The sequence below is a fragment of the Pseudarthrobacter sp. NCCP-2145 genome (assembly GCF_023708005.1).
Classification (GTDB): Bacteria; Actinomycetota; Actinomycetes; order Actinomycetales; family Micrococcaceae; genus Arthrobacter; species Arthrobacter oxydans.
Window position 1 is genome coordinate 111,474 of the sequence record NZ_BRCG01000009.1, and the last position, 52,656, is coordinate 164,129.

Below are 52,656 nucleotides of genomic sequence, written 5' to 3' on the forward strand. Positions count from 1 at the left end.
TACCGGATGACCTTCGGCGAAATCACGAAGGAAGCCATCCAGCGCGCCATGGGCAATCTGCGCGATGTGGACACCGCGCTGGTGGACGCCCAGGAGACCCGCCGCGTCCTGGACCGCCTCTACGGCTACGAAATCTCCCCGGTGCTGTGGCGCAAGGTGGCCCGCGGCTTGTCCGCCGGCCGCGTGCAGTCCGTGGTGACCCGTATGGTGGTGGACCGCGAACGCGAGCGAATGGCCTTCAAAGCCGCCTCCTACTGGGACCTCACGGGCCAGTTCGGCGCCGACGCCGGGTCCTTCAAGGCCAAGCTCGCCGCCGTGGACGGGGCGAAGGTGGCCAGCGGCCGGGACTTCAACGACGACGGCGTCCTGACGTCGAAGAACGTTGCCCACCTGAACGAGGAGCTGGCTGCGTCCCTGGCGGCAGGGCTGCAGGACGCTTCGTTCACCGTCCGGTCCGTCGACACCAAGCCGTACACCCGGCGCCCGGCTGCGCCCTTCACCACCTCTACGCTGCAGCAGGAGGCCGGCCGCAAGCTGCGTTTCTCCTCCAAGAGCACCATGCAGGTGGCCCAGCGGCTGTACGAAAACGGCTACATCACCTATATGCGTACGGACTCCTCCGCGCTGAGCGACGAAGCCCTCACCGCCGCGCGGCGCCAGGCGTCCGAGCTGTACGGCCCGGAGTACATCCCGCAGTCCCCGCGCGTGTACACCGGCAAGGCAGCCAACGCGCAGGAAGCGCACGAGGCCATCCGCCCCGCCGGTGACTCATTCCGCACCCCGGCCCAGGTGGCCAAGCAGCTCTCGGGCGACGAATTCCGCCTCTACGAACTCATCTGGAAGCGCACCGTTGCGTCCCAGATGGCCGATGCGAAGGGCTCGACGGCGACCATCCGGTTGGGTGCCGTCGCTGCGGACGGCCGGGATGCCGAGTTCTCGGCCTCCGGCACCGTGATCACGTTCCCCGGCTTCCTCGCAGCCTACGAGGAAGGCAAGGACGAGACCCGCGGAGACGACGATTCCGACGACGCCCGCCGGCTGCCCAACGTGGCCAAGGGTGATGCCCTCACGGCCTCCGAGATCCTGGCAGTGGGCCACGAAACCTCGCCGCCGCCGCGCTACACCGAAGCGTCACTGACGGCCGAGCTGGAGAAGAGGGGCATCGGCCGCCCGTCCACCTACGCCTCCACCATCTCCACCATCCAGGACCGCGGATACGTCCGGAAACAGGGTTCTGCGCTGGTCCCCAGCTGGATCGCCTTCTCGGTGATCCGCCTGCTGGAGCAGCACTTCAGCGACTACGTTGACTACGAGTTCACCGCGGACATGGAAGGCGACCTGGACAAGATCGCCAACGGCCAGGCCGTGGGCGCCTCCTGGCTCCGCCACTTCTACTTCGGGGAAGAGTCGGACCCGGGCCTGCTGAGCATCGTGAACAACCTGGGGGAGATCGACGCCCGCGAAATCAACTCCATCCCCATCACGGATGAGATCACGCTGCGGGTTGGCAAGTTCGGCCCGTACCTGGAGAGCTCGGCCGCCACTGTTGACCCGAAGACCGGGGAGATCGTGGAGTCGCCCCGGGCCAACGTGCCCGAGGACCTGGCTCCGGACGAGCTGACCGCTGCCAAGGCCATTGAACTGATGGAAACCGCTGCCCCCGAGGAGCGGGTACTGGGCACCGACCCGCACACTGGGCATACGGTGGTTGCCAAGAACGGCCGATACGGCGCCTACGTCACCGAGGTCATCCCGGAGATGACCGAGGAACAGATCGCCGCCCAGCCGGTGGAGTACTACAAGAACGGCAAGCCCAAGCCGCCGAAGAAGCCGGTCAAGGCCAAACCCCGCACCGGCTCGCTGTTCAAGTCCATGACCGTGGAGTCAGTCACCCTTGACGAGGCGCTGCAGCTCATGAGCCTGCCCCGCGCCCTGGGCGAGGACGCCGAAGGCAACCTCATCACGGTGCAGAACGGCCGGTTTGGCCCCTACCTCAAGAAGGGGACCGACTCACGGTCCATCGGCTCCGAGGAAGAGATCTTCACCATCACCCTGGACCAGGCGCTGGAGATCTACTCCCAGCCGAAGCAGCGTGGCGCCCGGGCCGCCGTCCCGCCGCTGGCGGAGTTCGGCCCCGACCCGGTGTCGGAGAAGAACATCGTGGTGAAGGAGGGCCGCTTCGGCCCCTACATCACCGACGGGATCACCAATATCACCGTTCCTCGGGCAACCTCCCTGGAGGAGCTGACGCGTGAACAGGCCGTGGAACTGCTGGCGGAGAAGCGTGCCAAGGGTCCGGTGAAGCGTACGGCCACCCGCAAGGCCCCGGCCAAGAAGAAGGCCACCGCCAAGAAGTAGCGGTGGTTACGGGGTTTGCATGGGGCACTGGATCGTGATCGGGTAGGGGGATGACTGAACAGCCAGCGCACACGGATCTCCAGCCCCTCAACGACCTCGAGGAAAAGCTCGCGAAGGGCGGGCAGCCTGACGCCAGCCCGGTAGACGTCATCCTGTCCTTCCTGAACAGCGAGGTCTACATCATCAGTTCGGACGGCATCGAGGGCGAGGACTCCCAGGTGGAGCCCCTGGTCCTGGGCAATGCCGACGGCGACCCCGTCCTCGCCGTCTTCTCGCACCCCAGCCGCGTGGACCAGCAGTACCTCGAAGCTGCGCCCAACGTGCTGGGCACCCAGGGTGCGGCCATCATCGCGAACATCGGTGACGAACTGGGAATGGTCATCAACCCGGGCGCAGCCTACGGATTCGAGATCAACCCCGAGGGCGTGGCCAACATCAAGCGCGACTTCAAGCGGGCTGACGAGCAATAATTGCACCATGCGGCTAGGCGTCCTCGATATCGGGTCCAATACTGTCCACCTCCTCCTGGTGGATGCCCACCCCGGTGCGCGGCCGGTGCCCTTCGCCTCGCACAAGCGGCCGCTGTCCCTGGTCCAATACCTGGAACCGGACGGCAGCATCAATGACGCCGGCCAGCACGAGCTCACCGAGTTCGTCCTTGAAGCCTGGGAGTTTGCGGCCAGGCACAAGGCCGAAGACCTCCTGGCCTTCTGTACGTCAGCCATCCGCGAGGCCACCAACGGCCCCGAGGTCCTGGCCCGGGTCAAGCACGAAACCACCGTGACCCTTCAGGAACTCACCGGCAGCGAAGAAGCATCCATGACCTTCTTCGCCGTCAGGCGCTGGCATGGGTGGGGTGCCGGACCCATTCTCAACCTGGACATCGGCGGCGGCTCCTTTGAGATGGCCTTCGGCCAGGATGAGCTTCCGGAAGTGGCCACGTCCGTGCCGCTGGGTGCCAGCCGGCTCACGCGGGACTGGCTGTCCGAAGATCCGCCGTCGGCCAAGAGCGTCAAGGAGTTGCGGCGGTACATCCGCGCCACCCTCAAGCCTGCGGTCCGGGAATTCGACGGGTTGGGCCGGGCCAACGTGGTGGCGGGAACGTCCAAGACCTTCCGCTCCCTGGCACGGATCGCCGGGGCCGCCCCCAGCGCGGCCGGCCCCTACGTCAAGCGCGAGCTGCAGGCTTCGGACCTGGGGGTCTGGGCGCAGCGGATCTCGGCCATGAAGGTCGAGGACCGGCTGCACCTGCCGGGCGTCTCCGAAGCCCGCGCCCACCAGCTGCTGGCCGGAGCGCTTGTGGCGGAGGCCGCACTGGAACTCTTCAAGTTCAAGAAGCTGAGGATCTGCCCTTGGGCCTTGCGTGAAGGCCTCATCCTCCGCCGGCTGGACCAGCTGGTGTTTTCCGGGCCCCTGGAGCTCGCACCCCACCTGGCCCCGCCGCAGACTGTCGAAGCCGCGGTCTAGGAACTCCTTAAAAGGGAAGTACCGGCGTCGGCAACAGGAAAATGGGGGAAAACCTGTTGCCGGACGCCGGTACCCTGGCAGGGATCCCCATCCCTGCCGCATCACTCGCACCCTCAATGAGGTAGTACCCACGCTAGGACTCCAAGTTGTGAGGCACCTGCACCCAACATGTGAGCCACCTGTGAATGGGTTTCGGCGAGTTCCCACCCTTTTGTGTCCGCCCCGGGTCATGGATTTCTGCGCTTGCCGGGCCGAACTGTAATGATGGAGCCATGAGCAACCGAATCGCATTCCTTGGCTGTGGATCCATGAACGAAGCAATTCTGAGTGGCCTGCTGGAATCCGGAACGGATCCGGCGGACGTCGTCGCAACCGTCCGGAGGGCAGAGCGTGCCGCAGAGCTGGCGGAACGGCACCACGGGGTGACCGCAATCGCCGGGGAAGAGGAGCCGGACAACAACAAGCAGGCAACCAAGGGATCCGGCGTCGTGATCCTGGGCGTCAAGCCTGTTGGCATCACGGAGCTGGCGCGGGAAATCAGCAGCTCGCTCTCGCCCACCACGGTGGTGGTCAGCGTGGCAGCGGCGGTGTCCATTGCCCAGCTTGAGGCGGCACTGCCCGCAGGGCAGCCGGTGATCCGCTCCATGCCCAATACACCGGCCAAGCTGGGCCGCGGCGTGGTGTCGGTCTCGCCGGGCACCAGCTGCACCCCTGAACAGCTCAAGAGGGTCAAGGATGTCCTGCACGGTGCGGGGACGGTGGTGGAGGTCCCCGAGGAACAGGTGGACGCGCTCTCTGCGATCAGCGGTTCCGGACCGGCGTACGCGTTCTACCTGGCTGAAGCAATGGCCGCAGCGGGCCGGGAGCTTGGCCTGGACCCGGAACTGTCCCTTCTCCTCGCCCGGGAAACGGTGGCCGGAGCCGGCTTTATGCTGGCCGAGCCCGGTGCCGATCCCACCGCACTGCGCAAGGCCGTGACCAGCCCGAACGGCACCACCGAGAGGGCCATCGCCACGTTCGACGAGCGCGGCCTTCCCGCCATCATTGCCGCCGGTGCCCGCGCCGCCGCGGAGCGCGCAGCCGAGATCACCAGGCAGCTCGGCTGACTCACGTCGGGAACTAGGGCCGGGCTGCGAACCGTTCCAGCAGGTCCACGTGCCCGGACACGATCAGCATATCCCGGGAGGACACCTTGGTCTCCGGGCGGGCGTAGGTGAAGTCCTCACCCGGTGACTTCACACCAACGATCGTCACGCCGTACTTGGACCTGACCTTGGATTCGTCCAGCGTGAATCCCACCGTTTCGCGCGGGGGGTACATCTTGACGATGGCGAAGTCGTCGTCGAATTCGATGAAGTCCAGCATCCGGCCGGAGACCAGGTGCGCGGCCCGGACGCCGGCGTCGGCCTCCGGATAGATCACATGGTTGGCGCCGATGCGGGTAAGGATTTTGCCGTGGGAGGGCGTAATGGCCTTCACCCAGAGGTGTTCGATGCCCAGGTCCACGAGGTTGACAGTGATCAGCACCGAGGATTCGATGGACGTGCCCACCCCCACGACGGCCGAGCTGAACTCCTGGGCGCCCAGCTGGCGGAGTGCGTCGATGTTGGTGGCGTCAGCCTCCACGACGTGGGTGAGCAGCGGCGCCCATTTCTGGACGAGGGTCCTGTCCCGTTCGATGGCGAGGACCTCGCGGCCCTGCTTGACCAGCTGCTCTGCCGTGGAGGAACCGAACCGTCCCAGCCCGATGACCAGCACGGGAGCGTTGTGGGCGGGGCGACGCGGGGCGTCGGGTGAACTAGCCAATGATGGGCCTCTCTTCGGGATAGTGGTAGAGCTGGCTGCGCTGGCGAAGGGCCAGGGCGGCTGCGAGGGTGACCGTTCCTACGCGCCCGGCGAACATCAGGGCAGTGAGGACGTAAACGCCCGACGGCGGCACTTCAGCGCTGAGGTTGGTGCTGAGGCCGCAGGTGGCGAACGCGGAGATCGTTTCGAACAGCACCCGGTCCAGTGACGCCCCGCTGATATGGAGCAGGAGGAATGCCGAGACGGACACCAGGGTGGCCCCGGCGACGATCACCGAGATGGCTACCCGCATGGTGCCTTGGGGGATGGTCCGGCCGTACACCTTGACGTCGGTGTCGCCGCGGCCCTCGGCAACAATTGCCAGGAACATCACGGCGATGGTGGTGACCTTGATGCCGCCCGCGGTGGACGCAGAACCGCCGCCGGCGAACATCAGCGCATCCGTCAGCAGCATGGTGGTGGATTCCATCTGGTTCTGGTCCACCAGGTTGAAGCCGCCGGATCGCATCATGACGGACGCAAACAGGGCGTGGGTGACCTTGTCCCCGACATCCATGGTTCCGATGGTCCGCAGGTTGTCCCACTCCATCAAGGCCCACAGGACGGTGCCCGCCAGCAGGAGGATGAAGGAGACCTGGATGGTGAGTTTGGTGTGCAGGTTCCACTTCTTCCAGTTCAGCCCGTTCTGCTGGAGGACCATCACCACGGGAAAGCCCAGGCTGCCCAGGAAGACGCCGAGCATCAGGGGAACCAGGATCCAGAGGTCTGTCTCGTAGGGCACGATGCCGTCCGAGTGCGGGGTGAAGCCTGCGTTGTTGAAAGAGGAGATGGCGTAGAAAATTCCATGCCAGACGGCCTGCCAGAACGGCTCACCCAGGGTCAGGAACCGGGGGATCAGGGCCAGTGCAAGAATTCCTTCGATTACCACTGACGTGGTGATGACGATCCGCAGCAAGGTGCCCACCTCGCCCAGGCGCCCTGCGTTGTTCATGGACTCGGCGGCAATGATTTTGCCGCGCACTCCCAGTCGCTTGCCAACCATCAGCGCCAGCAGCGAGGCCAGGGTCAGGGTGCCGAGGCCGCCGATGAAGATACCAATCAGGATTACCAGCTGACCGAAGAAGGACCAGTGGACCGCCGTGGACACCACCGTCAGTCCGGTGACGCACACGGCGGAGACTGCGGTGAACATCGCCTGGTGGACCGGGGTGACGGTACCGGTGGCGGAAGAGACGGGAAGGGACAGCAGGAGCGTGAATACAAGGCAGACGGCGGCGAACACCGTGAGGGCAAGACGGGCCGGCGAGGTGTTCGCAATGTCGTCGACGAAGTCCCGCAGCCGCGTAAGGATCCAGAGGCCTTCCCGCTCCTGCCCTGCGGGATGCCAGTTGGCCGGGGTACGGGGCCTCGACTGGCTTTGCGTCATGTGTGGCTTTTCCTCGGTAGAAACTGCTTCCCTCAGTAGTAAACCACTAATGCCTGCGTCATGACTGGGCAGGAGGGGTGCCGCGCTCAGGTAGCCTGTGATTGATGACATACCTGCCGGGCCTCAGCTTGCCCGCGCCCCCAACGGTGGTGGCGTGGAGTTCTGACATGACCGCCTACAATTTCGGCCCGGGCCACCCCATGGCCCCGGAGCGCATGGACCTGACAGCCCGGTTGGCGGGCAGCCTTGGGTTGTTCGACCTGGAGCATGTGGCGGTGGAGGCGCCGGACGTGGCGGACGACGCCGACCTCGAAACCGTGCATTCCGCCGAATTTGTTGCGGCAGTCAAAAAGGTCAGCGCACATCCCGGCGAGACTGACGAGGCCCGCGGCCTGGGCACCGAGGATGACCCCGCTTTTGCCGGGATGCATGAGGCTGCAGCCCGCCTGGCCGGAGCGTCCCTGCTGTCCGCCTCCCGGATCCTGGACGGTTCGGCCCTGCGCGCCATCAATTTCGGCGGCGGCATGCACCACGCCTCCCGCGAGCGGGCCAGCGGGTTCTGCATTTATAACGACGCCGCCCTTGCCGTGCAGAGGCTGCTCGACGGCGGCATCCGCAGGGTGGCGTATATCGACGTCGATGCGCACCACGGGGACGGAACGGAGAGTATCTTCTGGGACGACCCCCGCGTGCTCACGGTTTCGCTGCACGAGAGCGGGCTGACGCTGTTCCCGGGCACAGGGTTTGCGAACGAGATCGGCGGCCCGCAGGCGGAAGGGACAGCCGTGAACGTCGCGCTGCCCTCGGGAACGGGGGACGCCGGCTGGCTGCGCGCCTTCTACGCCGTGGTCCCGCAGTTGGTAGCCGCCTTCCAGCCGGAGGTAATCGTCAGCCAGCACGGCTGCGACTCGCACCGCCTCGACCCCCTGACGCACCTCAACCTCAGCGTTGACGGGCAGAGGGAGGCCGCCTCCGCCGTCGGGAACCTTGCAGCCCGCCACTGCGACAACCGCTGGATCGCCACGGGAGGCGGCGGCTACAACGTCCTCCAGGTGGTCCCGCGGTCCTGGAGCCACCTGATTGCCATCGCGGCCGGGCGGCCCGTGCCGCTGCGCACGCCGGTCCCGCAGGACTGGCGTGATTACGTCCAGGAAAAGTTCGGTTCCTCGGCGCCGGCGCTGATGAGTGACGATGTGGAGCTCTGGTGGCGGTCATGGGAGGTCGGTTTCGATCCCAACGATGCCGTGGACCGGACTGTCATGGCGACCCGGAAGTCCGTGTTCCCGCTCCACGGACTCGACCCCTGGTTCGACTGACGCGTTGCCTTCAGGTGTTCCGCTTCTCCGTCTGGAACACCACTCCCGCTGCGCCGATCAGCCATCCCAGCAGCGATAACGCGAAGGCCCCGATCAGGTCCGTGGACGCGGTTCCCTTGGCGAGCCACAGCAGCAGGACAGCCAGGCCCACAGCGAGGTAGACGATGATGGCTGCGATGATCCGCCCCGACAGCCGGGCGGTGACGTCGGACGGGTTGACCGCGGTGGAGCTTCCCGGCGCCCCGGGACCTGGTGGCCGGCGGGCGTCCTGCCCGGACTCCTCACGGCGGACTTCGGCGATGGTGAAACCGAGCGCCGATGCGGTCAGCGAACTCAGCGACGTCGCCAGGACGCCGGCCGCAGTTACCAGGGCTCCATTGAGGGGCGGCGCAACAGTCCGTCCGTCCGGCACCCAGAACCCCACGCGGAGCAGAACTGAGCCCCACACCGCGACGAAGAGGCCCAGGAACACGAACGCGATGATGTTGAACAGTTGCTGGCGGAGGATCTCCATGCCACCCACCCCTCAGGTCACGCCGGCCGCTGCCCGGGAACCCTGGGCAACCCTGGAACCGTTCTAGCACCGCGGGAGAACCGGGGCAATGGCATTCGGGTAAGGGCCGAAATAGTTGATGCCTTTCGGCGTATATGTCGCTAGGGTTGAGGCATGGTGACAGACGACGTATTTGCCGTCATAGCGGAATCGACCCGGCGTGACATTTTGGTTTCCCTCCGCTCCGGGGACAAGGCCGTGGGCGAACTGGTGGAGGAACTGGCTGCGAGCCAGCCCACCATTTCCAAGCACCTCAAAGTCCTTCGCGAAGCCCAGCTGGTGAGCATGCGGGCCCAGGGCCAGAAGCGCTACTACGCACTCAACCGCAAACCTCTGGAGGGCATCGCCACCTGGCTAGAGACCCTCGACGTCGGCGCGGCGGCGCCAGCGGAACCGGCCGGCCGGGCGTCCTCGCACGCCGCCGCTGCCCAAGGCAGCCAGGAACAGGCTTCCCGCACCACCCCCGAGACGGCACCCGCGGACCAGGAATCCGCCACCGCCGGCGCCGTGGCGGCGGAGGCTGTGTCCGCCGGTGTCCTGGCGCGCGACGGCGCCGAGCTTAGTCCCGCCGTCGTTATCCCCGGCGGCACCACGGCGCCGCTGAGCGACGATAGCGTGCCCCAGCAGATCGGCAGGACCGTGGGGCGGGCCGCCACCAAGGCCGCCGACCTCCTGGCTAACCTGCCCACCCTGCCGAAGTTCGGCCGCAAGAAGTAGGGCCCTGGCGCCTACTTGTTGAGCAGGCGCACGTGGTCCGGGGTCAGTCCGGAGATATTGCTGACACCCAGCAGGGCCATGGTGCGGGCCATGTCCTTCTCGAGGATCTGCAGCGTACGGTCAACGCCCGCCCGGCCGCCGGCCATCAGTCCGTACAGGTAGGCGCGCCCGATCAGCGTGAAGTCTGCGCCCAGGGCCAGGGCGGCCACGATGTCCGCGCCGCTCATGATCCCCGTGTCCAGCATGATTGCGGCATCGCTGTTGTCCGCGGTGAAGGCCTGCTTGACCTCGGGGAGCAGGTGGAACGGGATGGGTGCCCGGTCCAGCTGGCGGCCGCCATGGTTGGAGAGGACCACGCCGTCGGCGCCATGGTCGACGACGCGGCGGGCATCCTCCACGGTCTGGATGCCCTTGACCACCAGCTTGCCCTTCCAGGTTTCGCGCAGCCAGTCCAGGTCCTCGAACGTGAGCGTGGGATCGAACATGGAGTTGATGAGGTCCGCCACGGTTCCGGTGTAGCGGGACAGTGACGCGAAAGTGAGCGGCTCATGCGTGAGGAAGTTGAACCACCAGGCGGGGCGGTAGGAGGCATCGAGGACGGTCTTGACCGTCAGCGCCGGCGGGATGGTCATGCCGTTGCGGACATCGCGGAGGCGGGCGCCGGCCACGGCGGTGTCCACGGTGACCATGAGGGTGTCGTTGCCGGCCTTGGCGGCCCGCTCGATCAGTTCCAGTGAGCGGTCGCGGTCCGTCCAGAGGTACAACTGGAACCAGTTGCGGCCGTTCGGGGCTGCGGCCGCCACATCCTCGATGGACGCGGTGCCCATGGTGGAGAGGGTGTAGGGGATTCCGGCAGCTTCCGCGGCCTGGGAACCGGCGTACTCGCCTTCGGACTGCATCATGCGGGTGAAGCCGGTGGGGGCGATGCCCACGGGCAGCCGGGATGGCTTGCCCAGGATTTCGGTGCTCAGGTCGATTTTGGAGACGTTGCGCAGGATGCCGGGCCGGAACTCGATGTCCAGGAACGCCTCGCGGGCACGGCGGAGGGTGATTTCCCCTTCGGCAGCGCCGTCGGTGTAGTCGAACGGTGCCTGCGGGGTGCGGCGCTTGGCGATGTCGCGGAGTTCCCAGATGGTGCTGGCCCGCTTGAGCCGCGCTTCCTTGCTGAACCCGGGCTTCTTGAACTGCATCAGCGGGGCCAAATCCGAGTACTTGGGGATCCGGCGCTTCAGCGCTGCCGGCACCGCGGAAACGGTCGGTGGGATGGCAGGCCCGGGGGTGGCTGCCGGGACATCGGTGGCGTCCGGGGCAGGGGTTGTCTCCGGATTGTTGGGCTGGATGGTGTGGGTCATGGCGTCCTCCGTTGGGCCGGCAGGTCCGCGTCCGGGACCTCCTGTGGTCTAACCACACTGTAGGCCATGTGGTCGGACCACATCAAGTACCATGGCCCTATGCGTACGCACCAGCTTGTTTTGTCCTGGATTGAGGCCGAGCTTTCCGAGGGCCGGCTGGCCGTGGGCGGACGGCTGCCCGCCGAAAGGACCCTCGCCGAACAGCTGAAGGTCTCACGCACGTCCGTGCGCGAAGCCATCCGGATCCTTGAAGCCATGGGCGTGGTCCGGGCCGGGGTGGGGTCGGGCCCGGACGCCGGTACGGTGGTCATCTCGGATCCGACGGCGGCCCTTGGCTCAGCTTTGCGCCTGCACGTGGCCACGCAGCACCTTCCGGTGGCGGACATCGTGGAAACCCGGATGCTCCTTGAGTCCTGGGCGGCGTCCAGGGCAAGCCCGGAGGCCCCGGAGCTGGAGGAGGCCGGCAAACTTCTGGACGAGATGGCCGTTGAGGGGTTGGACGTTGATGAATTCCTGGCGCTGGATGTCCGGTTCCACCTGGCCCTCGCCGATGCCGCGGGAAACGCGGTGGTCAGCGCCATGATGGGCTCGCTGCGCGAATCGATCCAGCGGTACGCCGCGCAGCTGACATCCAGCCTTCCGGACTGGGAGGCAACAGCCACGCGCCTGAAGGCAGAGCACTGCGGGATCCTTGCCGCCATCAGGAACGGCGACGGCGACCGCGCGGCACGGCTGGTGGCAGCCCACATCGAGGGCTACTACCGGGAAGCCGGAATGGGTCGTCCCTAAAGGGTACTCAGCCGTGGACTGCCGTGCGGGCAGCCTTGGCCGGGCCGGTGCTGGCGCGCACCTCGAGCTTTGGCTGGTAGCGGCTGCCGGGAGCGTCGCTTTCCTCGTTGCGGATGAGGGCCCGCAGCTGGTGCCAGGCCTGCTCGCCCAGTTCGGTAATGGGAACAGCCGCTGTGGTGAGCGTCGGCGTCGTGTACTTTGCGAAGGGAATGTCGTCGAACCCGGTGACGGAGATGTCGCCGGGGACGTCGAGGCCCCGTTCATGCAGCCCGCTCATCAGGCCCATCGCCACCAGGTCGTTGAAGGCAAGGATCCCCGTGGCGCCGCTTTCCAAAACGGCATCCACCGCGCCGTGGCCGGTGTCGAAGTCCGAGCCACCTTCCAGCATGGTGACCTCCACGTGCGGATGGGCCGCCTTGAAGGCCTCCAGGCCCTGGAGCCGGAGGTTGTTGGACGCGCTGCGGGGAGGACCTGCCAGGAAGGCGAGGCGGGTATGGCCCAGGTCCACCAAGTGTTCGGCGATATCCTGCACGCCCTGGCCGTAGTCCACCACCAGGCTGGGGACGCCTGCAGCGGCCGTGGTGCGGTTGATGAGGACCAGCGGCCGGAGGGACGGCGCAATCTCCTCCAGTTCGGCGTCGCTCATGCGGGGCGCGCAGAGGACCAGTCCGTCGCACCGCCGGCGTGCCTCGCCCGCCAGGATGGTTTCCTCGCTGGAGACCTCAAAGGAATCGGCGATGAGCACGCGGTACCCGTCCTGGGCGGCGGCCCGGCTCAAGCCGCGGAGGATGGCCTGGAAGGTGGGGTTGGCCAGGTCCGGCACCACAATGCCGATGGTGTCTGTCTTGCCGAGGGCCAGGCTTCGGCCCACGGGGTTGGGCTGGTACTTCAGCTCGACCGCCGCCGCCCGGACCCGGGCAGCGATCTCGGGGTCCACCGTGAAGTTGCCGTTCATGACGCGCGAAACCGTCGCGTGGGAGACTCCCGCCTTCACGGCAACGTCTGCGATGCCGATCCTGCCGGATGCCGATTTCCTGACCATGCGTGGCCCCTTCCTTCGCGCCGCGGCCGGCAGGTGGTGGCGCCGTTCCGTTGCAGGGCAGGATCCAAACCGACTGTGTGGCGGCGTACTCGTCAAAGCATGTAGTGAGTGACAGCATATAACGGGACGGGAAAGCGATTTCTCTTCCTTTCCCACTTTTTCCCGCCAATTTTCCCGTTCTTTCCCGGTCCTGGGCGCGGATCGGGCAGAAAACGCTTTCTCCTGCGTAGTCCAATGCTTGACGGATGAGCGATCGGATTGATACAACTCATAGAGAAGCCTGAGAAAACGCTTTCTGAGGCAAGGTACAAAGAAGCACCACATCGTCACCGAACAGCGGCCCATCCGGCCGGATTTTGCGTCTTCGAAAGGGACCCCTCATGGTCAACACAGCCGAGTCGACTTCCGCCCCAGAGGCATGGTCCGAACCCGCGGACGGCACCGAAACTGCTGCCGCCGCTGCGCCCGCCCGCCGCGGCGGCAAAGCCCGCATTGCCCTGATCGGCACCGGCGGGCGTTCCGAGATGTACATCCGCGCCATTTTCGGCAAGCATGCGGACACCGCCGAGCTGGTGGCATTCTCGGACGTGAACCCCGGCCGCGTGGAGTTCTACCAGAAGCTCATCCAGGAACTGGGTGCGCCGGGTCCGGTCGCATCGTTCGATCCCGCCGGCCTCACCGCCTTCATTCAGGCCAACGCCATCGACCGCGTCGTGGTGACCACCCCTGACTACACCCACGCCGACTACATCGTGGAGGCACTGCGCGCGGGCGCCGACGTCGTCGTCGAGAAGCCCCTCACCATCGACGCCGAAGGCTGCCGCCGCATCACCCAGGCGGTGCATGAGACCGGCCGCAACGTGGTGGTCACCTTCAACTACCGCTACTCGCCGCGTAACAGCGCCCTCAAGGAGATCATCCAGAGTGGCGTGATCGGCAAGGTCACGTCCATCGATTTCAGCTGGGTCCTGGACACCGTCCACGGCGCCGACTACTTCCGCCGCTGGCACCGGGAAAAGAAGAACTCCGGGGGCCTGCTGATCCACAAGGCCTCGCACCACTTCGACCTGGTCAACTGGTGGATCGACGACGTTCCAGAGCGCGTCTTCGCCTCCGGCGGCCTGAAGTTCTACGGCGACAAAAACGCCGCCGAGCGCGGCCTCGGTCCCCGCCCCGAACGCGGTACGCCCAGCGCCGATGCCCCGGCCGGTGCGGAGAAGGACCCCTTCACCCTTGACCTGCGGGAGGACGAGCGCCTCAAGGCCCTCTTCCTGGACAACGAGCACTACGACGGTTACCGCCGCGACCAGGACGTCTTCACCGGCGGCATCACCATCGAGGACAACCTCGCGCTCGTGGTGGAATACCAGGGCGGGCCCCGCCTCAGCTACTCGCTGAACGCCCACAGCCCCTGGGAGGGCTACCGGGTAGCGGTCAATGGCACCGAAGGCCGCGCCGAGCTCGAAGTGGTGGAACGCGCTGCCGTCACGTCCAGCACGGACAAGAAGACCGTCGTGGACCCCAGCGCCACCCCCATCGAAGAGGATGACGCCATCCGCCGCAACGGCGAACGCCTGGTGGTCCAGCGCCACTGGGAAGCCGCCTACGAGGTGCCGATCGTCAACGGCGAAGGCGGCCACGGCGGCGGTGACGAGCTCCTGCTCTCGGACCTCTTCAACGGCCCGGGCGAGGACCCGCTGGGACGCCCCTCGGGCTACCTGGACGGACTGCGCTCCGTCTCCGTCGGCATCGCCGGCAACCGCTCCCTCGAGTCCTCCCTGCCCGTACGCATCGAGGACCTGGACCTCGGCGTCGACCTCCGCCGCGGCAACTGAATCCTGCCCGGGAACCAACCGAAGGAATAACCATGAGCAGGATCTTTGTCACGGGCGGCGCCGGCCGTCTGGGCCGCAGTGTTTTGGCGGGGCTCGCCGCAAAGGGCCATCACGTCATCTCGGTGGACCGCGACGCCGTTCCGGCGGACCAGCTGCCCGCCGGCGTCGTGCAGGAAACGGCCGACCTCCTGGCCCCGGGCGAGGCGCTGCGCCTGCTCCGGGACACGACGCCCGACGCCGTCATCCACCTTGCCGCCATAGCCGTCCCGTTCAGCGCGCCCGAGGACGTTATCTTCGCCACGAACACGCGGCTCGCGTTCGCCGTGATCAGCGCGGCCACCGACGTGGGCGTGCCGAAGATTGTCACGGCCAGCAGCCCCACCGTGCTGGGCTACGGTTCGCCGGCGGGCTGGCTGCCGCCGTCGTTCCCGCTGGATGAGCGGACGCCGCCGCGGCCGTGGAACGCCTACGCGCTGTCCAAACTCATCGCGGAGCAGACCGTCCAGACCTTCGCTGCAGCACAGGGCGAGAAGATCCGTTACGCGGCGTTCCGCCCCTGCTACGTGATCTCGCCGGAGGAGTGGGAGGGCGCACCGACGCAGCAGGGCCACACCCTTGCTGAGCGGCTGGCCGATTCCGCACTGTCCGCGCCCGCGCTGTTCAACTACGTGGATGCCCGGGACGTGGCGGACTTCCTGGACCTGCTGCTGGAGAAGATGCCGTCCATTCCCAACGGGGAAACCTTCTTTGTAGGAGCCGCGGACGCCCTTGCCACAGCACCGCTGGCCGAACTGATGCCGAAATTCCTGCCCGGAAGCGAAGCCCTCAGCGCAGGACTCACCGGAACCAGCCCGGCTTTCTCCATCGCCAAGGCACAGGAACTCCTGGGCTGGCAGCCCACGCGCAGCTGGCGCACCGAACTCAAGCCCCACACCACCCTCAACGACGAGAATTCCGCGCTGGTCAGCGCCGGCAGCGGAGCCAAGGAGAAACCATGAAATTCGACGGCGTACTGTTCTTCCCCGTCACCCCGTTCACGGCCGAAGGCACCGTTGACGTGGAGCTGCTGAAGGAACACATCAGCTCCCGGCTTCCGTTCCGGCCCGGCGGCGTTTTCCCTGCCTGCGGCACCGGCGAATTCCATGCCCTCAGCATTGAGGAGGTCCGCACTGTCGTGGCGGCCGCCGTCGAGGTCGTTGCCGGACAGGTCCCGGTAGTTGCCGGCGCCGGAGGACCGCTGGGCCACGCCATTGCCGCCGCCCGCGCCGCGGAAGAAGCGGGGGCCGACGCCCTCCTGGTGCTCCCGCCGTATTTGGTCACCGGCCCCACCGACGGACTCGTGGCCTACATCGAGGCCGTGGCCAACGCCAGCAGCCTGCCGGTGATTGTCTACCACCGGGGCAACGCAAAGTTCACTGCCGCTTCGATGGCCCGGCTGGCTGCCAATCCCAAGGTCGTCGGCTTCAAGGACGGGCTGGGAGACGTTGGCCTGGCCCAGGAAATTGTCTCCGCGGTGCGTGCCACCGGACGCCAGGACTTCGCCTTCTTCAACGGCCTGCTGACCGCCGAGCTGACCCAGGGCGCCTACCGCGGACTCGGCATCCCGTTGTACTCTTCCGCGGCATTCGCCATGGCCCCGGAGATCGCCAAGGCCTACTACGACGCCTACGAAGCCGGCGATGAGGACCGCCGCAACGCCCTGCTGGAAGGCTTCTACGCACCACTGGTACGCCTCCGCGACCAGACGCCCGGTTTCGGTGTTTCGCTGATCAAGGCAGGCCTGCGGCTGGGTGGACTTCCCGTCGGCTCAGTGCGCCCGCCGCTGGTGGATCCCACCGAGGAGCAACTGGTCCAGCTGAAGGCCATCCTCGCCAGGGGCTACGAGCTGGCTGGCCGCTGATGAGCGCCCCCGCGGCTGTTGCCGTTCGCACGGAACCGCGCATCACGGGCCTCACCACCCGGCTCATCACGGTTCCGCTGCGCCGCAGCTGGGGCGTGGAGGCACCTGAAAACCACGTGATCGTCACGGAGATCCATACGGACGACGGCGGCGCGGGGCACGGTTTCTCCTGGACCCCCACCATCGGTCCGCAGGCAGTCAAGGCCCTGCTCGATCACGACATCGCCCCGTTCATCGCCGGGCTGCCTGCCAACCCGGAAACGGTGTGGGATGCCGTATGGAAGCGGCTGCACGAGGCCGGCGGCGGGGGACTGACCACCATCGCCATGGCCGGCGTGGACCTGGCCCTGTGGGACCTCCAGGCATCGCGGGCCCACACCTCCGTGACCGGACTCCTGGGGCAGCGCCAGGAATCCGCGGAGGTTTACGGCTCCGGGGTGAACCTGCACTACTCGCTCGAAGAACTGGTGGCGCAGACTGAGCGCTGGATTGCCGCCGGGCACCAGGCGGTCAAGATCAAGGTGGGCAAGCCGGACATCCGCGAGGACGCCGAACGGGTCGCAGCGGTTCGATCCGTCCTGGGCCCGGACCGGAAGCTGATGATCGACGCCAACCAGCGCTGGGACCTCCCCACCACCCTCAAAGCCCTGGACGTGCTGGCCGGCTTCGGGCTGGAGTGGCTTGAGGAACCCATCCGGGCTGACGACCTCTGGGCCTACCGCAGGCTCCGGAAGCACTCGCCCGTGCCGATCGCCCTCGGCGAAAACCTGCACACCATCTACCGCTTCCGCGATTTCATAGAGGCGGAAGCAGTGGACATCATCCAGCCGAACATCATCCGGGTGGGCGGCATCACCCCCTTTAGGCGCATCGTTGAAGTTGCCCGGACCAACAGCATCAAGGTCATGCCGCACCTGCTGCCGGAGCTGTCCGGCCAGCTGGCGCTGACGCTTGCGGAGCCCACCCTGGTGGAAGACGTGGAGGAGGCATCCTTTGAGCAGCTGGGGATCCTGGCAGGACCTTCGCCGGTACGGTTCAGGAACAGCCGGGTGACCCTCACCAACCAGCCCGGACTCGGCTTCCGCTTCGCCGACGCGCGCTAGGGCAGGGCCACCCAGACCTGATGACTCCTGACACGATGAATCCAGACCCACAGAACAGGTACCCCAAGTGACAACTGCAACCCTTTCCCTGTCCGAGCTCACGGCTGCCGCCACCCAGGCCGCCAAAATTTCTGCAGCTTCATCGGATGCTGACCGCGCGGCCTGGCTCACGGCCGTGGCGGACGCCCTGGACGCGAACGCCGCCGAACTGGTGGAGATTGCCGATTCCGAGACCAGCCTCGGCGCAGCCCGCCTCACCGGCGAAGTGGCACGGACAACCGGCCAGCTGCGCCTGTTCGCGCGCGTCATCACCGAGGGCTCCTACCTGGAAGCCGTGATCGACCACGCGGACCCCGCCTCCACGCCGCCCAAGCCGGACCTGCGGCGCATCCTGCGGCCCATCGGACCGGTTGCGGTCTTCTCCGCCTCCAACTTCCCGTTCGCCTTCTCGGTGGCCGGCGGCGACACTGCTTCGGCCCTGGCCGTGGGCTGCTCCGTGATCGTCAAAGCCCACTCGGGCCACCTCCGCCTTTCTGAGCGGACGGCGGAAATCGTCACCGAAGCACTGCGCGCAGCCGGTGCTCCGGAAGGCCTGTTCGCACTGGTGAGCGGCCGTGAGGTGGGAACCGCGCTGGTCCAGGATCCAGCCATCAAAGCGGTGGGCTTCACCGGCTCCATCCCCGGCGGCCGAGCCCTCTTTGACCTTGCCACGTCCCGTCCGGACCCCATCCCGTTCTACGGCGAGCTGGGCAGCCTGAACCCGGTGGTGGTGACCCAGGCCGCCCTGGCAGAGCGTTCCGGGCAGCTCGCGGAAGGCCTGGCGGGATCCTTCACCCTTGGTGCCGGACAGTTCTGCACCAAGCCCGGGCTCGTCTTTATCCCGGCTGGAACAGACTTTGCCGCAAAAGTGGCGGCGGCCAGCAAGGACAAGCCTGCCCTGGGCATGCTCACCAGCCGGATCGCGGAGGCCTACCCTGACGGCCTGCGCAGCTTCGCGTCCGTGGATGGCGTGGATGTGGTCAGCGGCACCGTGGACCAGGACGCAGTGGCCGACGGCGCCGCACCCGTGGTCTTTTCCACCTCGGCGGCAAAGGTCCTGGAGCGCCCCGGGGAACTGCTGGAGGAGTGCTTCGGTCCCAGCACCATGCTGATTGAGTACTCGGGCCAGGAGGAGCTGTCCGCGGTCCTGGCCAAGGTGCCGGGCAGCCTCACCGCCACCGTCCACGCCCAGCCGGGCGAGGACGTGTCCGCTCTCGTGGGCCAGTTGTCCGAGCTGGCCGGCCGCGTCCTCTTCGACGGCTGGCCCACCGGTGTGGCCGTCAACTGGGCCCAGCAGCACGGCGGCCCGTACCCGGCCACCACGTCCCTGTTTACCTCGGTAGGCGCGACGGCGGTCCGCCGCTTCCAGCGTCCTGTTGCCTACCAGGATGCGCCAGAGACGGTCCTGCACCCGGCCCTGCACGAAAGCAACCCCCTGGGCATCCCACGCCGGGTGGACGGGGAACTCCGCCTCCCCTGACACGCTCTCCCACTTGATGTTGCTTTAACCGGAACGCTCTCTCACTTGTGAACGGCTCCCCGGAAGTTGGACTGAGAAATTCAGTTGCGACTTCCGGGGAGCAGTTTTATGCCTGCTATTAGTAGTTCTTTGTCTGAGGTCCAGCGCGAGGCGGCGGTAGCGTGGTTTGGGAAGGGCGTTGGGTAGCGGGCTGCGGCTCGTTTGCTTGAGACGCCGTGGGTGCCGGTCAGGGCACTGAATGGGCGGTGGAGGATTCATGGTCAAGGAGTAGTGGTGAGCAAACCGGCGAAGTCGTACTCGTTTGAGTTCAAGCTGGCGTTAGTGGAACGGTTCCTCGCGGGCGAGACCGGCCCGGCCCTGACTGTGGAGGCCGGTTTGTCATCGCGCCAGGTGCTGCAAAAGTGGGTCCGGGCGTATCGCCGTGACGGTGCGGAGGCATTACGTCCCAAGGCCAAAGGCAGGCCCGCGAAGTCCGCGGCTCCACCTCCACCGGCCGAGTTACCTGAACTGGAACGGTTGCGCCGGGAGAACGAGCGGCTCCGCGCGGAGGTGGCGTACTTGGGGAAACTGCGGGCCTTGAGGGATCAGGGACGACGCTGAAGGTCCAGGCCGTCGTTTCCCTCGCGCCCTAGAATCCCATTAAGCCAGTCCAACTATCGGGGACCAGTTCTTGATGTTGCTTTACCCGAAACGCTCTCCCAGTTGGTGCCGGAAGTACGGCGCCAACTGAGAGAGCGTTTCTGGTTTTGCTGCAGGATCTGAGAGAGCGTCTGGCCTAGAGCTGGAGGGTGGCCGGGCGCTGGAGGCCGTTCACCGTGGTGGAGGGCCAGCGGGGGTCGGCCGTGAGGACCTGCAGGCCGGACCCGGTGAGCTGGACGGTGTCCTCGATCTTGACGCCGGGCCCGGACGGGTTCCAGGTGAAGGCCTGGCCCAGGATCACGGTGTCGGTCGCGGCGTCGGTGACGCGGGGATCACGCCCTGCATAGCCGGCGGGTCCGCCCTGGTGGTGCTGCTCCCACTGGTCTGCGCCGAAGCCATGGCGCGCGTAGGCCGCCTTGATCTCGGTAAAGATCCGGTCCAGCCGGGCGCCCGGGACCGTGGCGTCGAAGATGTCCGCCTCCACCCCTGCGATCCTCGCCTCGGCGTCGCGCTCTTCCGCAGTGCCGGCGTCGAACCTCACCCAGCGGGTGATGTTGGCCACCATGCCGTCCCTGCGTGCGCACACCACCGCCATGGCGCGGCGTCCCAGCGGCGAGTGGGTGGCCAGCGGGTGCCGGAAGCTGCTCCGGCTGCTGCCGTTGCACAGCAGGACCAGCGGCTCCGCGCCCGCGGCCACAATCCGGGCAGCGAGGGCGGACACCAGTTCGAACTCGGTGGTTTCCGGCCGGGCGCCGGACAGCACGTCCGTCATCAGGGCTGCAACCTCGGCGCTGAGACGGGCGTAGCGTGCGCTTTCGTTGGGGAGCAGCTGCTGGCGGGCCGCGCGCAGTTCGGCGGCGACGTCCGCTTCGGCCACCGGTACGGCGTTCCTTCCAGGGAGGCCGACGTCGGCGGCGGCCTCATGCAGGTTGGCGTGCCAGGGCACGGAGTGCAGGGTGACGCCGGACGGAAGCTCCTCGGCGGCGAGGCGCCCGGCCTCGTTGTTGAACGTGACCAGGTGGTCGCCGCCGCGGTCCACCAGGACAGCTGCGATGGGATCGCCGGCCAGGCTGATGTGCACCCGGCTGCCGTCCAAGTACCATGTCAGGGCGGTGTTGGTGGTCAGCAGCAGTGAATCCTGGCCCTTTGCATCAAGGATGTCCAGCACCCGCTGGCGTTTGATGGCGCGGTCCTCCGGGGAGGCGGGGGCCGCCCTGCCCGAGAGCAAGGAAGCGTCGGCTGTTGTCTGGGTCATGAACGGTTCCCCTGCTGGTTGATGAGAGCTTCGATGTCGGTTGTGCCCAGGATGCCGTCGGCCACAAAAACGGTGATGCTGCGCTGCACCGGAGCGTCAGGTTCGGCGATGACCGGGCTGTCCCAGGCCAGCGACTGGCCCACCCCCGGGTAGCCATCCACCCGGACGAACCACGGATCGGTGGAACCTCCGGCGGCCACGAACACAAGGGTGGCGCTGGCACCGTCGAACGTTCCTGCCCAGGCCAGCCACGGCGTTACTGAACCGTGCACCTCTGCCTCCCCGGCACCGGACGGCGTCCACACGGTGGCGTCCGCGCAGGCGGGCAGGCGCCAGAAGAACCCGCCGTAGCCGCCTTCGAAGCGGCCGTTGGAACCGGGGCTGCCCAGGCTGACCGGCCGGTCGCCGGCGGGGGAGAGGGCAAAATCCAGGGACAGGCGCCAGGCGGACGAGTGGACGCCGGACCACTCCCAGGTGCGGTCCTCGCGAAGGACCGGCGCGCCGTCCGGCCCGTTCCAGCCCAGGGTCTCCCGCAGCCGGCCTGCCGCGCCGCCCGTCCGCGCAGCCGTTTCCTCAGCGTGGGTTTCCGTGGGTGTGATGCTGCCGTGGTCCGGGCGCCAGACATACTGGCCGGCCTCGCGCGTGTAGGTGCGGCCGCCCCAAAAGTTAATGCCGTCCACGTCCTGCAGGGCCACGCCGGCCCCGAGGTGCCACACATGGTCCAGCGGCTGGTGGTCCGTCACCACGGTGCCCGCGAGGGTCCGGACGGGGTGCAGGTAGGGCCGCGGCGAGGACACGGCCCGGATCCGGCTGCCGTCCTGGTACTCCGCGACCGCCTTGCCGTCCAGGGTGAGGGTGCGGACCGGCGGCATTTTGCGGGCCCAGGGCATACCGAGTTCCGCGAAGGTGGCCTGGGCTTTGACTGCCCTTGCGATCACGGCCGCGATGTCCTGGACTACCGGATGGGCGTCGTCGTCCTCGCCCTCCCACGCGATGTACCCGGGGTTGATGGGTTGCGGCGCGGGCGCTGTCCGGATGGCTTCCAGCACCGTGGTGAAGGCGCCGGTGTCCGGCAGGGCGCATAGCAGCGGCACCCCGTTGGAGCGGGCCTCCAGAAGGTTCTCCAGCAGGTCGGTCCGGCCGAATGTCTCGCGGCGCTCGCCGTCGGGGGTGCTGATGACCACCTCGTCGTCGGTGTAGAAGAGCGTGACCTCGCCGCGGGTGCCGTGTACCGTCACGGAGGGCCGCTGCTGTTCCGGCGCGCACAGCGTCAGTCCGCACAGCAGCGTGGAGCCACTGGTGGTGCGGACACGGATGATGGAGGTGTCGTCACTTTCGGTGTCATGGGCCCGGTACAGGTCCGTGTCCACTGATTCGACGTCGGCCATCGTGTGGGCGCCGGCCAGGTGGAGGCCCGTGGCTACCGCATGGGCAAGGGCATTGGTGGCCACGCCGTCCACCACGTCGATGCCGTCCAGGCTGCGCTTTCCGGCCCAGCGTGAGCGCTTGAAGTAGGCCCTGTTCCGTACCCACTGTCCGGTGGCGCTCAGGCCCAGGACATCACCGATGCCGCCGGATTCCACGAGGGCCCGGATAGCCGGAAGCGCGTGCGACCCCAGGCTCTGGAAACCCACCTGGACCAGCCGTCCTGCGGCGTCGGCAGCGGCGAGTACATCCCGGAACTGGCCGAGCGAGGCCACCGGCGGTTTTTCCACGTACACGTCCTTGCCTGCTGCCAGCACCGCGAGGGCCAGCGGGGCGTGCGTTTGGATGGGTGTGGCGAGGATGACGACGTCGACTTCCGGGTCCGCTGCCAGCAGCTGGGCAAGGTCGCCGAAGACGGCTACGGATTCAGCCAGCCGTCCTGGAGCCGGGGGATTGGGATCCGCGACGGCGACGAGTTCCAGGGTGCCGGCTGCTTCGAGCCTGGCGAGGTTGGCAAGGTGCCGTTCACCGAAGCCGTGCACGCCCACCAGGGCGATGCGCGGGACGGGTGCCGGGACGGCGCCTCCCGCGGAGTGGCTTTCGCGTTCCGCGGTGGCGGATTGATCAATCATCAGGCGGGTCCTTGGTAGCTGAGGGGAAGGGTTTGGGGGTCATGGGCGCAGAGCGAGTTGGACAGGAAACCGAGCGCTTCCTGTTGCATGCTGGCGGTAAATACGTGCCCGCCCGGCCAGAAGCTCCCGGTATAGGTGCCGGGGCTGTGGAGCGACTCCAGCACCCGGTGGGCGTCGCGCATCCCGGCTTCGGGGAAGAGCTGGTCCGCCAGGGCATACTGCACCAGCAGTCTTTCGGACTCCGACCTTGCCGTCAGCTCCGGCCAGTCGCCCAGCTTCCAGAGGCCGGGGGTCTGCAGCAGCCACGAGTGGGCGTCCAGGTAGGAGGGCAGAAGTGACTGGAACGTGGTCATCATGCAGGTCACGACGTAGCTCTTGATGCGGGGACTCAGCGCAGCGAGGGCCAGGGAACGGCCGCCGCCGCCGGAGAAGCCGATGCAGCCCAGCCGGTCCTGGTCGACATCCGGCAGCCCCGCGAGGATCTCCAGGGCAGCAAGGTCGTCGTGGGCCACCATGCCTGCCAGGCTGGTGCCCAGCAGGCCGGCGGTCTTGGCCACGGTCTCTTCGTGGAACCCTGCGGCCGCGTTGTACACGTCGGCATCGGAAGGCACGACGCCGTCCTCCCGCCACTGTGCCTGCCTCGCCTCCAGTGCCGAGGCCGTCCGCCAGGGCGGGACGGAAAGGTCGAAGCGGCGGCTGCCCCAGGCGAAGGTGTCGTGGGCGAGGACTGCGAAACCGCTACGTGCCAGGTCCGTGGCAAGGGCGCGGCCGTCGTAGTGGCCGGCCTGGGCGGCCTCCGCCGACGGGTGCTGCTCCGGGAGCTCCACCAGCCGGTCCGCCCCGCCGAATTTGTTGCCCCCATGGCAGTGCAGCGCGAGGACGCCGGGCAGCGGCCCGGAACTGCCGGCCGGCCGGATCAGCCAGCCGGTAGTCCTGGGACCGAAGCCCAACTGCCAGCTGAGCTGGGAGGTGGTGACGCCGTCGTGCGTTTCCTCCCAATGAACCGACACGTCAGGCTGGGCTGGAACTTCAGGGACGCCGAGGGCGTCTGCGAGTTCCTGCGCAGCCGGCGTTGCTGCCTGGTGGCGGGGGTAGTGCCGGACGTAGGCAGGCCAGTCCTCGTAGCCGGCGATGGCGCTGGGCCTGACGGGCCCTGTGCTTTCAGTCACTGGCCTGCCTCCTGTTCGGGATGTTGTTGTGATGGCTGGACAGCCGGCGGTCAGCCCAGGTTCGAGTTGACTTCCTGGATGAAGCCCTTGGCCGCATCCCGTGGTGAGATCTTGCCGAACAGGACATCCGTATTGAACCTGTTCAGGACTTCCATGGTGGCCGAGGAACCTGCGGGGAACGGCAGCGGCGGTTCGATGTCCATCTCCGCGATGCGGTCCAGGTACTCCGCTTCCTTCTGCTGGGATTCCTTCAGGAGGGGAGTGATGGCCGCCTTGAGCTCGGTGTTGGCCGGCATGCCCCGGTCACTCTTGATCTTGGTGGCAGCGTCCACGTTGTTCACCAGGTAATTGATGAAGAGGGCGGCTTCCTTGGGGTGCGCGGACTTGGAGGAGATGGCGTACTCCATGGAGGAGCGCAGCCACGCGCCGGGTGTCTTGCTTTCGCCCGGCATCTTCATCATGACCAGCGGTGAGCCGGAGTAGGAGTTCATCTGGTTGCTCCAGGAGATCTTCATGCCCTGCTTGCCCTGGCCCATGAGCGTCATTTCGGGCTGGGCAGAGCCGTCCTCCACGGTCTGTGAGGCGGACGGGGCGCCGCCGGTGTCCATGAGCTTCTTGTTGAGCTCGAACCACTCGGTGGCAGTGTCCTCGCTGATGCCCAGCTTCTTGCCGTCATCGGTGTAGAGCTCCTCGCCGCTCTGGCGTGCCCATACCGCCAGGAAGGAGTCGTTGGACATGGGGGTGGTGCCGAAGGTTCCCGCCGGGGAGTTCTTGGTGATGTCAGCGGCGATCTGCGCGTAATCGTCCCAGGTCCAGGTTTCGTCGTCGGGCAGCTCAACGCCTGCTGCCTCGAAGACCTTGGGGTCGATCACCATGGACATGGAGTTCACGCCTGCGGTGATGGTGTACTGCTTGCCGTCGATCTTGCCCAGGTCCACCGTGCCTTCGGCGAACTTGGAGGTGTCGATCTGGTCCTTGACGTCGTCCAGGTCCAGCAGCACGCCCCGGCTGGCGTATTCGCTGGGGTAGGCGCCGCTCATGGCGAAGACGTCCGGGGTGGTGCCGCCGGCGATCTGGGTGGCCATCTTGTCCCAGTAGGAGCTGAACTCGGTGTTCTCGCCCTGCACCTTGATGGTGGGGTTCGCGGCCTCGAAGTCCTTGATGACCTCCAGGGTGGTCTTGGCACGGGAATCGTTCCCCCACCAGGCGAAACGGATGGTGACGGGATCCTCGACCGTCCCGACTTTCCCGGCCTCTGCGTTGCTGCCGCAACCCGTAAGTACCATGGCGAGGGCAGCTGTTGCGCCTGCAACCCCCATGACTGATTTCCGGAGACGTAACCGCATTGTCCTGCCCCTTAGGTGTTGTGGTTTCATTCGTAGTGACCTGTATAACAGAAAGCGTTTTCTCAAAAACTAACAAAGGGCTATACAGGAGTCAAGAAACCGTTTACTTTGGTACGGAGCCGCTTTTCAATCCGCACCTCCGCGGTGGTGGGAACCGCCGAATCTACGGCGGCCAACCACCGGCCGCGGGAGCGCACCTATCGCCCAGGCGATACCAGGAACGTGGAGGCCACGATGACCAAAGGAGACCACATGGCCGCTAAGCACATACCCAGGGCGCTGCGCCCGGCTGGAATGCCGGCAGCAGCGGGCCTGATGACACGAACGGGACGGCAACAGTGAGCGCCATCAGCGAACTCAGCTCCATCACCCGGCGCAAGGGCAAAGCCACCGCCGCGGAGAAGAAGGCCAACGGCCGGGACAACAAGGCAGCGTATATCTTCCTGCTGCCGTGGCTGGTGGGCCTCGTGGCCATCACCATCGGCCCCATGGTCATGTCCCTGTATCTGTCCTTCACGGACTACAACCTGCTCCAGCCGCCGGAATGGGTCGGACTGGACAACTTCACCCGGATGCTCAGTGACGCACGCCTGCATAACTCCCTCGGCGTGACCTTCACCTACGTATTTGTTGGTGTGCCGCTCCAGCTCGCCGTGGCGCTCCTGATCGCCCTGGTCCTGGACAAAGGCCTGCGCGGCCTGCCGTTCTACCGCTCAGTGTTCTATCTGCCGTCCCTCCTGGGCGGTTCGGTGGCAGTCGCTATTCTCTGGAAGCAGATCTTCGGCACCACGGGCCTGGTGAACCAGGTCCTGGCAATGTTCGGCATCCAGGGTCCGGGGTGGATCTCAGACCCCAGCACGGCGCTCGGCTCCATCATCCTGCTCCACGTCTGGACCTTCGGCGCCCCCATGATCATCTTCCTGGCCGGCCTCCGACAGATCCCGCACATGTATTACGAGGCGGCAAGGGTTGACGGCGCCACCACCCTCCAGCAGTTCTGGCGGATCACGCTGCCGATGCTGAGCCCGATCATCTTCTTCAACCTGGTCCTGCAGATCATCGGATCCTTCCAGTCGTTCACCCAGGCGTTCATCGTCTCGGGCGGCAACGGCGGCCCCTCGGACTCCACGATGTTCTTCACGCTGTACCTCTACCAAAAGGGCTTCGGCCAGTTCGACATGGGCTACGCGTCAGCCATGGCGTGGGTCCTGCTGGTGATCATCGGTGTATTCACCGCCATTAACTTCATCGCTTCTAAGTATTGGGTTTTCTATGACGACTAAGCTGGAGACGCTGCCCACCCCGGACAAGAAGTCCGGAGGCGCCGGCAAGCCTACGAACCACCGCAAGCCCCGCGAGTCCCGCGGAACGCTGGCCTTCAGCCGGGCCCAGCGCGGAAAATCCCTGATGAAGCACGGCATCCTGATCCTTGCCGGCGGCCTGATGATCTACCCGCTGCTCTGGATGGTTGTTTCATCGCTACGCCCCAACGAGCTGATCTTCCGCGAACCGGGGCTCTGGCTCAACAGCCTGGAGATGAGCAACTACACCTCCGGCTGGTCTGCCCTGACCCACCCCTTCGGCCACTACATGATCAACTCGGCGATTGTGGTCATCGGCTCCATCCTGGGCAACCTGATCTCATGCTCCATGGCGGCCTACGCCTTCGCCCGGCTGCAGTTCACTGCCAAGAAGCTGCTGTTCGGCATCATGCTGCTCACCATCATGCTGCCGTTCCACGTGGTGATTGTTCCGCAGTACATCCTGTTCTCGCAGATCGGCTGGGTTAACACCTTCTGGCCACTGATCGTGCCGAAGCTGCTGGCCACCGAAGCGTTCTTCGTCTTCCTGATGGTGCAGTTCATCCGCGGCATTCCGCGGGAACTTGATGAGGCTGCGAGGATCGACGGCGCGGGCCACCCTCGCATCTTCCTGCGGGTCATCCTGCCGCTGATGGTGCCGGCCCTGGCCACCACCACCATCTTCACGTTCATCTGGACCTGGAACGACTTCTTCGGCGCCCTGATCTACCTGACGGACCCGGACATGTTCACCGTTCCGGTGGCGCTGAGGGCTTTCGTCGACTCGCAGTCAGCCACGAGCTGGGGATCCCTGTTTGCGATGTCCATCGTCTCGCTCCTGCCGGTCTTCCTGGTGTTCCTCTTCGGCCAGCGCTTCCTCATCAAGGGAATCGCAACCACCGGCATCAAATAGATCCAGCTCCTGGACTCATGCGCTGCCGGCCAGCAGGCCTGCGCAGCAACCGAACGGCCCGTCCTTGTGGCGGGCCGTTCGGCTGTCCGGAGGCATGGTGTTGAGAGACTGTGCCGCGCCGGAACGTGCCGTCCAGGACCGCGCCGGGCTGTAACGTCTCCCGCAGAAAGTGGACGTCCGGAACTGTTGGCCAAACATCTTGTAGTACAAGTCACCTACTTGTACTATTACATCTAGAAAGCGCTTACGCGTTTCATCCCTGTTCCCCAGTGCGTTAGTCCACAGCACCTAGATCAAAGAAGATCGGAGTTACCAGTGCAGCTTTTTTCCCGCCCTGCGTCTGCTGCCCGGCAACCGGCAGAGTCGCGTTCCCCCGGCGCAGCACGCCGCATCCGCAAGACGGGCATCGTCGCGGCGGCTGCCGCCGTCGTTATGGCCCTCAGTGCCTGCGGCGGAGGATCATCCCCACAGAATGCCGATGGACCCGTTGAGCTGCGGTTCTCCTGGTGGGGTGGCGACAAGCGCGCCCAGCTGACCCAGGAAGCCATCAAGCAGTTCGAGGCTGAGAACCCGAACATCAAGATCAAGCCGGAGTTTGGCGACTGGAGCGGCTACTGGGACAAGCTGGCAACCCAGGTTGCCGCCAACGACGCCCCGGACATCATACAGATGGACGAGAAGTACATTACCGAATACTCCAGCCGCGGTGCCCTGCTTGACCTGTCCAAGTACGAGATCGACACCTCCAAGCTTGACGAGGCCGCACTGAACGCGGGCAAGAGCGAGGACGGCCTGACCGGCATCGCGGCCGGCATCAACGCGGCCACTATCCTGGCTAACCCCGCGGTGTTTGAGGCCGCAGGTGTGGCGATGCCGGACGACTCCACGTGGACATGGGAGGACTTCGAGAAAACCGCCTCCGAAGTGACGGCCAAGTCCCCGAAGGGCACTTATGGTGCCGCCGCGTACGGTACGGACGAGGCATCCCTGGGTGTCTGGCTCCGCCAGAACGGCAAGTCGCTGTACACCTCCGACGGCAAGCTGGGCTTCGAGCCCAGTGACATTTCCGAATGGTGGGCGTTCTTGAAGCAGCTCAGCGAGAACAAGGCAGTTCCCACGGCCTCCGAGGTGGTTGAAGCCGAGGCTGCCCCGCTGGACCAGAGCGGACTCGCCACCGGCAAGAATGCCATGGCTTTCTGGTGGTCCAACCAGGCCCCGGCTTTGGAGAAGGCTTCCGGCAGTGACCTGAAGATCCTGCGGTTCCCCACGAAGACCGGGTCTTCCGCTGATGCAGAGCTTTGGTACAAGGCTTCGCAGTTCTGGTCAGCCTCCTCACGCACCAAGCACCCCGAGGAGACCGCCAAGTTCATCGACTTCCTGGCCAACAACGTCAAGGCCGGCGAGGCCCTCCTTGCAGACCGCGGTGTCTACCCGAACTCAGAGGTCCGTGCAGCCATCGAGTCCAAGCTGACCCCGGCCGATGTCAAGGTGGTCAAATTCATCGATCAGATCAAGGATGAACTCGGCGAGGCACCCGCTCCGCCGCCGAAGGGCGCCGGCGCAATCCAGGAAATCATCAAGCGGTACACCTCCGAGGTTCTCTTCGAGCGGCTCTCCACCGATGAAGCAGGCAAGAAGGCCCACGACGAGATGAAGTCGGCAATCAGCAGTTAGTCCTCACACCGCCAACACGGCTCCGGACAGTTTGGGTGGAAGCCTCCTCCACTCCCAGCGTCCGACGGCGGGTGGCAGCTCCGTCCCGGCAGGAACCTCGGGTTCCTTCCGGGACGGAGCTGTTTAAGGCTGTGGGTCTAAAGCTGCAGCGGCAGGACTACGGCGGTGCAGCCGGTACGGCCTCGGGCCCGCGCTGTACAACCAGGGATCGGTACGGAACAACGCGGCCGAGGACCTGGACACCGTGCTTCTTCGGGCTGGGACACACTGCCCTTTCCCGCATGGTGGATCCGGGGTCGCCGCGGCCCGGGCCAGGCGCGGTCCGCGGAGCCATGTCACGTGCTGTGCCCGTGGCCGAGGTACTTGCAGTACCGGCTGGTGGGCCCGAAGGGTGCATCCCGGCCACCCCATGGCTCATCGCCGGTGTTCCGGGTGGTGGCGGGGCGGTGGAGTGGTAGGTGTGGCCGGTGGGGGTTTTCAGTTCCACCGTGTGTCGTGGTCCAGGGACCGGTCTGGCTGAGAATCCGGGTGTTTCTTTGGTGTGGTTGCAGGCTTCGCAGAGGCCTTGGCCGTTGGTGCTGGTGGTGGGCCCGTCCTGGTGCCAGGGGATGATGTGGTCGTGGTGGCGGATGGGTGCGTCGCAGTAGGGGATGCGGCAGGTGTCGTCGCGGACCTGGAGGAACCGGCGGAGCCCGGGAGGGAAGAGCCGGGCTTTCGAATCCATGGCGAGGAGTTCGCCGGTGCCGGGGGCTGTGAAGACCCGGCGGAGCCAAACATCAGTACCGCTGCCAGCCCTGACGTCCGTCTCCGGAGCACCGGCGCTGTCCGCTGGTCCCGCGCCGGGTCGTTCTTGCTGCCCGAGGATGGTTTGCCGTGCCCAGTGGGCGGGGACGATGCCGTAGCCTGCCAGGCGGGCGGGTTCGCTGTCGGCCTGGAAGAGGGTGCGGTCGGTCATGACGAGCTGGACTTCAATGCTGCTGATCCCGGCCGGGGTGCCAGTGATGCGCTGCACCAGTTCATCGGCCATGGCCGCGCTCCTGGAACGGTCATCACCGTTTGATCGGGCGGTGTCGGCGTGGCGGGTGAGGGCGGCGTAGACGGCGACGCCCTGCGCGACCGGGAGCAGGGCGCTCAGGCGGGCCATGGTGTCCGGCGCCGGGCGGAGCGTCACGGTCCGGTCGTTCACTGCCTGATTGGCTCGTCTGGCTACGGAGTGCGGGTCGCGCCGGTACGCGGCGGCCCGGACCGTGGCAAGGATGGCCCGGTCCCCGGCGCCGGCCAGTGCACCTGTACCGGAGAGGGTGCCGGTGTCGGCGGCGAGTTCCTCATCCACCGCGCACCGGTCTTCGGCGGACAGGCATGCTGTTTCCTTCACGATGAGGGTGGCGCGCCATTCGTTCAGCTGCCCGGACTGCAGGGCGGCCAGGGTGTGGGGCATCTCGGTGGTGAGGGCTTTGGCCAGGCCCAGGAGCCGGCCGCCGCGGGCCGGGGACTCCCGGCGTGCCAACGCGACCTGCGCGGCAACACCGGTGCCCTGTTCCTGGCCGGGACACCGGCCGCGGCCTGCTCCCGCCGCTGGGAGAGATCGAAAGCCACAGCGATCCGGGCCTGTTTAGCAGCCGCCAGCGATTTCAGGTCTTCAAGCTCCCTCAGCTGATCAATCATCCCGGGGCCGTCAGCCGCGACCGGAACCGATAACAGGGAGCGCGAGATGTCAGCAACGGACAGGACCCCAGAGACCGGCGGCACCCCGGAGTCAAAGGGCGTGGCGGCCGCAGGCGCAGCGGGGTTTCCCGCCACCTGCGCTGGTGGCAGTGCCTCTCCCAGCCCCTGAACCGCTTCCATAAACAAAGTCTTCCAGCAGGGTCTGACAACAACCCGCTGCCAAGAACTGTATGTGGAAAATGCTCAGCCTGGCGGCTCAGGAAAGTCGGGAACGGCGCGCCTTTGCCCCTGCCGCCAGGCAAGGAAAAGGGGCGAGTCGGAGGCCCAAGGAGGCACCGCCGTCGTATAGACCCGCGTGGAAAAGGGTGCATCCCGGGCGGGGTGGTCGCGGGCGTGGGGGCGTCGCACCATCGTGCGACGCCCCCTAACCGGAGACTCGGTCCTCCGCGATCACCGCAACGCTGCCTGCTTCCACGGTGCCGGTGAACCGCTCGCCGGAGAGCACGTCCGTGCCGGATGCCCGCACTGTTGCCGCTGCCCGGGTGTGGTTGATGGCGAACAGGAAGCTGCCGCCGTCGGCCGATCGCCGGCGGGTCAGCTCGACTCCCGCGTCGGCCTCGGCGACGGGGGCGACCCCCGATTCCGCCAGCAGCCGGTCCACCAGGGACTCGATCCCGTCACGGTCGGGGAACGTGGCCAGGTACCACGCGGCGCCGGTTCCCACTGCCCGCCGGGTCAGGGAGGGAACGCCCTCCAGGGGGTACACGGTGAACGTCTGGAGTGCCTCCGCGCCGTCAAGGTGCACGTGCTCGCTCCAGATGGAGGACACTGTGCCGTCGCTCAGCTTCAGCTGCGATCCGGCCAGCAGCGGGTGGAATTCCTCAACGCGTACGCCCAGGAGTTCCCGGAATGCCCCCGGGTAGCCGCCCAGCCGCACGTGGTCCCTCTCATCAGTAATCCCGCTGAAGTAGCTGACAAGGACGGTCGCCCCGCCGGCAGCGGCAGCGGCAATGTTGGCGGCAGCCTCATCCGTCACCGAATACAGCGTGCAGACGAGGACCAAGCCGTAGCCGTCCAGCGACGCCGACGGGTGCACCATGTCCACTGAAACGCCCCGCAGGTACAGTGACCGGTGGAAGGCCCGCAGCAGGTCTAGGTACCGCACGTCAATGCTCGGCTTGGAATCGATTTCGCTGGCCCACCAGGCCTCGTAGTCGAACACGATGGCCGCGCGGGACTCGACCCGCGAACCGCGGACCGGTGCCAGCAGCTGGAGTGCAGCGCCCAGGTCCACCACCTCGCGCCACACCCGGGTGTCCCGGCCGCCGTGGGGAACCATGGCCGAGTGGAACTTCTCCGAGCCCGCAAAGCTCTGCCGCCACTGGAAGAACATCACCGCGTCCGCGCCGCGAGCCACATGCGCCAGCGAGTTCCGCAGCATTTCGCCGGGCATCTTGGGCTGGTTGCGCGGCTGCCAGTTAACGGCCGACGTCGAATGCTCCATCAGGATCCACGGGTCACCTCCCGCAATGCCACGCGTGAGGTCCGCGCTGAACGCGAGTTCGATGTGCCGTTCGGGATCTTCCGCCACCAGGTAGTGGTCGTTGGCGATGACATCCAGGTCCTTGGCCCAGCCGAAGTAGTCCATGGATTTGGTGGCGCTGGAAGCCATCAGGTTGGTGGTGCAGGGGACTGCGGGGGTGACTTCCCGGAGGACGGCAACCAGGCTGCGGTAGTAGTCCATCAGCGCCCAGGAGTTGAAGCGCTGGAAGTCCAGCTGCTGGCCGGGGTTCAGCGTGGACGGTGCAGCACCGGGAGGAAGGATCTCCTCAAAGGAGCCGTAGTGCTGCGACCAGAACGCTGTTCCCCAGGCGGTGTTGAGTGCATCGATGGTCCCGTACCGCCGCTTGAGCCACAGGCGGAACGCGGCAGCATCTTCCTCGCCGTAGAACTCCGAAACGTGGCAGCCCAGCTCGTTGTCCACGTGCCACAGCGCCAGGGCGGGGTGGTCCTTGTACCGTTCCGCCAGCACGCGCGTGATACCGGCCGCGTACTTCCGGTACACGGCCGACGACGGCGTGTAGTGCCGCCGTGACCCCGGTCCCAGCGTGGTGCCGTCAGCCGTGACCGGCAAGATTTCCGGATGCCTCCGCACCAGCCATGCCGGGGGAGCAGCGGTGGCGGTGGCCAGCGCGACCTTGACGCCGATGCCGTGCAGGTTGTCCAGCACGTCGTCGAGCCAGCCGAAGTCGTACTGGCCCTCAGCCGGCTCCAGCAGTGCCCACGAGAAGATGCCGACGCTGAGGAAGTTCACTCCGGCCTCCTGCATCAGCTCCAGGTCCTCCAGCCTGACGCTGACCGGCCACTGCTCCGGGTTGTAGTCGCCACCGAAAGCAATGCCCTCGATGTTGTTCCAAACGCTGGCCGCGCCGGGGTTCGCCTGGTGGGTCATGGGACTCCTTTGTCTGCGGTGTGGATGATCACGCGGCGGAAACCAGCCGCTTGGAAAACGCTTGCCCATTTCCGGGAATGGGGATATTGTATCGTTTCAGAAGCCGTGTAAGCCAGCTCACTACTTTGGTTGTAGTTGAGATCGGGGATTGCACACACTGAGCAAGGAGGCTCCCATGATCAACAGAAGGCATTTCCTCACCACCGTGGCCGTCGGCACCGCATCTGCCGCAGCTTTGGCCGCGTGTGGAACGGGATCCGGCACCAGCGCTGGAGAGACGGGCTCCGCGGAGAACCCGGTCACCATCAACTACACCTGGTGGGGCAACGATGACCGCGCCGAGCGCACCCGCAAGGCGATCGCCCTGTTCGAGGAGAAGAATCCGGACATCAAGGTCAACGGCAACTTCACGGACTTTGCCGGCTACTGGCAGAAGCGCGCCACCGAGGCCGCCGGCGGCGGCCTGCCCGACGTCATGCAGTGGGACCTCTCCTACCTGCGTGACTACGGCCAGCGCAACCAGCTCCTGGACCTGGGCACCGTGAACATCAACACGGACGCCTTCGAGAAGTCCCTCCTGCCCTCCGGTCAGATCCGCGGCAAGACCTACGGCATCCCCACCAGCACCAACGCGTTCGCTGTGTACTACGACCCCGCCAAGCTCGCTTCCCTGGGCATCGCCGAACCGGACGGCTCCTGGACCTACAAGGAATTCAATGAGTTCCTGGCCGAGGTGGGTGCCAAGAGCAACGGCGAGATCTTCGGCAGCACGGACTACACCGGCGTCTGGTGGATGTTCAACATCTGGCTCCGGCAGAACAACATCGAAGCCTTCACCGAGGACGGCAAGCTGGGCTTCACCAAGGACGACCTGAAGAAGTGGTGGAACCAGACCGCCGCCCTGCGCGGCACCCCGGCCATCGTCTCCGAAGAGCGTGTCACCCAGCTCGCGCCCAAGTCCCCGTTCGGCTCCAACGTCACCGCCACCGAAGTCACCTGGGACAACTTCATGGCCGGCTACCTGGCGGACAGCGGCGCGAAGGAACTCAAGCTTGCACCGGTCCCCTCGGACGACCCGGACAACCTGGGCCTGTTCCTGAAGCCGTCCATGCTGATGGTGGCCAGCGCCAAGACCAAGTTCAAGGATGCTGCTGCCCGCTTCATCGACTTCATGGTCAACGACCCCGAGGTGGGCCAGATCTTCAAGACCTCCCGCGGTGTTCCGGCCTCCAAGACCCAGCGCGACGGGACCACCTTCGAAGGTACGGACAAGCTCGTGGTGGATTACGAGAAGTCCATCGAGCAGTACCTCAAGGACGCTCCGGAGCCGCCGATCGTCGGTTTCGGCACGCTCGAGGCCTCCTTCAAGCGCGTTGCCTCGGACCTCAACTACGGCAAGCTCACCATCGACGGCGCCGCCGACGCGTGGTTCAAGGAAGCCGAAGACCTCATCAAGCAGAACGCCTGACCAGGCACCTTGCCTGCCAAAGCCTTCATGACTGACGGAATGAACTCGTGACCCAAAGCCCAACACTGAGCAGGCGCTCGTCGTCGTCCGCTTCCCCGCTGCCGCGCAAGTCGCGGCAGCGCGGGGCGGACGCCCGCGCCGGCTACACCTTCCTGCTGCCCTGGCTGCTGGGATTCATCGCCCTCACTGTTGGGCCCATGATTTCCTCGCTCTACCTCTCCTTCACCAACTACAACCTGTTCGAGCCGCCCAAGTGGATCGGCCTGGACAACTACACCACCCTCTTCCAGGACGAACGGTTCCTGCAGTCGGTGGGCGTGACGGTCTCCTACGTGGTCTTCGGCACCCCTCTTAAGCTTGCCGCGGCACTGGCAGTGGCCATGCTGCTGAACAGCAAGCGGCGCGGCCAGGGCTTCTACCGCTCCGCGTTCTACGCCCCGTCCCTGATCGGCGCATCAGTCTCCATCGCGATCGTCTGGAAAGCCATGTTCGGCGATGCCGGCCCGGTGGACCAGGGCCTCTCCTTCTTCGGGATCAACCTGGGCGGCTGGGTAGGCAACCCGGCCATGACCATGCCGATGTTCATCCTGCTGACCGTATGGCAGTTCGGCGCCCCGATGGTGATCTTCCTCGCCGGCCTGAAACAGATCCCGGCGGACCTCTACGAAGCGGCGTCCATGGACGGCGCCGGCCCGGTGCGGAAGTTCTTCAACATCACCTGGCCCATGCTCTCCCCGGTGATCTTCTTCAACCTGCTCATGGAAACCATCCACGCGTTCCAGATCTTCGCTTCGGCGTACATCATCTCCAACGGTGAAGGCGGCCCTGCCGGATCCACCCTTTTCTACACCCTCTACCTGTACCTGCGGGGCTTCAGCGACTTCCGGATGGGCTACGCCTCGGCCATGGCCTGGCTCCTGGTGATCGTCGTCGGCATCATCACCCTGATCTTCTTCCGCACGTCCAAGTCTTGGGTCCACTACAGCGGTGATGCAAAATGACAAGCACGGCAACCCCCACCCAGACCCTGCCGGACGCAGAACTGGCGCATTACAATCCCAAGTCCGAGTCGGCCGGGACCAAGCGCGCCAAGAGCACCGTCTTCCACCTGGTGGCCCTCGCCCTCACGGCGGTGGTCCTGTACCCGGGCCTGTGGATGATCGCCTCGGCCTTCAAGCCCAACGCCGAAATTGGCGGCTCCAACACCTCGCTGTGGTCCAACAACTTCAGCTTCGACAACTTCGTCACGGCCATGGACGGCATCGGCGGGGTATCCACCCTGCAGTTCTTCACCAACTCACTCATCCTGGCCATCGGTGCCGTGGTGGGAACCATCCTCTCGGCGTCCGTGTCGGCGTACGCGTTCGCCAGGATCAAGTTCCCCGGCCGCAGCATCTTCTTCGGCATGATGATCGCCACCCTGCTCCTGCCCTTCCACGTGGTGATCATCCCGCAGTACATCGTGTTCCAGCAGCTGGGCCTGGTGGACACCTACGTGCCGCTGCTGATCGGCAAGTTCCTCGCCGCCGACGCGTTCTTCGTGTTCCTCATGGTCCAGTTCATGCGCAACCTCCCGGCCGAACTGGACGAAGCAGCACGCATCGACGGCGCAGGCCACGTCCGGATCTTCACCTCCATCATGCTCCCGCTGATGAAGCCGGCCCTGATTTCGACGTCCATCTTCTCCTTCATCTGGAGCTGGAACGACTTCCTGGGCCCGCTGCTCTACCTCAACACCCCGGACAAGTACCCCCTGCCGCTGGCCCTGCGCCTCTTCGTGGACCAGACCCAGTCCTCGGACTACGGCGCCATGATCGCCATGTCCGTCCTGGCCCTGCTGCCGGTGCTGATCTTCTTCCTGGTGTTCCAGCGGTACATTGTTGAAGGCGTCTCCACCCAGGGCCTCAAGGGCTGACGGAAAACGAGACAGAAAATGAGCGTCATGGACAGCACCACACCCGCCCCCAACCACCACGAACCCGTCCCGGTCAACCGCTTCGCGCTGTTCTCCGAGACCCTGCTGGCAGGGGTGCTGGTGCTGGTGCTGTCCCTTCCGCTGGTGACGATCCCCGCCGCTTATGCGGCGGGGATCGCCCATCTGGAGCGCCACCTCTCGGGCCGGGACGATTCCGTCCGCGGCCTCTGGGGCACGTTCAAGGCTGCCTTGCCAGGCAGCTGGAAGCTGGGAATCACGACGGCGGCAGCCGCCGTCGTGATTGTCCTTAACCTTTTGCTCGCTTGGGTGGGGCAGCTCCCGGGCCGGGAAGTGGTGCTGCCGGCCACCCTGATCCTCGCGGCCGCCGGGGCAATCCTGCTCCTGCGCACCGCTGCCGCGTGGTCCGATGCCGCCGGCGCCCACACAGATTCCCGCACCTCCTGGCGCTCAGCGCTCGAGGCCGGCCAGGCGCTGTCCCTCAAGGACTGGAGCGGGTCCCTCCTGCTCGCTGCCGCGCTCTTCGGGGCCGTGGTGTTCGTCTGGATGCTGGCCGCCCTCTTCGTGGTGGTTCCCGGCACCCTGATCCTGGCGGCCGCCGCCGTCAAACTGCGCTCCACCCGCGCCTGAAGCAGTGCCTTTCAACCGCCAGCGTGCCCGGCAGTCCCGACGCGCCCGCACACACCAGCCGGCCTGGTACCAGCCGCTGACGCAACGCAACTACCGCCTCTTCCTGGCCCTGGTGTTCACCGGCAGCGTGGGCGTGTGGATGCAACGGCTCGCCCAGGACTGGCTCGTGCTGCAGCTGACCGGCAGCCCCGCCGCGGTGGGGGTGGCCGTTGCCCTGCAGTTCCTCCCGATGCTGGTGGTGGGACCCCTGAGCGGCCTGCTGGTGGACATGTTTCCCAAGCGCCGGATCATGCTGTGGTGCCAGGCCGTTATCGCCGTCCTGGCCCTTGGCCTCGCTGCGTGGGCGGCAAGTGGAACCATCACCGTCTGGGCCGTTTATGCCAGCTGTGTGGCACTGGGCGTCACGTCGGCCATCAACCAGCCGGCCAGCCAGGTTTTTGTCAACGAGGTGGTGGGCGACGCCAACCTCCGGCCGGCCATCGGCCTCAACAACGCCATCGGCCAGCTGGGCGCCATGGCGGGTCCCGCCGTGGGCGGTGTGGTGATCGCCCAGGCAGGATCGGCTGCTGCGTTTGCGGCGAACTCCGTGCTGTGCCTGCTGGTGCTCTGCCTCATCGCCGCCATCCGCCCCGCCGAGCTGCATCCCGGCACCCGGGCGGCGCGCGGCCGCGGGCAGCTCCTGGCCGGGTTCCGGTACGTCCGGGAACGGCCGTCCCTGCTGTTGGTCATCGCCCTGGCCGGGCTCCTGGGAATGTTCGGCATGAACGGTCCGGTGGTGCTGGCCGCCTTCGCCGAACGGGTGTGGCACAACGGCGTTGAAGGCTTCGGCCTGTTCAACACCGTCAGCGCCATCGGGGCCCTGGCCGGTGCGCTGCTGGCCGCCCGGCTGCGGCGTTTGGGGCGGAGAGGCATCGTGGCGGCTGCGGGGCTGTTCGGCCTGTCCCAGATGGTGGCGGCCCTGATGCCCACCCTTACCTTGTTTATCGTGATGCTGGTGGTGGTGGGGCTTATGACCCTCCTCTTCCTCACCAGCGCGGCCACCGCCGTCCAGCTCGAAGCCGGCCCGGAAATCCGCGGCCGCGTCATGGCCCTCTACCTTCCCCTCCTGCTGGGCGGGCACGCACTGGGAGGCCTCCTTGCGGGCTGGCTCACGGAGCAGTTCGGCGTGCGGACCGGACTGGTGGCCACCGGCGGGCTGGGCATGCTGTCCGCCCTTGTCATTGGTCTGTTGCTGTGGCTCCACGGGCGCAGGGCGGGTGCCAGGCAGGCCTGACTGCCGGCCGGTAGAGAGTCATTGCCGTCTCCCGGCAGTGGCTCCTTTAGAAGCCTTGACGCGTGCGCCAGCTCACACCTAGGCTGTGGGAAACCGGTTTCTTCGAGGTTCCAGCAACCCGCGCCAAAGGACAAACGATGATGTTTCGCGCCCAGAAATCCCTGCTGCCCAAAGCTGCCGCCGCGGCGGCAGCCCTCTCCTTGGTCCTGACCGGCTGCGGCAGCTCTCCCCAAGCCGAGTCAGAGGGGCCGGTGACCCTGCGCTTCAGCTGGTGGGGCTCGGACACCCGGCACAAGATGACGGAGAAGCTGATTGAAGCCTTCGAGGCGGAGAATCCCAACATCAACGTCGAAGGGGAATACGGCGACTGGTCCGGCTACTGGGACAAGCTGGCCACCCAGGTGGCCTCACAGGACGCCCCGGACATCATCCAGATGGACGCGGCCTACCTGGGTGAATACTCCGCGCGCGGCGCGCTGCTCGAGCTCAAGGATGTGGACCTTTCGAAGTTCGACCAGCCCGTGGCGGACTCCGGCAAGGTGGACGGCAAGCAGTATGCCGTGACCAGTGGTGTCAACGCCATGGTCGTCCTGGCCAACCCGTCGCTGGTTTCTGCCAGCGGAGTGACCCTCCCGGACGATGAGGCGTGGACCTGGGAGGACCTGAATGACACCGCCGCGGCCATCACGGCAGCCAGCCCGGACGGCGTGTACGGGACGGGCCAGGTGAACAGTGATGCCGCGGCCAACCTGTGGTTCCGGCAGCAGGGGAAGTCGCTGTTCACCCCGGACGGGGAGCTGGGATTCGATGAGGCGGCCCTGGCCGAGTGGTACGGGTACCAGGCGAAGATGCGCGACTCCAAGGCAGTGCCCCCGGCGTCGGTGATCACCGAGGACGCCAGCGCCTCCATTGACCAGCAGGGCTTGTCCACCAACAGGTTTGCCATGAACATGTACTGGTCCAACCAGTTGGGCGCCCTCAGCAAAGCCTCCGGGCAGGACTTGGAAATCCGGCGCCCGCCGAGCCTGGAGGGCAAGGCATCCGAAGCCCGGCAGTTCTACAAGTCGTCCATGTTCTGGTCCGCCAGCTCCCGGACAAAGCACCCGGTGGAAGCACAGAAGTTCATCGACTTCGTCACCAACAACCCCGCAGCCGGCGAGATCGGCCTGGCGGACCGCGGCATCCCGGCCAACTCGGAAATCCGCGAGGCCATAGCCGCCAAGTTGAGCCCTGCGGACGCGAAGACGGCAGCGTTCATCGACGAGATCTCGGACGAACTGGGCGAGGCCGTGCCGGTTCCGCCCGCCGGTTCGGCCGCCGTGGTGGAGGTCCTGGGCCGCTACTCGCTGGAGGTCCACTTCAGCCGCCTGTCACCGCAGGACGCGGCAAAGAAGGCCATGGACGAGGCAAAGAGCGCCCTCCTCTGACCAGTGTGGCTACGCCCGGGGCGTGAAGCTCCACGTCCCGGCGTGCACCCTGAAATCCCGCGTCGCGTGCTCGGCCGGCTGTGTCCCGGCGGCTTCCGCAGCGGAAGGAACGACGGCGGCCTCCGCCGTCGGGTGCGTATCCCCGGACGTGACCGTGTACTTGCCGGCTGGCAGCCGGACTACGGCCGCCGTCCCGGCAGGGACCGTGCATTCCAGCCGCATCTGTCCGCCGTCCCGGGTCCAGCCCGCTTCCACATAGCCGTTGTTCACGGGCACCGTGCCGCTGGCGTGGTTTAGCCGGCACAGTGGAGGCTCGATCAGCAGCTCCGAGCCTCCGGGGGAGCTGAACCGGACGCCGAGCAGGTGGTCCAGGATCTCCTTGACCACTGACGCGGACCAGGCGTGGGACTGGCTGTAGTCCGTTCCTTCCACCAGGTCCCAGGCTTCCCAGGTGAAGGTGGCGCCGCGCTCCAGCAGGTTGGCCCAGCCGGGCTGGTCCTTGTCCGTCAGGAGATCCAGCACCGCGTCCGTCATGCCCTGGGAGAGCAGGGCGCGGACCAGCCGGTGGACTGTCAGCGGCCCCTGCTTCATCCCCATCGAGGCGATCCTCAGCGCATCGGCGGCGGCGAACTCCGGAGCGGTGATGCCCAGGGAGAGCGGGAAGGACGCGGCATGCTGGGAGGCGTGCGGGCTGGGGGTGCCGTCGGCGTGCAGTCCGTCCACCATCACCCCGTCCACGCGCAGGCGGGTACGGATTGCGTCGGCCAGCCGGCGGGCCGAGGAGGCGTAGCGGACGGCGGCATCATGATCGCCTGCCACGCTGCAGAGCCGGGACGTGGACACCAGCGCAGAGTAGGCCTGCGCGTTGACGGTGGTCTTCGCGGCGCACTCCATGTCGTAACCGAACCGCCCGGGTTCGGGCCAGTCCACGATGCCGTGCAGGTAGGGGCCGGAGCCGCCGCCCAGCCGGGTGACCAGTCCCGCCGTCGGCCCTTCTTCCGGAACGTACCGCAACGCGTAGTCGGCGGTGTTGCGCAGGTGCGGCAGCAGTTCCCGGACCAGGGCAAGGTCCCCGGTGCGCAGGTGGTACTCCTCGGCCCACTCCGGGACCATGAGGGAAAAATCAGGAATGTCGCGCTTGCCGTCGCCGTTGGGGTATACGGCGTTGTAGCGGCCGCGGTCCTGCCCCTCGGACCAGTAGCGGACGGCGGACCAGGCGAACTCCCGCAACGCCTGCGCCGTGTAGGAGTGCTCCCCGAAGAGGGCCATGGTGGCATACGAAATGTTCACCGCATCCGCCAGGAACTGGCCCTTCTCCCGGGTGGGCGTGTCCACGAACTGTTCCTGGACGCCGTAGAGGGCCGAGTCGCGCAGCAGCCCGAAAACGCGGTCCAGCACGGGGTCCGAGCTGTTGAAACTGCCCTCCGCCGGATGGCTGCCGTGCGCCAGCACGGCACCGACCCGGGACACCTCGGCGGCCTCCACGCCGGGAAGCTCAAGGTAGCGGAAACCCAGGTGCACCGTGGCGCTGAACTGCTGGGGCCCGGCCGCCTGGGTGTACGGAAAGGACATGTCCGTGTTCTGGCTTGCGGTCTTTCCCGCGTCCACCCGTCCGTCGGGCCGGAGGGCGTAGCCGGCCCGGATCATCACGGTGCGGCCGGGAACTCCGTCCAGGAAGTCCACCTCCGGGCACCCGGGAAGAACCTGGCCAAAGTCCGCCACCATGGTGCCGTCGTCGGCCGTCAGGAAAGCCTTGGGAGCAACAAACCCGCCGGCCAGGAAGGTCCGGCGCGGGTGCAGCCCGGGGGACTCCGCTGACGGGTGGCGGCCGCAGCTGATGGCGGGCGGCAGGTCCGGGAAAGATGGAGACGGGGAGGACGGCGCGGCGGCCAGGGCCCGTGCGGCCTGCCCGTCCAGGTGTTCCACGGGGTCGCCCTCGTCATTGCGGTACCCGGACTGCCGGTACGGCGCCTCGCCGGCTGACCACTCCGGCCCGGAACAGAAGGCCTCGCGGCGGCCGTCCGTGTACTGCACGCTGATGCGCACCAACAGGCCGGGGAGTCCGGCGGCACGCCCCTGGCCCGGGCCGTACCAGTGCAGCACTGCCGTCAGGGGTACAGCTGCGCCCGGATAGCCGAAAGAGGTTGTTGCCAGGCAGGGGACACCGGCCAGGGAGATTTGCGCGTGGTGCTGGGCCGCCATGAACAGCCGCGCCCGGCGCACCGGGCCCGTGAGCTGCAGGGTGCTGCGGAATATTGTCCATTCGTCCGGCTGGCGGTGCGCCGTGGAGGCGGCCCACTGCGCCAGGCAGGCGCGGGCGTGGTCCCCGCTGGCGTCGAAGCGGTGGTCCAGCAGGACGGCGCCGGCACTGCTGATACGCAGCGATGCATACTCGGCCTGGCTGCGGGGGCCCTGGTGCAGGGCCGGCCTCCCGGCGGACCCGGGAGCCGCGGGCTGGTGCACGTCAAGCAGTTCCACGCCGTCCAGGGAGACGGTGATGGTGTTGCCGTCGTCGGTGACCAGCAGGTCCTGCCAGGAGCCGGGCACCAGGTCCTTGCCGGGCAGCCGCGCCTGGCGGACATCCAGGTCCCGGTCCGCCCGGGCCCTGGCCAGCTCCGCGGTTTCGGGGACGGCCGGGGCTGGAATTTCCCACACCGGGGCGTGGCGGATGACCACCTCCCCGGCCGTGTTGAGTTCCAGCAGCAGGCCGGTGCCGGGGCCGTTGCTGCGAAGGATGAGTCCGGCCCAGCCCATGACCGGGCGGACGCGGGCTTCGAGGCGGATGGTGCGGGCAGGCGGGCAGGGAACCGGCAGGTGGGGTGAGCCGGCCACGCGGAGGGCGTTGTTGAGGATTTCCAGCGGGGCGCGGCCGCCGGGGGCGCGTCGGATCCAGTCGGCCTGCCAGGAATCGTCCGGGAGGCCTGTGCTGAACATCTTCGGAGTAGACCATTCCCCGGGCATTCCTGCGGCGTCGCGGACCCGCACCCGCCACGCGTAGTCCGTGTCGCCGTCGAGCGCAGGCCCGTCATAGGTGACCCCGCGCTGTGCGGGGGAGGGCACCGGACCGGAGCTCCAGAACTTGAGCCCCTGCGCGTCCTCCACTGTGACCTCGTAGCCGGTCTGCAGGGCCCGCGCCGGATCGGAGCCGTCCGGCTGGGCCAGCTGCCAGCTGAACGCGGGCCGGAGTGATGCGGTCAGGCACTCGGCGAGGCCCTCCGTCAGCAGGTTGACGGCGTGCAGCTGGCCCCGCGCTTTGGGTATGGCCGTGGCAAGTTCCGGGGTCGTGGCAGGCTGCGGGCGCATCAGGAAGCCGGCACGCTGAAGGTGCAGGGGGCGGATGTTGCCCACGGCAGGCGCAGCTCGCTGAAGGTAGCGTGCTCGCGGCCCGCGCGTTCCAGGGCAGCCTCAATATCAATGACGACGGCGTGCGCTGCGTCCCCGTCGCCCTCCCACCTGACGTGGGCCTCACCGATGACAGCAGGCAGCGGAGCGGTCCGGACCGCTTCCAGGACCAGCATGAAGGCGCCGCTGTCCGGGAGGGGGCTGATCAGCGGGGATCCGGAATTGCGGTGGGACAGCAGGTTCCCGGTGAGGTCCTCGCGTCCGTACGTCTCCTCGGTGGTGCCCGACGCCGTGGTGACGGTGAGGCGGTCCTCCGTGTAGTGGAACACGGCGGTTCCCGCGGAGCCCTGCAGCGTGACGTAGGGTTCCACGGATTCGGAAGCGCAGATGGTCAGGGCGCAGGTGATGGGCAGGCCCGAGGCTGTCCGGATGCGGATCACCGAGGTGTCATCCGACTCAATGTCGTTGGCGCGGTAAAGTTCGGTTTCCACGGAGGCGACGTCGGCCGTGGTCCTGGCCCCGGCAATCCTCAGTGCTGTTGCCACGGCATGGGCCAGCGGATTGGTGGCCACACCATCCACCACGTCCACACCGTTGATGCTGCGCTTCCCGGCCCACAGGGAGCGCTTGTAGTAGGCCCGGTCCCGGACCCAGCGGCCCGTGGCGGAAATGCCCTGGAGCGTGCCGAGGGTGCCGGCTGCCACCAGGTTTTCGATTTCCTGCAGGGCGTGGGAGCCGAGGCTCTGGAAGCCGATCTGCACGCTCCTGCCTGACGCCGCTGCGGCGTCACAGAGCCGGTTGAAATCGGCCAGGGACGCCACCGGGGGCTTCTCCAGGTACAGGTCCGCGTCGGTGCGCAGGGCAGCGAGCGCCAGCGGGGCGTGGGTCTGGATGGGGGTTGCCACGATGACCAGGTCCAGGGAGGTGGTGGCGGACAGCAGTTCGTCGAGGCCCGGGTACACCCGGGCCGAGGCCGGAACGGAGCCTGCTGCCGGCGGCTGCGGATCAGCCACGGCAACGAGTTCGACGGCGCCTGCCGCCTGGAGGCGTTGAAGGTTGCGGAGGTGGTGGGTGCCGAAGCCGTGCACGCCGACCAAAGCCACGCGGGCGGCCTTTGGGCCTGACGTTCCGGCGGCAGCGCCGCGGCCAGCCGTTGCTGCTGCCCCGGCGGGCGCACCCGGGCTCTGGGTGCCGGTTGGCGTTGCCATGCTTCTCCATTTCCGCCCTGCAGGGCACGGTTGCGTGGGCGCACGCGACGGTTCAGCAAGCGCTTTCCATCCCTCAGTGTGCGTCATGGCACTCTGCGGAGTCCAGCTATGTAACGATTCAAAATTTCACTTGACCTTACTGCCGATGTGCGTCTAGATTTTCGAGAAACCGATTACCGGCGTGATGCGGAACACTTCCGCCTTCGCCTCTGCAACGATGGAGAACTGAAGGGAGCTGCGCCGTGCTGTCTGGATCGTTCAGTGCCCGGGCCTACTCATTCTTTGACACCCTCCTTTGGATCGCCTGCCTGAACCTGCTGTGGATCCTCTTCACGCTGCTGGGCCTGGGCGTCCTCGGCGCAGGCCCTGCCACCGCAGCCGCCCAGATCGCCGTGCGGAAGCGCGCACAGGGTGATGCGGCTCCGCTGCTCCGCAGCTTCGGCGCCAATTACTTCCGGAACTTCGGCCGGGCCAACGTACTCGCCCTCCCGGTGATGGCGGCGGCAGTTGCGCTGTCCATGAACTGGAACTACTTCTCGGCCTCGGAGGGCCTGTTTCCACAGCTGGTGGCGGCCGGCATTTTTGTGGCGGCCATCTTCCTGGCCGGCGCAGCCTGTTACCTTTTCCCGCTGTATGCGAGGTACGAGCTCCCGCTGGGGCAGTACCTGCTGACGTCTTCCCGCTTCGCGTTCCGGCATCTCGCCGGAACTGTCATCCTGCTGTTCATTTCCGCTGCCGCGTTCTATGCCAGCACCACCGTCCCGGGCCTGGTCCCGTTCTTCAGCATCGGGGCCTGGCTGTATGTGACCGGCTGGCTGTGCGACCGGTTCTTCACCGCCAACGATGAATCCGTGGCCGGGACTCCGGCGGCCGGCCCGGAGATCCCCGCGGGGAACGGCTCCCTCCCGTCAGCCTCCGTGGCCTGACAGCCGGGAGGCTGCCCGGCACCCGGGCCCGGGAGGCGCCGTCGGTCTTCCCCCTGAATGCTTCCCCATTGCTTGAAACGTATCAACAAAAACCCTCAACAACTTGACCAATCAAAACCCCAAAGAAGTGGAAAAGGACAACCATGATGCGCAGAAAACTCTCCCTGGCGGCCGCGGTGGTAACGGCCACGGCCATCTCCCTCACTGCCTGCAGCGGCGGCGAAGCCCCGGCCGCGGACCTCAGCACGGTGTCCATCATGGCGCCGTTCCTTGAGGCCCAGCCGCCCAGTGCCGACGGTGCCGTCCAGAAGAAGCTTGAAGAGCTCACCGGCAAGGACATCAACATCACGTGGACCCCCAACGCGTCCTACGAGGACAAGACCAACATCACGCTTGCCTCCTCCGAGATCCCGCACATCATGGTGATCCAGGGCAAGACCCCAGGCTTCGTCAAGAACGCGGAAGCCGGTGCCTTCTGGGACCTGACGGACAAACTCGATGACTACCCGAACCTCAAGACCACTTTCCCGGACATCCAGCAGAACGCCAGCATCAACGGCAAGGTATACGGCGTCTTCCGCGGCCGCGCCCCGATGCGCGCCGCCGTCATGTTCCGCCAGGACTGGCTGGACAAGCTTGGCCTCGAGGCGCCCAAGACCACCGAGGACCTGTACAAGGTGGCCAAGGCCTTCACCGAGCAGGACCCCGACGGCAACGGCCAGGACGACACCTGGGGCATCACCATCCCCAAGTGGGGCGCACTCGGCACCAACAGCCCCTACGACCTCATCGAGGAATGGTACGGCGCCGGAAACCGCTGGACCGAGAAGGACGGGAAACTGATCCCCAGCTTCGAAACGGAGGAGTTCCTCGAGGCCAACCGGTTCGTCAAGAAGATGGTGGACGAAAAGCTCATCAACCCGGACTTCGCCACCTTTGACGGCACCAAGTGGAACGAGCCGTTCTTCAACGGCAAGGGCGGCATCATTGTGGACGTCGACTCCCGCGTCAGCGTCCTGGTCAACCTGTTCAAGCAGGCAGATCCCAACAACTACGAGAACAAGGTGGGCTTCGTGGGCAACCTCGAAGGCCCCGACGGCGAACTCCACGCCCACCCCACCGACGGCTACTCCGGCTTCCTCGCCGTGCCGAAGGCCAGCGTCCGCACCGAGGCCGAGCTGGCGAAGGTGCTGGAGGTTTTGAACACCATGAACGGCAAGGACGTGGCCATCCTGCTCAACAACGGCATCGAGGGCGTGAACTTCACCCTCGAGGACGGCAAGGCCGCCACCATCAAGCCTGAAACCGAGGAATCGAAAGCCGTCTCCACCGATATCAAGAGCTACGCTCAGCTCGGCATGAACGTTGCCGGAAACACCTTCTACCCGGTGAAGCAGCCCACGGAGTACGAGCAGCAGGTCTTCGACAAGCGCACTGAAGTGATGGCAGGGGACCTCAAGAGCGCCGTCTACAACCCGGCCGCCCCGTACGTCTCCGCCACCTACGTCTCCAAGGGTGCGCAGCTGGACAACATCGTGGCCGATGCACGGATCAAGTACCTTGCCGGCCAGATCGATGAGCAGGGCCTCAAGGACGCCATCACGCTGTGGAACACCAGCGGCGGGGACAAGGTCAAGGAAGAGATCAACCAGCTCTGGCAGGACAACAAGTAAATGGCAGCACCTGTCATTGACACCCAGTCCGGGGAGCAGGCGCTCAACACACCGCCTGCTCCCCGGAAGCGGGGCAGCTTCGCCGTCCATTTCGCGCACTACAAGTGGCTCTACCTGCTGCTGGTGCCGGGGGTGGTGTACTTCGCGGTGTTCCGCTATGCCCCGATGTACGGGGTGTCCATCGCGTTCAAGGACTATGTCCCCTTCCTGGGCGTGAACGGCAGCCCGTGGGTGGGCACCCAGCACTTCCAGGACTTCTTCTCCAACCCGGACTTCCCGCGGCTGCTTGGGAACACGCTGATCCTGGCGTTCCTGAACCTGGGCATCGCCTTTCCGCTGACCATCGTCCTGGCGCTGCTGCTGAACGAGGTCCGCCTTTCCATCCTCAAACGCACGGTCCAGACGCTCGTCTACATTCCGCACTTCCTGTCCTGGACCATCGTGGCGTCGCTGAGCTTCCTGCTGTTCGCCCTGGACTTCGGCCCGCTGTTCTTGTTCCTGAACAACGTGATGGGCACCAACATCGACTTCCTGTCCGATCCGAACTGGTTCCGGCCGCTGATCGTGCTGCAGGAGATCTGGAAGAACACCGGCTGGGGCACCATCATCTTCCTGGCTGCCCTGGCCACCGTGGACCAGGACCAGTACGAGGCCGCCATCATCGACGGCGCCGGCCGGTTCCGCAGGGTCTGGCACATCACCCTGCCCGGGATCCGCTCCACCATCATCGTCATGCTGATCCTTGCCATCGGCCAGATGCTCAACACCGGATTCGAACAGATCTACCTGATGACCAACGCCCTGAACCGCTCCGTGGCCGACGTATTCGACACCTACGTGTACTTCGTGGGCATCACCCAGGGCGCCTACAGCTACTCCACCGCGGTGGGGCTCTTCAAATCGCTGGTGGGCATCGTGCTGATCTTCGGCACCAACGCCCTGGCCAAACGCTTCAACCAGAGCGGACTGTTCTAATGAAGATTCACAACACCACCGGCGGGCGGATCTTCGACGCCGCGAACTACGTCTTCCTGTCCCTGATCGGCATCATCACCCTGCTGCCGTTCATCTACGTGATCGCAGGGTCCTTCGCCAACGAGGCAGAAATCACCCGGCGGGCGTTCTTCGTCTGGCCCGAGCAGTTCACCCTGGGCTCCTACGAATACATCTTCTCCACCCCGGCATTCACCAGGGCGCTGGTGACCACCATCCTGGTCACCGCCGTCGGAACCCTGGTCCAGCTCGCCTTCACCGTGACCATGGCCTACCCGCTGGCCAAGAAGACGCTCCGCGGACGGCAGGTCATCCTGTCGCTGGTGGTGTTCGCCATGGTGTTCTCCGGCGGCATGATCCCCACCTTCCTGCTGGTCAAGGACCTGGGCCTGCTGAACTCCTACTGGGCCCTGATCCTGCCGGCGGCCATCAACCCGTTCAGCCTGATCATCATCAAGAACTTCTTCCAGGAGCTCCCCGCGGAGCTCGAGGAATCGGCCAAGATGGACGGCGCCACGGAGATCGGCATCCTGTGGCGGATCCTGCTGCCCCTGTCCAAGCCCGTCCTGGCCACCTTCGCCCTGTTCTACGCCGTGGGCATCTGGAACGACTTCATGTCACCCCTGCTCTACCTCTCTGACAACTCCAAGTGGACCCTGCAGATGTACCTGCGCCAGGTCACGGCGTCATCGGACCTGCTCGGCACCGGCAACGTGGACCCGAACTACATCCCGCCCGAGCAGGGCATCAAGTTCGCGGTGATTGTGGTGGCCACCCTGCCCATCCTCATCTTCTACCCGTTCCTGCAGAAGCACTTCGCCAAAGGCATGCTCATCGGCTCCGTCAAGGGCTGAGCCTGCACCACGAGAGAAAGCACAGCATGAAAATCCTGCTCGCCGGAGATTCCACGGTGGCCAACTGCCCCACGCACGAGTACCCCATGAGCGGCTGGGGAGCGCAGCTTGCGCCCCACGTCTACACCTTCGGGGCCGTGCACAACTTCGCCAAGGGCGGGGCCAGCACGGAGTCCTTCCGTGAGGAAGGGCTGTGGGGGCGCCTGCTGGCGGAGGCAGGGGACGGGGACCTGGTCCTGATCCAGTTCGGCCACAACGACCAGAAGAAGCAGCACCTCGCGGCGAGGACGGGTTACGCCGCCAACCTGCGGACCATGGCGGGGGAGGTGCAGAACCTGGGGGCGCTGCCCGTAGTCTGCACCCCGGTGGAGCGCCGGCACTTCCTGGACGGTCCGTCGTCGGACGCTGCTGTACTGGAACAGAGCCTGGAGGATTATCCGGAGGTGGTGCGGGAGATCGGCCTGGAACTGGGAGTGCCGATTCTTGACCTGAACGCGTGGACCCGCGGGCTCTACCTGCAGTTGGGGCGGGAGGAATCGGAGCCGCTCTTCTGCCACTTCGAGCCGGGGTCCCATGCCTACTGGCCGGACGGCCTGGCGGATAACACCCACTTTTCCCGGCAGGGAGCAGCGCTGGTGGCGGGGCACGTTGCCGCCCGGCTCCAGGAGCTGGACCTGGTGCCCGACGGCCTGGTGCGTACGACGGCGGGACGCGGCTAGGTGGGCACGCCCGGCCCGGAGGCGAGGGTGCTGTACAGCAACGCCCTCGCGTCCCCGGCGGATGTGGGGGACTGGGTGGTGGAAGGGCCACTGAACCTGGGGACCCACCAGGGCGCCCTGGAATTGTCAGGTTCGCTGGACGACGCGGAATTCGGGGACCATGCGCACTGGACGTTCTGGTGCCCGGTGCAGTTCCCGGACGCCATCCGGATCACCTGGGAATTCCTGCCGCTCGAGGAACCAGGCCTTGCCATGCTGTTCTTCGCCGCCCGGGGGCACGGCGGGCATGACCTGTTTTCCCGTGCGCTGGCACCGCGGACGGGGTACTACCCGCAGTACCATTCCGGGGACATCGATGCCCTGCACGTCTCCTATTTCCGGAATAAATATGAGTCCGAGCGGGCTTTCCGGACCTGCAACCTGCGCAAGAGCGCCGGGTTTGACCTGGTGGCGCAGGGGGCCGATCCGCTGCCGCCGGCCGGGGACGCGGTGGACTTCTACCGGATGGAGCTTGTGAAGGACGGGCCGCGGGTGGCTTTCGCCATCAATGGGCTGCCGCTTTTTGAATGGCACGATCCATCCCCTGCCGCTGCCGTGCTGGGCGGCGGATACCTGGGCTTCCGGCAGATGGCCCCGCTCCGGGCGGCGTACCGGAACCTGGTGGTGGAGGAGCTTTAGCCCGGCTAGGGAGCGGGATCCGCTTTGTGCTTCGTCGGCCGGTAGCCGGCGAGTTCGGCGCGGACGTCACCTTCCTCGTGCTGGCCCTTCTCCTTGCCGAACGGCAGGGCCTTCAGCAGCGGGTGCAGGACAGCCATCACGGCGAGGCCCCAGGCGAGTCCCAGGACGGCTGAGCAGAGGGTGTTCACGAGCCAGGCCAGAAGGCCGCCAATACCTGCGATTCCAGCGACCGGGGCTTCGAGGGCATGGACGAGGTCATACGGCAGGTGCCAGCCGAGGTCGTAGGCGCCCTGCAGCATGATGTGCCCGCCTACCCACAGCATGGCGACGGTCCCAATCAGGGTGATGGCCGCCAGCACGGCGGGCATCCCCTTGACGAGCAGCTCGCCGAAACGCTGCGAGCCCGCAGATTCCTTGGCGGCCAGGTGCAAGCCAATGTCGTCCATCTTCACGATCAGTGCCACCGCACCGTACACAAGCACCGTGATGGCAAGGGCCACGACCACGAGGATGGCGGCCCGGGCCCAGATGGATTCGGCGGCCACCTCGTTCATGGAGATGACCATGATCTCGCAGGACAGTATGAAGTCGGTGGTGATGGCGCCCTTGACCACCTTCGCCTCCGCCTCAGGACCCCGCTCGACCGCAGGCGCTTTTTCGTCCGAGTGGTCCCGCCGGATTTTGTGCCAGACCTTCTCGGCACCCTCGAAGCAAAGGTACGTGCCGCCCAGCATGAGGATGAAGGGGATGGCCCACGGGAGGAAGGCGCTGATGAGCAGCAGCGCCGGCAGGATGATCAGCAGCTTGTTCCGGAGCGAGCCCCAGAAGATCCGCTTGATCATCGGCAGTTCGCGGGACGGGTCCGCTCCGGAGACGTACTGCGGGGTGACAGCGGCGTCGTCGATGACCACACCGGCGGCTTTGGCCCCGGCCTTTGCGGCTCCGGCTGCGACGTCGTCCACCGAGGCGGCCGCGATGCGGGCCAGGGCTGCGACGTCGTCCAGCAGGGCGACCAGGCCGCCGCTCACAGACCGCTCCCGCGGTACTTGCGTTCGGACGGCTGGGCGTGGCTGCCTGGGAACAGGCGCGTGATCGGCATGCTGCGATTATACGGTGGCGGTCAGCCGTACCCGCCCTGTCCGCCGCGCGCGGCCGGTGTTCCTTCGAGGGCCAGTCCCCAGCCCGGCCGGTCAGGCCCCGGCGACCGGGAGCACCAGCAGGTAGCCCGCCGGCAGTTCGCTGCTCCAGCGCCGCGGCTCGCGGACCACGAACTGCGTGGCCAGCTGCTCGGGGGTGAGGAGGCTGTTGGGTTCGGGCGATGGGCCCCACTGCCCGCTGCCGTGCGGGTAGAGCGGATCCTGGACGCGGACGCCGGTCACGGAGAACTCCGGGAACCGGGCGGGATCGCCGATCGACTCGAAACCGCTCATCACCCACGCATGCCGGCCGCTCCACATGACCAGCCCCACCGGCCTGCCCGTGTCAGCGATGGCGCGTGCCGCCGTCTGGAGGGCAGCGCCGTAGTCGGCGATGCTGACCACTGTGTACGGCCCCACGCCCACTTCCGTCAGTACCTGCGCCCACCCGAACGGGTTGGCGCCGTTGTACGAGTTGGACGACCGTGCCCGGGCCATCTCCCACAGTTCGCCCTGCTGGGTGGAATCCGCCCACGTACCTCCACCGGTGTCGTCAATAAGGTTGTGCGCCATCTGGATGCTCGCCGCAACGCACCAGTCGAAGGTGTACTGCGGCACGAAGTCACCCTCCTGGTAGAGGTTGAGCGCGTAGGGCTGGGGGACGGGGGGTGGTGCGGGGGCCGGCGGCGGCGCGGGCGTGGGTGCAGCGGTGGGAGCCGCAGCGGTGGTCCCCTGGGGTTCG

At 66.5% G+C, this 52,656-nt stretch carries 42 protein-coding genes and 1 pseudogene (1 of these 43 cut by a window edge); 28 read left to right on the forward strand and 15 right to left on the reverse strand.

The annotated features are described in order from the left end of the window. The 4 genes from topA to proC form a co-directional block, all read left to right on the forward strand. On the forward strand, positions 1 to 2,358 hold the 3' portion of the coding sequence (topA, locus tag NFU08_RS09995) for a type I DNA topoisomerase (RefSeq protein ID WP_251422743.1). 369 nt of this gene lie to the left of the window's left edge; 2,358 of the gene's 2,727 nt are visible here — the last part of the coding sequence; its start codon lies beyond the left edge, outside the window; it ends in the stop codon at positions 2,356 to 2,358. 50 nt (positions 2,359 to 2,408) lie between these two features. Next, positions 2,409 to 2,828, forward strand: a complete 420-nt coding sequence (locus NFU08_RS10000; RefSeq protein WP_174177147.1) for an SseB family protein — start codon at positions 2,409 to 2,411, stop codon at positions 2,826 to 2,828. Between the two features lie 7 nt (positions 2,829 to 2,835). Next, the gene (locus tag NFU08_RS10005; RefSeq protein WP_174177145.1) at positions 2,836 to 3,825 is read left to right on the forward strand and encodes a Ppx/GppA phosphatase family protein; all 990 of its coding nucleotides are present in this window, start codon (positions 2,836 to 2,838) and stop codon (positions 3,823 to 3,825) included. 272 nt (positions 3,826 to 4,097) lie between these two features. Beyond that, the gene (proC, locus tag NFU08_RS10010; protein ID WP_174177143.1) at positions 4,098 to 4,931 is read left to right on the forward strand and encodes a pyrroline-5-carboxylate reductase; all 834 of its coding nucleotides are present in this window, start codon (positions 4,098 to 4,100) and stop codon (positions 4,929 to 4,931) included. A gap of 13 nt (positions 4,932 to 4,944) precedes the next feature. Here the strand turns inward: proC and NFU08_RS10015 are convergent, their stop codons facing one another. Then, positions 4,945 to 5,583 (reverse strand): TrkA family potassium uptake protein, encoded by a 639-nt coding sequence (locus NFU08_RS10015; RefSeq protein ID WP_172801511.1) that lies wholly within the window; start codon positions 5,581 to 5,583, stop codon positions 4,945 to 4,947. Positions 5,584 to 5,623: 40 nt separating this feature from the next. Beyond that, complete coding sequence (locus NFU08_RS10020) at positions 5,624 to 7,057, reverse strand: TrkH family potassium uptake protein (protein WP_174177141.1); 1,434 nt, start codon at positions 7,055 to 7,057, stop codon at positions 5,624 to 5,626. Between the two features lie 104 nt (positions 7,058 to 7,161). Here NFU08_RS10020 and NFU08_RS10025 point away from each other — a divergent pair, with 104 nt between their 5' ends. Further along, positions 7,162 to 8,373, forward strand: coding sequence for an acetoin utilization protein AcuC (locus tag NFU08_RS10025; protein ID WP_397425577.1), 1,212 nt, complete (start codon positions 7,162 to 7,164; stop codon positions 8,371 to 8,373). A 10-nt stretch (positions 8,374 to 8,383) separates the two neighbouring features. On the opposite strand, the gene NFU08_RS10030 is transcribed toward NFU08_RS10025, so the two are convergent. Continuing rightward, a complete protein-coding gene (locus NFU08_RS10030; RefSeq protein WP_251422750.1) occupies positions 8,384 to 8,887 on the reverse strand; it encodes a hypothetical protein in 504 nt (167 codons plus the stop codon). Positions 8,888 to 9,040: 153 nt separating this feature from the next. Here NFU08_RS10030 and NFU08_RS10035 point away from each other — a divergent pair, with 153 nt between their 5' ends. Then, entirely contained in the window at positions 9,041 to 9,643 is a 603-nt protein-coding gene (locus tag NFU08_RS10035) for a helix-turn-helix transcriptional regulator (protein WP_251422753.1), read from the forward strand. 11 nt (positions 9,644 to 9,654) lie between these two features. Here NFU08_RS10035 and NFU08_RS10040 read toward each other — a convergent pair whose 3' ends face one another. Beyond that, positions 9,655 to 10,995: an alpha-hydroxy acid oxidase gene (locus NFU08_RS10040; RefSeq protein ID WP_285835584.1), complete on the reverse strand. Its 1,341-nt coding sequence runs from the start codon at positions 10,993 to 10,995 to the stop codon at positions 9,655 to 9,657. 99 nt (positions 10,996 to 11,094) lie between these two features. Here NFU08_RS10040 and NFU08_RS10045 point away from each other — a divergent pair, with 99 nt between their 5' ends. After that, on the forward strand, positions 11,095 to 11,784 hold the full coding sequence (locus NFU08_RS10045; protein ID WP_174177133.1) for a FadR/GntR family transcriptional regulator: 690 nt from the start codon (positions 11,095 to 11,097) through the stop codon (positions 11,782 to 11,784). Between the two features lie 7 nt (positions 11,785 to 11,791). Here the strand turns inward: NFU08_RS10045 and NFU08_RS10050 are convergent, their stop codons facing one another. Then, on the reverse strand, positions 11,792 to 12,826 hold the full coding sequence (locus NFU08_RS10050; protein ID WP_251422756.1) for a LacI family DNA-binding transcriptional regulator: 1,035 nt from the start codon (positions 12,824 to 12,826) through the stop codon (positions 11,792 to 11,794). Positions 12,827 to 13,206: 380 nt separating this feature from the next. Here NFU08_RS10050 and NFU08_RS10055 point away from each other — a divergent pair, with 380 nt between their 5' ends. The 6 genes from NFU08_RS10055 to NFU08_RS10080 all read left to right on the forward strand — a co-directional run bounded on the left by NFU08_RS10055 (position 13,207) and on the right by NFU08_RS10080 (position 19,783). Then, the gene (locus NFU08_RS10055) at positions 13,207 to 14,661 is read left to right on the forward strand and encodes a Gfo/Idh/MocA family oxidoreductase (RefSeq protein WP_251422759.1); all 1,455 of its coding nucleotides are present in this window, start codon (positions 13,207 to 13,209) and stop codon (positions 14,659 to 14,661) included. A gap of 32 nt (positions 14,662 to 14,693) precedes the next feature. Beyond that, entirely contained in the window at positions 14,694 to 15,659 is a 966-nt protein-coding gene (locus NFU08_RS10060; RefSeq protein ID WP_251422762.1) for an NAD(P)-dependent oxidoreductase, read from the forward strand. Continuing rightward, positions 15,656 to 16,561, forward strand: coding sequence for a 5-dehydro-4-deoxyglucarate dehydratase (locus tag NFU08_RS10065; protein ID WP_174177125.1), 906 nt, complete (start codon positions 15,656 to 15,658; stop codon positions 16,559 to 16,561). The genes NFU08_RS10060 and NFU08_RS10065 overlap by 4 nt, the downstream gene beginning before the upstream one ends. Further along, positions 16,561 to 17,664 (forward strand): mandelate racemase/muconate lactonizing enzyme family protein, encoded by a 1,104-nt coding sequence (locus tag NFU08_RS10070; protein ID WP_251422765.1) that lies wholly within the window; start codon positions 16,561 to 16,563, stop codon positions 17,662 to 17,664. Before NFU08_RS10065 ends, NFU08_RS10070 begins: the two co-directional genes overlap by 1 nt. Before the next feature lie 67 nt (positions 17,665 to 17,731). After that, a complete protein-coding gene (locus NFU08_RS10075) occupies positions 17,732 to 19,183 on the forward strand; it encodes an aldehyde dehydrogenase (NADP(+)) (RefSeq protein WP_251422768.1) in 1,452 nt (483 codons plus the stop codon). Between the two features lie 273 nt (positions 19,184 to 19,456). After that, complete coding sequence (locus NFU08_RS10080; protein ID WP_174177118.1) at positions 19,457 to 19,783, forward strand: helix-turn-helix domain-containing protein; 327 nt, start codon at positions 19,457 to 19,459, stop codon at positions 19,781 to 19,783. A 175-nt stretch (positions 19,784 to 19,958) separates the two neighbouring features. On the opposite strand, the gene NFU08_RS10085 is transcribed toward NFU08_RS10080, so the two are convergent. From NFU08_RS10085 to NFU08_RS10100, 4 genes are read right to left on the reverse strand one after another with little or no spacing between them, the layout of a single operon-like run. Further along, positions 19,959 to 21,077: a Xaa-Pro peptidase family protein gene (locus NFU08_RS10085; RefSeq protein ID WP_251422771.1), complete on the reverse strand. Its 1,119-nt coding sequence runs from the start codon at positions 21,075 to 21,077 to the stop codon at positions 19,959 to 19,961. Next, positions 21,074 to 23,134: a DUF6807 family protein gene (locus tag NFU08_RS10090; protein WP_251422774.1), complete on the reverse strand. Its 2,061-nt coding sequence runs from the start codon at positions 23,132 to 23,134 to the stop codon at positions 21,074 to 21,076. Before NFU08_RS10090 ends, NFU08_RS10085 begins: the two co-directional genes overlap by 4 nt. Further along, positions 23,134 to 24,303, reverse strand: coding sequence for an acetylxylan esterase (locus NFU08_RS10095; RefSeq protein WP_251422777.1), 1,170 nt, complete (start codon positions 24,301 to 24,303; stop codon positions 23,134 to 23,136). The genes NFU08_RS10090 and NFU08_RS10095 overlap by 1 nt, the downstream gene beginning before the upstream one ends. A gap of 50 nt (positions 24,304 to 24,353) precedes the next feature. Beyond that, positions 24,354 to 25,622: an ABC transporter substrate-binding protein gene (locus NFU08_RS10100; RefSeq protein ID WP_251422780.1), complete on the reverse strand. Its 1,269-nt coding sequence runs from the start codon at positions 25,620 to 25,622 to the stop codon at positions 24,354 to 24,356. A 365-nt stretch (positions 25,623 to 25,987) separates the two neighbouring features. Between NFU08_RS10100 and NFU08_RS10105 the strand changes: the two genes are divergently transcribed. From NFU08_RS10105 to NFU08_RS10115, 3 genes are all read left to right on the forward strand, one after another. Continuing rightward, positions 25,988 to 26,932 (forward strand): carbohydrate ABC transporter permease, encoded by a 945-nt coding sequence (locus NFU08_RS10105; protein WP_251422783.1) that lies wholly within the window; start codon positions 25,988 to 25,990, stop codon positions 26,930 to 26,932. Continuing rightward, positions 26,922 to 27,863: a carbohydrate ABC transporter permease gene (locus tag NFU08_RS10110; RefSeq protein ID WP_102975962.1), complete on the forward strand. Its 942-nt coding sequence runs from the start codon at positions 26,922 to 26,924 to the stop codon at positions 27,861 to 27,863. The genes NFU08_RS10105 and NFU08_RS10110 overlap by 11 nt, the downstream gene beginning before the upstream one ends. Positions 27,864 to 28,178: 315 nt before the next feature. Then, positions 28,179 to 29,537: an ABC transporter substrate-binding protein gene (locus NFU08_RS10115; protein WP_251422786.1), complete on the forward strand. Its 1,359-nt coding sequence runs from the start codon at positions 28,179 to 28,181 to the stop codon at positions 29,535 to 29,537. A 157-nt stretch (positions 29,538 to 29,694) separates the two neighbouring features. On the opposite strand, the pseudogene NFU08_RS10120 reads toward NFU08_RS10115, so the two are convergent. Continuing rightward, positions 29,695 to 31,202, reverse strand: a pseudogene (locus tag NFU08_RS10120) (DUF222 domain-containing protein). Positions 31,203 to 31,626: 424 nt separating this feature from the next. Then, complete coding sequence (locus NFU08_RS10125; RefSeq protein ID WP_251422788.1) at positions 31,627 to 33,654, reverse strand: beta-galactosidase; 2,028 nt, start codon at positions 33,652 to 33,654, stop codon at positions 31,627 to 31,629. Positions 33,655 to 33,829: 175 nt separating this feature from the next. On the opposite strand from NFU08_RS10125, the gene NFU08_RS10130 reads away from it, so the two are divergent. The 6 genes from NFU08_RS10130 to NFU08_RS10155 all read left to right on the forward strand — a co-directional run bounded on the left by NFU08_RS10130 (position 33,830) and on the right by NFU08_RS10155 (position 40,385). Further along, entirely contained in the window at positions 33,830 to 35,122 is a 1,293-nt protein-coding gene (locus tag NFU08_RS10130) for an ABC transporter substrate-binding protein (protein WP_174181907.1), read from the forward strand. Positions 35,123 to 35,169: 47 nt separating this feature from the next. Next, positions 35,170 to 36,123, forward strand: a complete 954-nt coding sequence (locus NFU08_RS10135) for a carbohydrate ABC transporter permease (protein WP_174181905.1) — start codon at positions 35,170 to 35,172, stop codon at positions 36,121 to 36,123. After that, the gene (locus NFU08_RS10140) at positions 36,120 to 37,037 is read left to right on the forward strand and encodes a carbohydrate ABC transporter permease (RefSeq protein ID WP_174181903.1); all 918 of its coding nucleotides are present in this window, start codon (positions 36,120 to 36,122) and stop codon (positions 37,035 to 37,037) included. The genes NFU08_RS10135 and NFU08_RS10140 overlap by 4 nt, the downstream gene beginning before the upstream one ends. An 18-nt stretch (positions 37,038 to 37,055) precedes the next feature. Beyond that, complete coding sequence (locus NFU08_RS10145) at positions 37,056 to 37,685, forward strand: Poxvirus protein I5 (protein WP_174181901.1); 630 nt, start codon at positions 37,056 to 37,058, stop codon at positions 37,683 to 37,685. Between the two features lie 4 nt (positions 37,686 to 37,689). Continuing rightward, complete coding sequence (locus NFU08_RS10150; RefSeq protein ID WP_251422791.1) at positions 37,690 to 38,958, forward strand: MFS transporter; 1,269 nt, start codon at positions 37,690 to 37,692, stop codon at positions 38,956 to 38,958. A 137-nt stretch (positions 38,959 to 39,095) separates the two neighbouring features. After that, positions 39,096 to 40,385 (forward strand): ABC transporter substrate-binding protein, encoded by a 1,290-nt coding sequence (locus tag NFU08_RS10155; protein WP_251422794.1) that lies wholly within the window; start codon positions 39,096 to 39,098, stop codon positions 40,383 to 40,385. Positions 40,386 to 40,394: 9 nt separating this feature from the next. Here NFU08_RS10155 and NFU08_RS20840 read toward each other — a convergent pair whose 3' ends face one another. Together NFU08_RS20840 and NFU08_RS10165 are read right to left on the reverse strand one after the other, a co-directional pair. Beyond that, a complete protein-coding gene (locus NFU08_RS20840; protein WP_285835585.1) occupies positions 40,395 to 43,733 on the reverse strand; it encodes a family 78 glycoside hydrolase catalytic domain in 3,339 nt (1,112 codons plus the stop codon). Continuing rightward, on the reverse strand, positions 43,688 to 44,935 hold the full coding sequence (locus tag NFU08_RS10165) for a Gfo/Idh/MocA family protein (protein WP_251422797.1): 1,248 nt from the start codon (positions 44,933 to 44,935) through the stop codon (positions 43,688 to 43,690). The genes NFU08_RS20840 and NFU08_RS10165 overlap by 46 nt, the downstream gene beginning before the upstream one ends. 242 nt (positions 44,936 to 45,177) lie before the next feature. Between NFU08_RS10165 and NFU08_RS10170 the strand changes: the two genes are divergently transcribed. The 6 genes from NFU08_RS10170 to NFU08_RS10195 all read left to right on the forward strand — a co-directional run bounded on the left by NFU08_RS10170 (position 45,178) and on the right by NFU08_RS10195 (position 50,778). Next, positions 45,178 to 45,861: a YesL family protein gene (locus NFU08_RS10170; RefSeq protein ID WP_174181893.1), complete on the forward strand. Its 684-nt coding sequence runs from the start codon at positions 45,178 to 45,180 to the stop codon at positions 45,859 to 45,861. Positions 45,862 to 46,004: 143 nt separating this feature from the next. Then, the gene (locus NFU08_RS10175; protein WP_174181891.1) at positions 46,005 to 47,534 is read left to right on the forward strand and encodes an extracellular solute-binding protein; all 1,530 of its coding nucleotides are present in this window, start codon (positions 46,005 to 46,007) and stop codon (positions 47,532 to 47,534) included. Beyond that, complete coding sequence (locus NFU08_RS10180) at positions 47,535 to 48,509, forward strand: sugar ABC transporter permease (protein WP_174181889.1); 975 nt, start codon at positions 47,535 to 47,537, stop codon at positions 48,507 to 48,509. After that, a complete protein-coding gene (locus NFU08_RS10185) occupies positions 48,509 to 49,381 on the forward strand; it encodes a carbohydrate ABC transporter permease (RefSeq protein ID WP_174181887.1) in 873 nt (290 codons plus the stop codon). The genes NFU08_RS10180 and NFU08_RS10185 overlap by 1 nt, the downstream gene beginning before the upstream one ends. 26 nt (positions 49,382 to 49,407) lie before the next feature. Next, on the forward strand, positions 49,408 to 50,100 hold the full coding sequence (locus NFU08_RS10190; RefSeq protein ID WP_251422800.1) for a rhamnogalacturonan acetylesterase: 693 nt from the start codon (positions 49,408 to 49,410) through the stop codon (positions 50,098 to 50,100). 27 nt (positions 50,101 to 50,127) lie between these two features. Continuing rightward, entirely contained in the window at positions 50,128 to 50,778 is a 651-nt protein-coding gene (locus NFU08_RS10195; protein ID WP_251422803.1) for a DUF1961 family protein, read from the forward strand. Positions 50,779 to 50,783: 5 nt separating this feature from the next. Here the strand turns inward: NFU08_RS10195 and NFU08_RS10200 are convergent, their stop codons facing one another. Together NFU08_RS10200 and NFU08_RS10205 are read right to left on the reverse strand one after the other, a co-directional pair. Beyond that, positions 50,784 to 51,806, reverse strand: a complete 1,023-nt coding sequence (locus tag NFU08_RS10200; protein WP_251422805.1) for a DUF808 domain-containing protein — start codon at positions 51,804 to 51,806, stop codon at positions 50,784 to 50,786. Between the two features lie 162 nt (positions 51,807 to 51,968). Then, positions 51,969 to 52,656: hypothetical protein (locus NFU08_RS10205; RefSeq protein WP_251422808.1), on the reverse strand; the 688-nt coding region annotated here is incomplete at its 5' end.

What these genes read in the sequence shown, in the direction of transcription:
- NFU08_RS10000 (WP_174177147.1), top strand. Translation starts at nt 2,409, where the DNA reads ATGACTGAACAGCCAGCGCACACGGATCTCCAGCCCCTCAACGACCTC.
- NFU08_RS10005 (WP_174177145.1), top strand. Translation starts at nt 2,836, where the DNA reads ATGCGGCTAGGCGTCCTCGATATCGGGTCCAATACTGTCCACCTCCTC.
- proC (WP_174177143.1), top strand. Translation starts at nt 4,098, where the DNA reads ATGAGCAACCGAATCGCATTCCTTGGCTGTGGATCCATGAACGAAGCA.
- NFU08_RS10020 (WP_174177141.1), bottom strand. Translation starts at nt 7,057, where the DNA reads ATGACGCAAAGCCAGTCGAGGCCCCGTACCCCGGCCAACTGGCATCCC.
- NFU08_RS10025 (WP_397425577.1), top strand. Translation starts at nt 7,162, where the DNA reads ATGACATACCTGCCGGGCCTCAGCTTGCCCGCGCCCCCAACGGTGGTG.
- NFU08_RS10030 (WP_251422750.1), bottom strand. Translation starts at nt 8,887, where the DNA reads ATGGAGATCCTCCGCCAGCAACTGTTCAACATCATCGCGTTCGTGTTC.
- NFU08_RS10035 (WP_251422753.1), top strand. Translation starts at nt 9,041, where the DNA reads ATGGTGACAGACGACGTATTTGCCGTCATAGCGGAATCGACCCGGCGT.
- NFU08_RS10040 (WP_285835584.1), bottom strand. Translation starts at nt 10,995, where the DNA reads ATGACCCACACCATCCAGCCCAACAATCCGGAGACAACCCCTGCCCCG.
- NFU08_RS10045 (WP_174177133.1), top strand. Translation starts at nt 11,095, where the DNA reads ATGCGTACGCACCAGCTTGTTTTGTCCTGGATTGAGGCCGAGCTTTCC.
- NFU08_RS10050 (WP_251422756.1), bottom strand. Translation starts at nt 12,826, where the DNA reads ATGGTCAGGAAATCGGCATCCGGCAGGATCGGCATCGCAGACGTTGCC.
- NFU08_RS10055 (WP_251422759.1), top strand. Translation starts at nt 13,207, where the DNA reads ATGGTCAACACAGCCGAGTCGACTTCCGCCCCAGAGGCATGGTCCGAA.
- NFU08_RS10060 (WP_251422762.1), top strand. Translation starts at nt 14,694, where the DNA reads ATGAGCAGGATCTTTGTCACGGGCGGCGCCGGCCGTCTGGGCCGCAGT.
- NFU08_RS10065 (WP_174177125.1), top strand. Translation starts at nt 15,656, where the DNA reads ATGAAATTCGACGGCGTACTGTTCTTCCCCGTCACCCCGTTCACGGCC.
- NFU08_RS10070 (WP_251422765.1), top strand. Translation starts at nt 16,561, where the DNA reads ATGAGCGCCCCCGCGGCTGTTGCCGTTCGCACGGAACCGCGCATCACG.
- NFU08_RS10085 (WP_251422771.1), bottom strand. Translation starts at nt 21,077, where the DNA reads ATGACCCAGACAACAGCCGACGCTTCCTTGCTCTCGGGCAGGGCGGCC.
- NFU08_RS10090 (WP_251422774.1), bottom strand. Translation starts at nt 23,134, where the DNA reads ATGATTGATCAATCCGCCACCGCGGAACGCGAAAGCCACTCCGCGGGA.
- NFU08_RS10100 (WP_251422780.1), bottom strand. Translation starts at nt 25,622, where the DNA reads ATGGGGGTTGCAGGCGCAACAGCTGCCCTCGCCATGGTACTTACGGGT.
- NFU08_RS10110 (WP_102975962.1), top strand. Translation starts at nt 26,922, where the DNA reads ATGACGACTAAGCTGGAGACGCTGCCCACCCCGGACAAGAAGTCCGGA.
- NFU08_RS10125 (WP_251422788.1), bottom strand. Translation starts at nt 33,654, where the DNA reads ATGACCCACCAGGCGAACCCCGGCGCGGCCAGCGTTTGGAACAACATC.
- NFU08_RS10130 (WP_174181907.1), top strand. Translation starts at nt 33,830, where the DNA reads ATGATCAACAGAAGGCATTTCCTCACCACCGTGGCCGTCGGCACCGCA.
- NFU08_RS10140 (WP_174181903.1), top strand. Translation starts at nt 36,120, where the DNA reads ATGACAAGCACGGCAACCCCCACCCAGACCCTGCCGGACGCAGAACTG.
- NFU08_RS10145 (WP_174181901.1), top strand. Translation starts at nt 37,056, where the DNA reads ATGAGCGTCATGGACAGCACCACACCCGCCCCCAACCACCACGAACCC.
- NFU08_RS10155 (WP_251422794.1), top strand. Translation starts at nt 39,096, where the DNA reads ATGATGTTTCGCGCCCAGAAATCCCTGCTGCCCAAAGCTGCCGCCGCG.
- NFU08_RS10165 (WP_251422797.1), bottom strand. Translation starts at nt 44,935, where the DNA reads ATGGCAACGCCAACCGGCACCCAGAGCCCGGGTGCGCCCGCCGGGGCA.
- NFU08_RS10175 (WP_174181891.1), top strand. Translation starts at nt 46,005, where the DNA reads ATGATGCGCAGAAAACTCTCCCTGGCGGCCGCGGTGGTAACGGCCACG.
- NFU08_RS10180 (WP_174181889.1), top strand. Translation starts at nt 47,535, where the DNA reads ATGGCAGCACCTGTCATTGACACCCAGTCCGGGGAGCAGGCGCTCAAC.
- NFU08_RS10185 (WP_174181887.1), top strand. Translation starts at nt 48,509, where the DNA reads ATGAAGATTCACAACACCACCGGCGGGCGGATCTTCGACGCCGCGAAC.
- NFU08_RS10190 (WP_251422800.1), top strand. Translation starts at nt 49,408, where the DNA reads ATGAAAATCCTGCTCGCCGGAGATTCCACGGTGGCCAACTGCCCCACG.